This is a genomic window from Fimbriimonadaceae bacterium (genome assembly GCA_019638795.1).
In the GTDB taxonomy this organism is placed as follows: Bacteria; Armatimonadota; Fimbriimonadia; order Fimbriimonadales; family Fimbriimonadaceae; genus JAHBTB01.
The window spans coordinates 113,580-170,943 of the sequence record JAHBTB010000001.1; the positions used below are offsets into that span (position 1 = coordinate 113,580).

Here is a 57,364-nt window from a genome sequence, read left to right on the forward strand (position 1 = left end):
ACTTAGTGGGATTCTCGGGTCGTCGTGGCCCCGTTTTCAGGTCGCTCCGCCACCGGTTTCAGTCCGTCGGCGCGCGGGAGGCCCCCCTGCGGCTTCCTGGCCCGGGGGATCTGCCTTGCCCGACTTCACCTTGCCAGCCATGATGTCGGCCACTTTTTGGCGGTTGTTCTTGGCCTGCGGGTCCTCAGGAGCCAACTTGATGTAGGCGTCCCAAATGCGTAAGGCGTCGGTGTAGAGTCCCAGTCTCGTATAGGCGTGGGCCAAGATCCTGAACGCGTTAGGGTGAGGCGGGGGTACTTGCTTGTCGATGCCTTTCAGCACTTCGACGACGCTCACATAGCTCTTGGCCAGGTAGTAAAAGTTGGCGACGGGATACAGGTGGTCGCGGTCAGAAGGGTTGCGCTTGGCGTACTGGATGTACGTCAAAAGCTCCAGATCGGGACGCTCGATGTTCTTGTACATCCAACCGAGGTCGGTGGCGGTCTCCTCGTCGAGCGGTTGAAGCTCTTGCTTGACCTTCAACATCTGGATGATGACGGGAAACTCGCCGTCCTCAAACCACTTGTCGCTCTGCTGGGTCATGCGGTCGCCAAACGCCTCGTCAATGTCGGACGCTGCCTCGCTCGCCTGGGAGAAGGCCAAGGCCGACAGAAGCAGGGCGAATGCGAAGGCGAGCGGTTTCATGGTTGTCCGAGTGCTTTGATCAAGGCGTCCTGGACCATGGCCGGGTTCGCCCGGCCCTGGGTCTTCTTCATGACCTGTCCGACAAAGAAGCCGAGCAAGCTCTCCTTCCCGGCGCGGTACTGGTCGGCCTGGGCCGCGTTCTCGCGCACTACTTCTTCACAGACGGCGGAAAGCTCCGCCGGGTCACTGATTTGGGTCAAGCCCTTGGCCTTCACCAGTTCCGACGGGGCCTCACCGGTCTTGAACATGTCACTAAAGACATCTTTGGCGATTTTCCCGCTGATCGTCCCGGCGTCGATCATCTTGGTCAGTTCGACGATGTGCCCGGGGCGCACTTTGCTCGTCTGTCCTTCCGCCGCCTCACCGACCGACACCGCGGTCTGTCCCGCTTCGTTCAGGAGCTTGGCAAAGTCGCCGTTCATCCAGTTGCACACCTGCTTGGCGTCGCCCCCTTGGGCGACGGCGGCCTCAAAGAACTCCGCCCATGTCCGGTCGGCGGTCAGGACGCCCGCGTCATAGGCACTGAGCCCAAGGGAGTCTTGGTACCGCCGGGCCTTGGCCAAGGGCAGCTCGGGCAGGGCGGCACGCTCGGCCTCGATCTCGTCTTCGCTGAACTCCAACGGGACCAAATCGGGGTCCGGGAAGTAGCGGTAGTCTTGCTCCGACTCCTTCTTGCGCATCACGAAGCTGGATTCGGTCTGCTCGTTCCATCCTCGCGTCTCTTGGACGACCTGCCCACCGCCTTCCAGAACGTCGATCTGGCGCTTGCGCTCGAACAGGGTGCCCAGTTGCACCGATCGGAAGCTGTTGAGGTTCTTCAGCTCTGTCTTCGTGCCGAACTTCTCTTGCCCTGCGGGTCGGACACTGATGTTGGGCTCGCAGCGGAGCGAACCTTCCTCCATCTTGCCGTCGCACACGCCCAGGTACAGCAAGACCTGGCGGAGTTGGACGAGGTATTCCCGCGCTTCGTCGGGGTCTTCGATGTCGGGCGGGAACGCGGTGACGATCTCCATCAACGGCACTCCGGCCCGGTTATAGTCGACGCCGCTGCCCCCGGTCGGGAGGTGCATCAGTTTCCCGGTGTCCTCTTCAAGGTGGACGCGCTGGACCTTGATCTGCTTGGTCGTGCCGTCAGCCTTGGGAATCTCCAGCCAGCCGTAGTAGCCGATCGGGTTGGTCTCGCCGTACTGGCTGACCTGGTACCCCTTGGGCAGGTCGGGATAGAAGTAGTTCTTGCGGTGGAAGACGCTGTGGGCGGGCACCTGGCAGTTCAGGGCGAGGGCCGTGCGCAGGACCATCCGGATGGCGCTCCGGTTAGGGACGGGCAGCGTGCCGGGCAAGCCCAGGCACACCGGGCACACCCTGGTGTTCGGCATCCCGCCAAAGGCAACCGGACAGCGGCAGAACATCTTGCTCGCTGTCCGCAACTCGGCGTGCACCTCCATGCCGACGCTGAGAACGTAATCCGCCATGTGCCAGCGAGTCTACTCGGGCGAGGCGGCCCGGTCGGCCCGACGGTGGTCCTACGGCGCGGTTGGGCCGATGTGCCCCCGCTACCCTGCGGTACCGGGCTGGCGTCCCTCACACTCGGAGGATGACCGCGCAACACGCGACGCAGAAGTTCCAGACCGGCCCCGTCTCTCAGGCGATGCTGGACGAGCTCGGCCGCTACGTCGTCTGCGAGCCGCAGCCCTTCGTGGTCGACCTTCAAAGGAGCCAAGGCATGTGGCTGGCCACCGTCGACGGCGACCGCCTGTTCGACTGGATGGGCTACTACGGCAGCAAACTGCTCGGTCATAACCATCCCGGACTCTACGAGCCTGAGTACGTCGAGCGGCTCGTGCGCGCCGCCAACAACAAAGTCGCCAACCCGGACTTTCTCACCCCCGAGTGTCTCGCCTTCTACCGGGCCGTCCACGAACTGGCCCCCCGGGCGATGCGCAACCCCAACCTTGAGGTCTACGCGGTGAACAGCGGGGCCGAAGCGGTCGAGAACATGATGAAGTACCTCGTCAGCCGCTTCAACAGCCGTAAGATGTCGGAGGGCAAGTCGCCCACCAACCGTCGGTTCGTCTATTTCGACCGGGCGTTCCATGGCCGGACGGTCTACGCCCTCGGAGTCACCCAGACCGTCGACCCCGTCGCGACCAAGGACTTCCACGGGCTGACCTCGGGCGGGAACATCAAGCTGCCGTTCCCGGAGTACGACAGCGACCGCACCGAGGCGGAGAACCTCAAGACGGCCCAGAACGTGCTGGAGATGGCCGACGTCGTCCTCGGCCAGATGGCCGACGAGTTGGTCGGGCTAATCGTCGAGCCGATCCAGGGTGCGGGGGGCCAGCGGGTGGCCCTGCCCTCGTTCTTCCGTGGCCTTAGCGAGATCTGCCACAAGCACGGGGTCGCCCTCGCCTTCGACGAGGTCCAGACCGGGCTCGGTTGCACCGGTGAGATGTTCGCGATCGACCACTTTGACCTTCCCTACGCCCCCTTGGCGGTGGCGACGGGCAAGAAGTTTGGGGTGGGCCTGGTCTACATGCACGAGCCGCTGGACGAAGTCGGTGTCCTCGACTCGACATGGGGAGGGACGCTGGCCGACATGGTCCGCGTCGTCCGCGAATTGGAGATCGTGCGGCGCGACGGCCTTGTCGCCGAGGCCGCCCGCAAGGGCGAGTATCTGCACAGTGCGCTCCGCGACCTGCAAAAGCGCCATTACGGCGTCATGCTCAACGTCCGCGGCCTCGGCCTGTACCAAGGGTTTTCCCTGGACTCGGCCCAGCGAAAGGCCGCGCTGCTCAGCCACGCCCGGGCCGAGCACGGCACGCTCCTCCTCGGGGCGGGCACCGACGCGGTGCGGTTGCGGCCGAACCTCGACGTCACCGTCGAAGACATCGATCTGTTGGTGGACATCCTCGACCAGAGCCTCCATGCGGTAGCCTGAGCCGGCTTGCCCCAGCCCTTATGAACCTCCTGTCCGACCCACAGACGTACATCAGTTTCCTGACGTTGTCGGTGCTTGAGATCGTCCTCGGCATTGACAACATCATTTTCATCGCGATCCTCACGGGCAAGTTGCCCGAGGCCGACCGCCCGCGGGCCCGCACCATCGGCCTGAGCCTCGCGCTCATCACCCGTATCCTCCTCCTCCTGTCCATCAGTTGGCTGATGAAGCTGACGAAGCCGCTGTTCCATGCGATGGACCACGACTTCACCGGCAAGGACATCGTGCTGATCCTCGGCGGCCTCTTCCTGATCTGGAAGGCGGTCATGGAGATCCATGAGAAGCTCGAAGGCGCCGAGGAGCAGCCCAAGGACGTTAAGGCGAGGGGGTTCACCGCGACCATCGCCCAGATCATCGCGATCGACATCGTGTTCTCGCTTGACTCGGTCATCACCGCCGTCGGCATGTCCAACCAGATCCCCGTCATGGTCGCGGCGGTGGTCGCCGCGGTGGGTGTCATGCTCGTCGCCGCCGGAAAGATCAGCGACTTTGTGGAAAAGCACCCCACGATCAAGATCCTGGCCCTTTCGTTCCTTCTCCTTGTCGGGGTGAATCTTGTCGCGGACGGCTTCGGTAAGCACTTTGACAAGGGCTACACCTACTTCGCGATGGCGTTCGCCGTCGGCGTCGAGATCGTCAACATCCGGGTCCGGAAGAAGACGAACCCGACCCGGCTGCACGACCCATTCCCGGCCGAAGACATCGAGCAAGCCCAACGAGAGTCGTGATCCCATGATCCAGACCGACAAACTGACCAAGGTCTTCCCTAACCCCAAGGGCAAGCCGGTGCGGGCGGTGGACGCGTTCGACTTCACCGCCGTCCCCGGCAAGGTCCATGCCCTGCTCGGCGTCAACGGGGCGGGCAAGACGACCGTCTTGCGGATGCTCAGCACCGTCCTCAAGCCCACGTCGGGCAGCGCCACCGTGAACGGGTTCGACGTGGTCAAGGACCCCGAAAAGGTCCGACAGTCCATCGGCTTCCTCTCCACCTCGACCGCGGTGTACGGCCGGTTGAAGCCTCTGGAAATGCTCGCCTACTTCGGGACGCTCTATGGGCTAGACGACGCGACGATCAAGCGCCGCACCCATGACATTGCCGAGCGGCTCGACATCATGCCGTTTGCCGACCGCTTGTGCGACCAGTTGTCGACCGGCCAAAAGCAACGGGTGAGCATCGCGCGGGCCATCCTCCACGACCCCCCGGTCGTCTTTTTCGACGAGCCGACGGCGGGCCTCGACGTCCTCACCGCGCAGACCGTCCTCCAGTTCATCGAGGGGTGCCGCGACCAAGGCAAGACCGTGGTCTTCAGCACCCACATCATGAGCGAGGTCGAGAGGCTCGCCGACGACGTCTCCGTCATCCACGAAGGCACCCTGAAGGGCGCGGGCACGCCGGCCGAGATCGTCGCGACGACGGGCTCGCCGAGCCTCGAAAAGGCGTTCCTCCGCCTCGTCGGCTACAACGAGCCCGTCACCACCGCTTAGAGTCAGATGCTGGCCGGTTTGTCGGCCAAGACCCGGACGCGGTACCCGAGCGACTGGCTGAGCGAGACCATCTCCTCGAAGATGTCGCCGTATGCCACCGCGACGTGGTTGCTCATGTAGGTCATCATCAGCGACTGCTTGCTGATGCCCAGGTCGGCGGCCATGAACGGCCACTCCCGCGTTGTGCCGTTCCACATCTCGTCGCGCAAGGCCGTGGGCAGTTTGAGCGACTCGCCCCGGCCGACGTCCATACACAGCTCGTCCTGGCTCATCCACGCCCGGGCCCATGTGATCTGGCCGGGGAGGCTCTCGCCGCTGAAGCTGCCGCCGGGAATCGGGAAGTACTGGACCGGCTGCCGGTAGGAGTGGACTCCCTGCAGGGTGTCCGGGTCGTGGTTGAAAGCGTAGGCCCCGCACGACCCAGAGTTGAGGAGGACCCAGAACGTCCGGCCCTCGTAAGTCCCCGCCCAGCGGACGTCGTGGAACATGACCGCCTCGTGGAGCCCCTTGGCCTTCAGAAGACGCTTCATCATCTCCATCGGGAGGAGGTTCCCCTGGTCGGCCTCGGTCGAGCACACAAAGGTCGAGCCGTCGCTCTCGGGCCGGCACTTCGAGTTAAAGAGGCCTTCGGCAAAGTCTGACGGCGGGCGCTGGCGGAACATGCCCAGTTGGTACTGCCAACCCACGCACGACGCGCCGAACTCTTCGCAGATGTCCTTCACCGCGAAGTAGTCCCGCAACTGCTCGCGGGTGGCCTCGGGGCCAAAGTCACCGTGATAGTGGAACGTCACGCCCTTGTCGTTCACAAACTTGACCGCGTCGTCGATACGCTTGTCGTCGATGTTCTTGCCGTAGTCGACGATCCAAGCCTGGTCGACCTTCTGTTCCGTCATGCCGACCCGGGCGACCCGCTGAGGACCGAAGTAACCGTTGATCATGCCCATCGAGGTGTCGCCCAGCATGACGGCCAGTGGTCGGCTCGCCTTCATCTCCGAGTAGACGTTGTTCGCGGCGATGCTGAGGGTCTGCTCAGGGACGTGGATGTGTTCGGTCGAGTACGAGACAAAACCGTCGCGACACCAACCCTCCAGGCCCTCCATGAAGTGCTCGTCCTTCGTCCAATCCTCCGCCTCGGTCCAAAGGCGTGAAGCGTGCCGTCCGTGGGACTCAAGGCATCCCGCCGTGTTGAGAAGGCCGACGAGGCCGGGCCAGCGGCCGCTGAAGTTGCTCGCGAGCAAGAGGGGGTTGTCGTTCACGATCGCGCCGGCGGACGTGTGTTGGCCGTACACCCAGTGGGCAAAGATGCCGACCATCGGGTCGCGGACGGGGCCCAGCTTACGGATGCTCTCGATCGGCTTGGTCAGAAAGCCCTCGATACGGTAAGTCTCTTTGCCGAGGGCCTTGAGGGCGAGCTCCATCTGTCGCGTCGCCTGCTCCACGTTCTCAAGGGCGAGTTCGTTGGCGAGGGGGCGATAGTCTCCGGGCCAAAATATTGCGATCCGATCCACGGCCTCCAGATTATCCGAACCAGGCCTGGCTTGTCAGGGTCAACGACACCGATTCAGTCGAACATTTGCGCCGCGAACGACCGAGGGTCGAAGTCGACGAGGTCCTCTGGCTTCTCGCCCAGGCCGACCAGCTTGATCGGCACCTTGAACCGGTCGTAGATGCCCAGCAAGGCGCCTCCCCGGGCGGTGCCGTCGAGTTTGGTCAGGACGAGGCCGGTCAGCTTGGCTGCCGCGGTGAACTCCTCCGCCTGGCGCAAGGCGTTCTGACCCGTGTTCGCGTCGAGGACCAACAAGGTCTCATCGGCAGGGCGGCCGACCGCCTTCTCCACGGACCGCGCGATCTTGCTTAACTCCGCCATCAGGCTCGCTTTGGTGTGCTGGCGTCCCGCCGTGTCGGCCAAGACATAGTCCATGCCCCGCGACTTGGCTGCGGTGACCGCGTCAAAGACGACCGACGCCGGGTCAGACCCTTGCTGGGCACCGACGAAGTCGGCCCCCGACCGCTTGGCCCAAAGTTCCAGCTGTTCGACCGCCGCGGCGCGGAACGTGTCGCCCGCGGCGAGAAGGACCTTGCGGCCTTGCCCCACGAGCCGGGTGGCGAGTTTGCCGATGGTCGTCGTCTTGCCCACCCCGTTCACGCCGACAAACAGGTAGACCGTCGGAGGAAAATTGCGGAAGAGCATCGTCTCCCCGGGCTGGCTGAACCGACTGGCGATCGCCGCTTGGAGCCTGGCCTTCATCGCCTCCGGCTCGGTGATCTTTTCCTCGCGGACGGCCCGGCGGAGCTCGTCGAGGATCTCGGTGGTCGTCGTGACGCTCGTGTCCGCCTGGAGAAGCGCTTCTTCAAGCTCCTCGTAGAGGTCGTCGTCAATGACACCCCGGCCCATCAGCCGGTCGACCCGCTCCATCAGCCGCTTGAACATGCGGCCCAAAGTATCCCCCGCCGGGTAACTTCACGGCTTCCGGTCCCGTAGTCACGGCGGACAGAAGCGTCATGCGTCAGGCTCTACAGGTTCTCAACAAGGAGTGGATCGAACTCCGGCGCGACCGCCGCGTCATCATGAACGTCTTCGTCCTCCCCGTCTTCATGATGCTGATGTTCGGTTACCTCTTCGGCACCCTCGAAGAGAAGCTGGGCAAGGAGCCGGACCTCACCGTCCACGTCGTGGGCGACATGGCCAACCCGGTGGTCAAGCGCATGATGGAGGGCGAAAAGAAGGCGAAGGTCGTCGCTTCTACCGACCTCGAGGCGTCCATTGAGAAGATCAAGAAGGGTGACGTCCGCATGGTGGTCGAGGTACCGGCGGACTACGCCCAGAGGGTCGCGGTCGGCAAGGGTCTTCTCAAAGCCCACTATGACAAGAACGCCCCCCTTGGCAACATCGCCTTCGGCCTCCTGACCCGGGCGGCCGAAAATGAAAACGCCCACCTCGTCGAGTCGCTGGTCGTCGCCTCCGGCAAAGACAAGTCGCTGGCCAAGCCGGTGAACATCGAGAGCATCGACGCGAACCCCCAGACGGGTCTTGGGGCCTCTCCCTTGGCCAGCTTGCTCCCCTACCTGGTCGTCCTCTTCTGCTTCACCAGCGGGATGGCCGGTGCCGCCGACATGGTCGCCGGCGAAAAGGAGCGCGGCACGTTGGAAACCCTCCTCGTCAGCCCCGTAGACCGTAACCAGGTGGCGGCGGGCAAGTTCCTCGCCCTCTTCCTGACCTGCTTGGCCGGGTCTGTCGTCGCCCTTGTCGCCGTCGTCGCCGTCGGGGCGCTGGGCCTGCCCGCGACAAAGGCCATCTTTCCGACCGGCGTGTCCCTCTCGCCCGTCGCCGTCTTCGTCCTCGTCGCGGTCATTGTGCCGTTGGCGGCCATGTTCGCCGGCCTGATGCTGGCCGTCAGCACCCACGCCAAGACAATGCGCGAGGCGGGGACGCTTCTCGGCCTGATGAACCTCGCCGTCATCGCGCCCGCCGTCCTCAGCCAGGTGGTCGGGATCGCGGGGATGGACAAGGCGGCGTGGGTGCGCTGGACCCCGGTGCTGAACAACGCCATCGCCCTCAAGGGCGGCCTGGCCGGCAACGTCGACTGGGCGATCGTCGGGACGGCGGTCTTGACGAGCGGCGTCCTCGCCGCGCTGGCGATCGCCCTCAGCGTCCGCCTGTTCCAGCGGGAACAAGTCCTCGCCCGGGTCTGACCCTAACTCGACGAACCCAGCATCTGGGCTAACTGTGAGCTCTGGGCCTGCAAGTTGGCCAACGCCGTCTCCATCGCGGTGAACTTGGCGCGGAGGGTGTCCTCCTGCAGGGTCAGGAGGTCGTTCTTCCGGTTGATCGAGTCCGTCATGTCGTCGATCTGGGACTGCAGTGAGTCGTCGATGCTCTTGAAGATGCCGGTCGTGGAGTCGGTGAACGAACTCAAGGACCGGTTCAACTGGCTCGTGAGGCCCTTTGAGAAGACTATCGAACCCACCGACCCCGTCGCCGTGCCCGTGTATTGGATCTGAAGGTTCGACGTGTTCGCGTTGGCGCTGTCGCCGATGAGGAACTGGCCGTTGCCGGTCGCCGTCTCGCCGTTGATCGTCCCCGCCACGTCAAGCCCGTCGACGGTGACACCGTCGCCCGTCCCCACGCCCGAGTTGTCGGCGGCCGCGGCGAGGTTGCTCACCATCGTGAACCGGGCCGTCGAGCCGTAGCGCTTGCTGACCACCTGCAGTTTGCCGTCGCCGTCAAGCGATGCCACAACGTTGTCCTTAAGGCGGGAGTCGCTGTTGATCTTGTTGACGAGGTCCGCGGCCGAGCTCCCCGAGTCGACGTACAGGGTGACGTCACCGGACGAGAACAGCGACCCACTGAAAGTCAGGTGCTCGTTGCCGACATTGGCCAGGGTCTGCGCCGCCGCGCCGGTGAACTGGGTCTTCGTCGCCGCCTGGGTGATGTTGACCGAATATCCAAGACTCGTCGAGGCCAGCGTCTTGTCGGTCGCGCTGACATAGGTGATGTTGGCGTTCGTGCTGGAACCCGAGTTCACCATCAGGCTCTTCACCGAGTTCACGTCCGTCGTCAGCGCGTTGTTGAGCTTGCTCGTGTCCAGGTTGAGCTTGCCCTTGTCGTCGAGGGTGAAGCCGAGTTGGGTCAGCGACTTGTACGTGCCCGTGCCGGACGTCGAGAACAGGATCTGGTTCACCGAGGACTGGATCTGCTGCACGGTGTCGTCGCCGAACAGGGGGCCCGAGTCATACGTCTTCGAGTCGAACTTCGAGTACTGCGCCACAAAGTCAACGAAGTTGTTGTAGGCGTCCTTGAAGCTGGAGAAGGCGTCAGTGATCTTTTGAGTGTCCTGGGAGACTCCGACGGTGACGGTGGCGTCGTCCTTGAGCAGGTTCAGGGTGAGGCCCGGGACGACGTTCGTCACCTGGTTCGAACTGGCGCTCACGGTCAGGCCGTCGACAGTCACGCTGGCGTCCTGGGCGGCGACGAGCTGGTTGCCAAACCCCTGCTGGAGCAACCCGATGTCGGTCAAGAGGCCGCTGCCGTCCGAGATCGAACCGGGCACCGGCGCACCGGCCATCTGAAGTTTGGAGACCGTCTTGCCGTTCTGCGTGACGCTCACGACCGAAGCCGTGACCCCCGCCCCGGCCGCGTTGATCTTGTCCGAGACCGTCTGCAAAGAGTCTGTGCTGAAGTCGACGCCGATGTCGATGCCGTTGATGGTGAAAATGCCCGAGTTCGTCAGACCGGTCAGTGTCCCGATCGTCGAAGTCGAGTCGGAGAAGCCATAACTCAGGCCGGTGCTCGGGGCCGGCGACTCGCGCAAGGTGGCAGCGCCCGAGAGCACACCGATGGAGCCCAGGAACGTCCCTGTCGCGTCGGCGAGTTGGACCCCTCCCTTGGCGCCCGACACCGAAGAACTGAAGGTGATGTAGGCCGCGCCCGACCCACCGTCCAGCACACTGGCGACCACACCGTTGCCCAAGGCGTTCACTTTGGCGGCGACGGAGGTCAGGGAGTCAGAGGTGTTGACCTGGACCGACTTGCCGTTCACGACGAACGTGCCCGACATGTTCAGGGCGTCGGTCGCGCTCGACTGTGCGGCGGATGCGACCTTGTGGTTCTGGGCCAGTTGGTTGATCTTGACGGTGTACTGCCCGGTGGCGGCCGTTCCCGACGGGGTCACGGTCAATGCCGACGTGTCGCTGCTCGTCGCCGCCGAAGGGTTGAAGTTCCCCGCGGTGCTCAATCCGGCCAAGGCCGTCGTGATGGACTGGACTTGGGACTTGAGCTGGGAATAGACCAGTTGCTTGGCCTGAAGCACCTGTTGTTGTTGCTGGATCCGCTGGATCGGCAACTGTTCGATCTGGATGAGCTTCGAAATGATGCTGTCGACGTCGATACCCGACGCCAACCCTGAGAAGTGGATGCCCGAAGTCGACCCTAAGCTCATGTTCCCTCTTGTAGGTGTTCCGCATTTCGCGGAGAAAATCGAGGGGGCCCGCCCGGCATAGGCCGGACAGGCCCCGTAATCTTAGAGGAGACCCACCAGGTCCTTGGCCCGGGCCACCTGTTCGGCGACCTGCTCGCGCAGCGAGTCAAGGTCCCCTTCGGTGTAGTTGAGCACCTTCATGGCGCGCGGGTCGATCTGCCCCTTCACGCCGACAAAGGTCGGGTCGCTGAGTTCGCTGGCCAGGTAGTCCGCGATATGGACACAGGCGGTGGTCGGCGAGACGTTGTTTTCCGGCAGGTGGTCGTGGTCCCGGATGGCGTCGACGAGCACGCTCGGGAAGTTCCACTTCTCCGCCAGGGTCGCCCCCAGTTCAGCGTGGGTGAACCCGAGGATACGGGTCTCCGTCTCCGAGATCGGCTCTTCGTTCTTGAGCGACGCGGTCAGGACTTCCTGGTACGGCAAGGTGAAGAGCGTGAACAGGAACAGCCTGCCGACATCCCGGAGCAGACCAGAGACGAAGACCGTCTCCACGTCCTTCCGCTCCATGTTGCGCTTCCGGGCGAGTGTCTCGGCGGCGGACGCGGCGGCAAAGGAGTTCTGCCAATACGCCTTCTGCGTCTCAATGACCCTCGGGCTGGACGAAGTGAGAATGTTGAGGACGCCGATGGAGAGGACCAGGTTGCGCACCTGATGGAGACCCAAGATCGCGATCGTCTGGTTGACGTTGACGATTTGGCGAGGCAGACCGAAATAGGCCGAGTTGACGACCTTCAGCAACTTCGTCGTGATCGCCGTGTCCAACGAGAGGTGCTTCTCGATCTCTGCCGTCGACACGTTTTCGTTCTCCGTCGCCTGGACGACTTGCAAAACGACCCCGGGAAGGGCGGGCAGGTCGACCATCGCCTTTTCGATGTAGCGTCGTAGTAGGAAGTTTTCTGATCTCAGTGCCATGGTTGTTGTCTGCTTCTCACCTGTCTGACGGGATCACCCCGTTCACGTCCACGATCAGGGCCACGTTGCCGTCGCCCAAGATGGTCGCCCCGCTCACGCCCACGGTCTCGCCGCAGAAGCGGCTGAGGGACTTGATGACGACCTCTTGCTCCCCGATCAACCTGTCGACGACCAAGCCCACCCTCTGTTCGGCCAGACCGACGACGACAACGTAACTATCGGCCTGATCGCCGCCGTTGCACACCTCGAAAACGTTCCGAAGTCGTAAGAGTGGCGTCGTCTGACCCCTGATCACGATCACCTCGCGCCGGTTGATCCTCTGCACCTGCGACGGGTCGAGGAACAAGGTCTCGATCACGCTGCCCAGGGGCAACACAAACACATGGCCGTTCACGTCGACGAGCAGGCCCCGGATGATCGCCAGAGTCAGGGGGAGGCGCAAGCTGAATCGTGAGCCTTCGCCCGGGGTCGAGTCCAAGTCGATGACGCCGCCCAGCTTTTGGATGTTGGAGCGGACGATGTCCATCCCCACCCCGCGGCCGGAGACCTCGCTGACTTCGGCGGCGGTGCTCAACCCGCTGTGGAAGATCAGTTGCAGGGCCTCCTTGTCGGACATCTTCGCGGCCTGGTCGCTCGTGATCAGGCCCTGGTTGACCGCCTTCGTCCTGACCCGCTCCAGGTCGATCCCCTTGCCGTCGTCGATGATCTCGATGACGATGTGGTTCTCCTGGTGCCGGGCGCTGACGATGACCCTGCCCTGGGCCGGCTTGCCGACCTTGCTCCGCTCGGCCGGCGCCTCGACGCCATGGTCGACGCTGTTGCGCAGGATGTGGAGCAGGGGGTCGCCGATGACTTCGATGACACTGCGGTCAAGTTCGGTCTCGCCTCCCACCAGGTCGAGCTTCACGTCCTTGCCAAGCTTCTGGGCCAGGTCGCGGACGACGCGGGGGAACCGGTTGAAGACGGTCTCGATGGGCATCATCCGTGCCTTCATGATCTGGTCTTGAAGGTCTGCGGTGATCCGGGCGATGTGGCCGACGGTCTCCTGGAGCGCGTCGACCTCCCGGTCCTGATACCGTTGGCTGATCTCGATGCCGATCTGCGAGATGCGGGTGCGGTCGATGACCAACTCGCCGACCAAGTTCATCAGGTTGTCGAGCCTGGCCACGTCGACACGGACGGTCTGCCCCGTCTCGCCCTTGCGCGTCGCCCCAGAGCTTGCCGGAGCCTCGCCGGACGGCGGTGCCGCCGCGGTGTTGGCGGTTTGTGCCTGAGGCTCGGCGTCGGGCTCGTCCTCCTCGGTCGGAGGAGCCCAAACATCGACGGTGACACTCTCGACCTCGCCGATTTCCTTGAACTTGGCGAGGATGTCTTCGGCAGAATCCTTGGACTGAATCGCAAACTCGAAGTCGAGTTCGAACCGTTCTTCCTCCAGGGCTTCCAAGTCGGGCGCGGTGACCAAGACTTCACCGTGCTCCTGCGCGACAGACAGGGCCATGAAGGCCCGGACGTACTTCATCACGCAGTCGGGGTGGAGCCGGAACCGAGCGTGGAGGATCGGCCCTTCGGCCAGTGCCTCTTGAAGGACGGGGACCAGGTCGGCCGGAATCATCGACTTCGCCGCCTTGGGCGCGACGATGAGTTTCAACGCCGGGGCGGCCTCACCACCGTTGCCGATGGCATGGAGCTGCTCGACCAGGTTGCCGCACTCGACGGCGTCGCCGTTACCCTCCCTGATCTGCTCCGCCATCTTGCCTAGGGTGTCGATGCACTCCAGGAGCCGGTCGGCGATGTCAGTCCGGATCGTCAACGTGCCGTTCCGCAGCTGGTCCAGGATGTTCTCGGTCTCATGGGTCAACTCGGCAAAGCGTGAGAAGCCCATGGCGCGGCTGCTGCCTTTGAGCGTGTGGGCCGCGCGGAAGATCACCTGGAGCCGCTCGGGAGTCGGCTCACGTTCCAAGATCAAGGTTTCTTGCTCCAGCACCTCGAGTTGCTCCTCCGCCTCCTGGAGGAACAAATCGACGTATTGGGACATGTCAAGTTCGGCGCTCATCGTGTTGTGCTTGCGGCCATGCCGCGTCGGGGTCAGGCTGCCAAGGCCCGGTCGAGGTCAAGAAGGGTGATCAGGTTTTCGTTTCGTCGGGCCACGCCGCGGACAAAGTCGTTGTCCACGTCGCTGACGAGGGCCGGGGTGTCCTCGATCTGATCGGGCTGGAGGGTCATGACCTCCGTCACCGCGTCGACGACAATGCCGACGTTCCCGCCCTCGCTCTCCACGACGATGATGCGGGTGTTCTCCGTCTCGTCGGCCTGGGCTAGGTTGAAGCGGGCGCGCAAATCGAGGACGGGGATCGTCTTGCCCCGCAAGTTGACCAGGCCGCGCACATGGGAGTCGGTCTTGGGGATCGATGTGATCTCTCTCAGCCGGATGATTTCATTGACGCGGAAAATGTCGATCCCATACGCTTCGTCAGCGAGTCGGAAAACGACAGTCTGAAGCTCGTCGGGAGAGTTGGCAGACTCGCCGACCGCCCCGTCTTTTGGTGCCAATTCCATGTGATGGATTGTTGGCTGGCCGGGCCCGCAACTTTACTGTTCCCGACGGAGGGTCGGCCGACCGGGTATCCCATGCGCAATGGCCCGGGTCCGGCTGATCGCCACCGACCTCGACGGGACGCTCCTGACGAGCCGCCGCGAGGTCCACCATGCCTCGGCGTATGCCCTGCGCACCGCCCACGAAGCGGGGATCGTCGTGTGCCTGGCCAGCGGGCGCGCTCTGAACACGATGCTCCCCTACGCCGAGCAGCTGGGCATACCCGGGCCGATCGTCAGTTGCAACGGGGCGTATGTCATCGACCAAGACGGGGGCGTGGTCCGCGACCACACCTTGGACCAAGCGACCCGGGACACCCTGCTTGCCTACGCCGAGGAGCACGGCCTGCACGTCAACGCCTACGTCAAAGGGCGTGTCCTAGCCAGCGAGAGCGGCGCCTGGTTCGAGTTGTACCGGTCACGTGTCCGGTCGGAGCTTGAAGTCGTCGGCATGGCGGGGCTCGCCTCCTATGTGCCGACCAAGTTGCTCTACATCAGCGACCCTGACGACATCCAGGCCCACCGTGCCCGCCTCCTTCCCCTCATGGCCCAGTCGGGGGTGACGGTGGTCGTCAGCGAGCCCGACTACATCGAGTTTCTGCCGGTGGGGGTCACCAAGGGCGGTGGACTCAAATCGGTGGCCGACTCGCTGGGGATCGACCGGAGCGAGGTGGCCGCCGTCGGTGACTGGGACAACGACCTGGAAATGGTCCAGTGGGCCGGGTTCGGCGGGGCCGTCGCCAACGGTAGCGACGCTATGCGGCAGGCCGCCGACGTCGTCGTCGCGACCAACGACATGGGCGGTGTCGCCGAGTTTCTCGAACTGGCCCTCCGACGGAGTGAGGTTGAGGGTGGGTATACTCACCCGGTCGAGGTATGAACATGAGGTTCTGGACAGTTCTCACTGCAATCGCCATGGCTGGCGCGGCATTCGCGGGCACCATCACCGTGACCTCGCCGTCCAACGGTGACTTCCTTGGTCAAAACAACCAAGTCAAGTTCAACATCACCGGCTCTTCGGCGAAGGTGACGGTCAAGGCGACGGCGACTTCGGTCACCGACCCGGCGATCAACATCACCGTCCAGGATGACTTCACCCCTCCGGTCAGCGGTGAGATTTCGGGTTCGCTGACGCTCAACTTCAACCAGAGCGTCCCTCAGGGGCCCTACACGCTGAAGGTGCGGGCGACGGAACCCGGCAACACGTACAACTCGCCGGCGGACCTTACTCTGACCATCGACATCGACAAGCCGAAGTTTCTTGACTTCAACCCCCTCAACAACAGCTTTGTAAAGGGCATTGTCCCAATCACCGCCTCGTTCCGCGAGGAAAACATGAAAGAGTGGCGGGTCCAGGTCGGCGGCAGCGACATCCCGAACAACACCGGCGTCACCAACGACCTGCTGGTGAACTGGGACACCACCGGCTTCACCAAGGACGGCCCCCAGAGCATCTCGATCAAGGCCACCGACAAGGCGAACAACCAGGACTCCAAGTCGATCAACCTGACGATCGACCGCCTGCCTCCGTCCCTCGCCGTCAATTCGCCGCGTGACGGCGACACCTACCGCTCGGGGTCCAACATCCCCGTCGTCCTGACCGCCACCGACCAGTTCAGCGGGTCTCTGGACAAGTACGCCATCACGGTCGAGATCACCACCATGGCCGACGTGGTCATCGGCAGGGTCGCCCGCAGTTCGGTGACCGTCAACGGCAACAGCGTGGTGTGGACAGGACGTCTCCGCGCGACCCGCAACTTGCCTGCCCAATTCAAGCTCCGCTTCACGGCGGTCGACAAGGCTGGAAACGTTGCGACGACGCAAACAGTCCTGGTGAACAGAGGATCGCGGGTTTCCACCCGAACATTTCGATAGCCGCGAATGGGCCAGCATCAACTTGACCTGACCGCACGTCTGGAAACAAATAGGAGAACAACTGAGTGAGCGCAAGGAAGCAACGGCTAGGCTGGACGCTGGTGGCCACTGTCTGTGGGGTCGCCGCACACGCCCAAGTCCCCGATCTCTTGAACGCGTTTGACGCCGGTGGCCGCGCCATGGCCTTGGGCGGCGGTTCTGCTGTCACCGACAGCGACACCCGATCGGCCCTGAACAACCCCGCGACCCTGGCCTATGTCCGGGAGCCCATGTTCCGGTTCGACGTCCGCAATTTGCCGGACAGCACGGTGAACGTCACGGGGAGCTTTGTCAACCGGACCAACACGACCGACCCAGGCCTAGGCAAGAACGCCATCACCCATCTGGGATACGTCACCCCCTACAAGGACGGCACGTTCGGCGTCTCCTTCACGCGGACCGGCTACATCAAGAACCGGACGACCGGCGACAACCTGACCAACGGGTCGCTGACCGTCCGGAACCTGGTCGAGGTGACCGAGGCGACGACGGACATGTTCACGTTCAGCTACGGACGTCCCAGTGGCCGCTACAACATCGGTTACGGCCTCGTCCTCGCCAACCAGTACGTGAACGGGTCGCAGCGCTACAGCTTGTTCGACAGCGGGAACAACAACGTCGGCACCGTGGACAGTTCCGCCAGCGGAAACAGCTACGGCGTCGGCGCGGTCTTTGGCATCCAATCCCGGCCGCAGGCGGACGAGAACTACACGTGGGGCGCCAGCGTCCGCACCCCGATCTCCCTGACCGGCAACTCCGACACCAAGGACTACCTGGGGCGGCTGCCCGGAAAACTGTCCTTTGGCGCGGCGGGCCGCCACGACCTCCCGGGCCGACAAGACTTCTTCGCTTGGGCCTTGGGCACCGACTACTACTTTGGCGGTGACACCAGCGGCATCATCGAGCGGAGGAACAACTGGGGCTTCGGTGGGGGCGTCGAATACAACCTCTTCAAGTTCAACGCCCGCATCCCCTTGCGGATCGGGTACGCCTACATCCCCAACGGTGGCACCGGCTTCTCTGACCGCAACGCTTTCACCCTGGGCATCGGTTACCGGCCAGACAGTTCACCGTTCTCCGTAGACCTCAGCGTGGCCAAGGTGACCGGCACCGGCAGCGGCCCCTACGACCTCGCCCTCGGCGTGACCTACAAGCCGGGCAAATCCAAGTGACGCGCATGAAGACGACCCAAGCGATACTGACCGTGGCGCTGGCCCTTACGGCCGCCTTCGCCCAGGCCCAAGCATGGAGCGACGCCTACGACAAGGCGGTGAAGGCCGCGAACTCGGGCCAATGGGCCGAGGCGCGTGACGCGTTCAAGGAAGCCACGGCAAGCCGGGCTGAGGACTCCAACAAGCCGACCAACCTGGGCGGCTCGCTATTGGAGCGCACGACGTGGCGCGACGGTGCCCTCTACTCACCCAACTTCGGGGCGGCCTATGCCATCTTCCGGCAGGGTATGGCGGCCACGGACGGGGCCGAGGCGACCCGGCTCTTGACCGTCGCCACCCAAGAAGGCGAGGCTCTCGTCGCCAAGGGCCAGGCAAGCCAAGAGATTGTCCACGTTCTCGTGACCGCCTACACCAAACTTGGTGCCATGGGCGTCGAGGGTGCGGCTGACGCCGCGGCAAAGGCTGGGGCCCTGGCCGGCAAGGCGCATTGGCGGGTCGATAACAGCTTCGTCGCCCCCACCGACATGGGCGGCGCCAAGTCCACCGAACCACAGCAGACTTCAAAGCCGACGGCGACCAAGGTCAACAAGCCCGCCGTCTCCGGCATCAAGGGTAATTCGACCTTCTATCGGGTCAAGGCCGGAGATTTCACCTCCGTGGCCGACGTCGTGGCCGACCCCACCGAGAAGATCCCTGCCAAGGCCGACAAGTTCGCCTTGGTCATCGGTAACGGCGAGTCTCGCGTCGACGAACTCAAGATGGACTATGCCCCCGGCGACGCCGAGATGGTCCGCAACGCCCTGGTCGACCACGCCGGCTACATGCCTGGCAACGTGTCCTTGCTGACCAACGCGTCCGCCAGCCAAATCATGACGGCGGCGCAAGAGCTGGCCGCCCGAGTCCCCGAGTACGGCACGGTGACGATCTACTTCACCGGCGTGGCCGCCAATCTCGACGGGAAGGACTACCTTGCCGGTGTCGGGGCCAATTCGGTCACCGACACCTCGCAGATGGTCGCCAAGATGGACCTCTTCCGGACGTTCATGCAACGCGGGGCGAGGATCTTCGCCTTCTTCCAGGTGAACCGGGAGAACCGTGACGGCAACGTCTTTGGCACCGAGATCCCGCGGGTCGGCCAAATCTCGCAGATGCAGGCCACCCTGCCGGGCACGACGGTCACCGCCGTCACCAACGGCAAGGAGACCCACGGTGCCTTCACCAACGCCTTCACCAGCGTCCTGACCCGGTTCCATACGAACACCGTGCCGCTCTTTGAGTTCGCTTGGCAGGTGTTCTACAATATGCGCCGGGGCGGTAACACCGGGGTCGGCGGAGGTAGCGAGCAGACACCGACGTTGCCGGTTCTTTCCAACCTGTCGTCAGACGCACCGTTCTAGATCGTCATAGGTCGGCGCGTGGCGGGCCGCCACCGATGGAGCGCACAACTGTAAGGCCGCAAGTCGAGCCGCTGGATCAAGAAGTCCAGCGGCTCATCGAGCATGTGGCCACGGCGTACGGACTTCGCTACGTCGAGGAGTACCTGGTCCCTCACCTGGCGCGTCCCCTTGGGCTTCAACGGGGAGACAAAGCCGGAGTCGTTGCTGCCCTTCGAGACCCCGTGGGCGCCTTACGGGTCCTCTACGGTCAATACGGCTTTTCCCGCCGGGGCAAGAGCCGCGACGACCTTGCCGAGGCCGCCCTGTCCGCCGTCGACAAGGTCGCCGGTTTGGATGGACCCGGCTCAAACGTGTGGTCGGCATTTGAATCCGCCCTCACCGCCCAAGGGGGCCGCCCGGTCGAGATCCAGGACCGGGGCGTCGTCCAAGGCCTTTACGAACTGGCCCAAGAGGTCGCGGAGGCCCACGACGGAGCGTCCATCGTGGGGTGGATCGACCAATCGGCCCGTGCGACGGGGCGTGTCGAGGAGGTGTTCAACCGGATCGTCGACATCCGGGGCCTTGGGCCGAAGACCACCTCGACGTTTGTCCGCGACATGGTCTACATCCTCGGGCGAGAGGACGACCTGGAGCCGGCCGAAAAGATCCATATCCAGCCCGTCGACCGGTGGCTCCGCCTCATGGCCGTCGAAACCGTCCCCGAACCAGGCGTCCGGGACGCCGCCGACTGGGTGATCGCCGGAAAGGTCACTAAGTATTGCCGGAGGGCCGGGGTGAGCAGCATTCTCTTCAGCATGGGATGCACCTCCTTCGGCCAGCGGACGGTCCGCGAGGTGGAGCGGTTCGGCTACGAGATCGCGAAGCTCAAGCGGTACCTGGACTCATCCGCCGGCCCGCGATCCTGAGCCCTTCCAGCGTCAGTTCGGGCACGTGTTCGTCGATCTCGCCACAGAGGTCCACAAACTTTTCGCCAAGCCCGCCCGTGCTGACGACCTTGCAACCGGGCAGTTCCTTCCGCACGCGGCGGCACAGGCCGTCGACCGCCTCGGCATAGCCGAACATCAGGCCCGACTGGATGCTTTCCACCGTCCGCTTCCCTACCGCACGGGCGGGGGCCTCCAAACTCACCGACGGGAGCTTCGCCGTCCGAGAGGCCAGCGACTCCATCGAGACAGTCAGACCCGGCATGATGACGCCGCCCGCATACGCGCCGGAGGCGTCGACGCAGTCGAACGTGGTCGCGGTGCCAAAATCGACGACGACGACCGGCGGAGGCCATCGGTCGAGGGCCCCCAAGGCGTTGGCGATCCGGTCGGCCCCGACCGCGTGGGGAGGGTCATAGGTGACGGGAAGGCCGACCTGGTCGCCAGTGCGCAAGAACACCGGCTGGATCCCCAAGTACTTCCGTACGAAGTAAGTCCATGCCATGTCGGTCGAGGGGACGACGCTGGCCACGACTGCCTGTGACCCCGCGAACTCCAGGCCGCCAAGACGAGCCAAGGCTTCAAGCTGCACGGCGACCTGGTCTTCCGTCAGGCGGTCGTCGGTGGCGAGCCGCCACGTGGCCCGCCAGGTGGAGCCGTCGTGCAGCCCCACGACCGTCTGCGTGTTGCCGATGTCAATCGCCCAAAGCATGAGTCAAGTCCACCCGGCTGTAGACCTTACCGCCTTGGGCGGTGAGCAGAGCTTGGACGACCAGTTCGGCGGCGCGGTCGCGAAGCGCCTGGTCGTCGGCCTCGACCATCACCCTCAGGATCGGTTGGGTGCCGCTGGCCCGCACGTTGATGCGGCCCCTCCCCGACAAAATCGCCTCGGCCTCCCGGGTCGGCCCCGCCGACGCGTCCTCCCAGCCGTCCTTGCGGTCGACTTGGACGTTGACGAGCACCTGGGGCCAGTTCAGGCAGTCCGTGGCGGCCTCCGCCAGCGTCTTCCCTTCCCGCTTCAAGACCCTTGCCAGTTCTAGGGCGGTCACCAGGCCGTCGCCGGTGGGGCCATGGTCGGGAAAGACGATGTGGCCGCTCTGTTCGCCGCCGATCTTGCCGCCGATCTCGCGGAGTTTGGCGCTGACATACTTGTCGCCCACGTCGACACGCACGAGCTGGACCCCCCGTCCGGCCAACCAGTGCTCAAAGCCACCGTTACTCATCACCGTGCCGACCACTTCGGTCGGGTGCCAGTGGGCGCACCACAAGCCCATCATCCAGTCGCCGTTGACCAGCTTGCCGGTCGAGTCGGCGAAGACAGCCCGGTCTGCGTCACCGTCAAAGGCGACGCCCAGGTCAGCTCCGGCGTTGCGGGTCGCCTCCTGCAAGACATGGGGCCGGGTCGCTCCGCATCCGGTGTTGATGTTGTCGCCGTCGGGGTCGGTGCCGACCGTCTGGACCTTCGCCCCCAGGCGTCGGAACACCTCTGGGCCTGACTCAAAGGCGGCCCCGTTCGAACCGTCCACCACGACAGACATGCCGTCGAGTCGCTCCGGCACCAGGGACACCAGCCAATCCTCGTAATCGGCGACACCGTCGCGAGACTGGACCAACCGTCCGACCCCGTCGCCGGTCGGCCGGTCGCCGAAGGGACTGCCGAGGTTGTCCTCGATCCACCGCTCAAACTCGGCTTCGACCTTGCGGCCGTCGGCCTGGATCAGTTTGATGCCGTTGTCAGGGGCGGGGTTGTGGCTCGCCGACACCACGGCTCCCAGCCCGAACCCCCGCGAACGGACGATCCAGGAGACCCCGCCCGTCGGCACGACACCCATCGGCACGGCCTCGACGCCGGCGCTGCAGAACCCGGCGGCAAGGGCGGCACCGAGCATGGGGCCGCTCCGCCGTGTGTCGCGGCCGATCGCTACCCGCGGGGGCAGGCCCAGTCCGACCATACGGCGACCCGCCGCCTGGCCGATGCCAAAGGCAAGCTCGGGGGTCAGCGTCGCGTTGGCCAAGCCCCGGGCCCCGTCGGTGCCGAAGAGACGGCTCATGACGGCTTTTGGCTGACGCGCACACGGGCCGGCCGCACCACGCGGTCGTGGAGGAGGTAGCCCGACTCAAGCTCGTCGAGGACGGTGCCGTCGGGGTGTTCGTCGGTCTCCGTCACGACCAATGCCTCGTGCACCGACGGGTCGAACGCTTCGCCGGTCGACGGCACGCGCAGGACACCGCCCGACTCAAGGGCCTTCAGCAGTTGCTTGTGCACGGCCCGGACACCGTCCAGGAGGGACTCCGCGCTGGCGCCCTTTTCAAAGGCCGCCAAAGACCGTTCGAAGTTGTCCAAGACGGGCACCAAATCCCGCACCAGGCCCTCCGTGGCGTACTTCTTGTCCTGCTCAAAGTTCTGACGCAGGCGCTTTTGGACGTTTTGGGCCTCCGCCATGGTGTAGACCAATTGCTCGCGCAACTTGTCGCGTTCGGCGGTCAGGGCGGCGACCAACTCGTCACGCGGGTCGGCCTGCTCCTCGACTGGCTCGTCGGTCTCCGGTGCGGGCACCGTCGGCTTCTCGATGTTTTCAACGTCGCTCATGGGCTCTTGGAGACTACGAGGGTACCGCCCGGCATGTGTCCGACCCAGGTCAAGCCAGCGCGGCAAGGATCTCCGCCGTCTCGGCGACCGCCTCGTCGAAAATCTTCACGGCACGGTCGATCTGCTCCACCGACACATTGAGCGGGGGCTCGAACCGAATGACCCGCGGGTTGTTCAGGGTGTAGGCGGCGACGAGTCCACGCTTGGACATCTGGGCGATCGCCAGCTCGCCGACTTCGTCCATCGTGAACTCGACCCCGACCATGAGGCCAAGCCCGCGGACCTCCTTGAGCAGGCTTTGCCGGGCCTGGACTTCCTGCAAGCGGGACTTCAGGTGGCTTCCGTTGGTCCGGCTCTGTTCGACCAGACCTTCTTCGTCGATGACCCGGAGGGCGGCCAAGCCCGCCGAACATGCCAGCGGGTTGCCACCAAACGTGCTCGTGTGGAGGAGCGGGTTCGCCCCGTACACCTTCTCTAGGACGGCCTGGGTGCACATGGTCGCGCCGATGGGCATGACCCCCCCGCCCAGACACTTGGCCAAGGTCATGATGTCGCCTTCGACGCCGTCATGTTCGCTGGCGAAGAGGCGGCCCGTCCGCCCCAGGCCGGTCTGGACCTCGTCGACGATGAGCAGGGCCCCGTGGCGGTCGCAGATTTCCCGGAGGCGGGCGAGGTACCCGGGAGGCGGGACATGGATGCCGCCCTCGCCCTGGACGGGCTCGATGATCATCGCGGCGGTCTCGCCGTCGACCGCCGTCTCGGCGGCGCTGGCGTCGCCGTACGGGACAAACGTGGTGGACGGCACCAGAGGCTCGAACGGCAGCCGGGCCTTGTCACGGCCAGTGACAGCCAGGGCCCCCATCGTCTTGCCATGGTAGGAGCCGACCGTGGAGACGGTCTTGGTCCGTCCTGTCGCCACCCGGGCGAATTTGAGGGCCGCCTCGACCGCCTCGGCCCCGCTGTTGCTGAAAAAGGTGAACGCCAGGCCACCGGGGGCACGTTTGGCCAGTTCCTCGGCCAGCTCCGCCTGGACAGGGTTGAAGAAGACCTTGCTGCTCAGCGGCATCAAGTCAAGTTGCTTCTTAACCGCCTCCACGACCTTGGGGTGACGGTGCCCCAGGGAGAACACGCCGTATCCGCCAAGGAAATCCAGGTACCGCCGCCCTTCGTGGTCGACCAGTTCGCATCCTTCTGCGCTGGATTCGACAGTGAACCCGGCGAAGTTCATCATCCGGGCCAGATAGGGGTTGATATGATCGCTGTACTGGCCCACGACGTGGGCCTGCAAGGCGTCGGCGTCCATGGTTGAGTCTAGCAGGGCCCCCGGGCTTCCCCTTGGGGCCCCACGCCCTCTCAGCCGACGGTCAGCGTCGTCTGGGCGGTCCCCAGCCCCTTGGCCCGCACTTTGACGGTGACCTTGCCTGCCTTGTGACCCGTGCGGACGACACCGGTCACCCGGCCCTGCCAACAAACGTGGGTCTTGGCCTGCATGCTGTGCGCGTCGGTCGGACTTCCGTTGCTCACGCCGGCCAACCAACCCGCCCCCGAGACGTCGAACGTGACCTCGTCATCCGCGAACGGCACCCGCCGGCCTTGGGAGTCCACGACCGAGACGGTCACCCAAGCCGCGTCAAGGCCGTCAGCGGCGAGTTTGTCACGGTCGACCGAGACATCGAGGCGCACCGGCCGCCCGGCTGTCTCCAGGGTCCAACGCTTCGCTTCCTTCCCGTCGGCGTCCAGCCCGACGGCCTCAAGCTTTCCGGGTTGGTACGGCAGTTCGAAGACGGCCATGTACTTCTCTGGGCGGCCCGTCTTGGCCGCGCCGACTTCCACACCGTTCAGGAGCAGTTTCACCGACGGGTAGGACGAGTAGACCCGGACGCGCATGGGCTTGCCCCCTCGGCCGGGCCAAGTCCAGCTCTCGTGGTCGTCATACCAACCCCAGCCGCTGATCTGGTACTTCTCGTCCGCAGGCTCGACGAACGCGGCCAACGTGGACTTGCTGCCGAACAGCACTTGTCGGTAATACGTCTGTGGTTTGCGACGTCCGACCAGGTCGATCTCGCCCGATCCGGTGGCGATGTAGGGGAACTCGCCAAAGAAGCTGTTCGACTCGCCTGGACGGACCACGCGGCCGACGCCGATCTCCCCGAGGTAGTCCCATCCCGTCCAAATGAAGTCGCCGATGACGTAGCTGTGGTCACGGACTTGCATAAGCCCGTCGAACATCTGCATGGACTGCGACTCGGTCGTCATCAAGACCCGGTCGGGATGGGCCGCGTGGATGGCGTCGAACTGGTCGGCCGAATAGTTCAGGCCCTGGACGTCAAGAGTCTTGTAGGTGGCCTCGAGGCTCGGCCATCCCGAGCCCACCGGGAACGCGGCCATTGTGACGGGTCGGTACGGGTCCTCTTGCTTTAGGTGTCCGGCCAGCATGGCGGCGGTCTCCGCCCCGAGAGGCTCCGCCTGCTCGGGGATCTCGTTACCGACGCTCCACATGATCACCGACGGGTGGTTGGCGTCCCGACCCAGCATCGCGTCAAGGTCCCTTTGCCACCATTGCTTGAAATAAAGGTCGTAATTGCTTCCTTTGCTCCGGTTCCAGTTGTCGAACGCCTCTTCCAGCACCAGCATGCCCAACTTGTCGCAGGCGTCGAGCAAGGCCTGGCTCGGTGGGTTGTGGGACGTGCGGACGGCGTTGTATCCACACGCCTTCATGATCTGGATCCGCCGCTCCTCTGCCCGTGGGAGGCTGACCGCCCCCAGGGGGCCGTTGTCGTGGTGCACGCAGCCGCCGTGGAGCTTGACCGGGTTGCCGTTAAGGAGGAGCCCGGTCTTGGCGTTGACGGTGACCGTCCTGACGCCGACCTTGGTCTCGGTGGCGTCGACGACCTTGTCGCCGTACCGGACTTCACTCCTCAGGGTGTAGAGGTTGGGGTTGTCCACCGTCCACAGTTGCGGGGCGCTGATCCGGAACGTCGTTTTTTGGGTGTCGCTCCCCTTGGCGGGGACGACGACGCCGACCTCGTTCGACCAGACGGTCAGGCCGTTGGGGGCGACGAGCTTCTGGGCGAGCTTTGCCTCGGACGGTGTGCCCATGTCGTTGGCGACGGTCGTGACGACCTGGACGGCGGCGTCGTCCGGGCCGATGTCGATCGTGTTGAACCTTGTCCCCCAGGTCTTAAGGTGGAGGAGGGGCGTCACCACCAGCCGGACAGGGCGATAGATCCCTGAGCCGGTGTACCACCGGCTGTTCGGGGCCGTCGTGTCGACCTGGACGACCAGGTTGTTATCGGCGCCGATGTTGAGCCCGTCCAAAACGACGTTGAACGGCGTGTAGCCGTAGGGGTGCTCGGCGACCTGCTTTCCGTTCAGCCAGACCTTGGAACGCATGTAGACGCCGTCAAAGCGGAGCTCCACCCGCTTGCCCTGCCAGTCAGCCGGAGCCTTGAACGACTTCTTGTACCAACCGAACCCCCCGACGGTGAAGCCGGTGGCCTTGCCGTCCGGCGCGTCGGTGTCAAAGGGGCCGACGACGTGGCGTGGTGCGCCGGGGGCATAGAGACCGCCGTCCCCTTGACCGTTGTAGACCCGGACGGCCAGCACGTCGGCGCCACCGCCCTTGATGAGCTTGGCGGGCACGGTGTACCGGCGCGTGACGTCCCACGCGGTGGCGTAGTGGGGCGGCAACTGCCCCATCGAGCCGATCTTGACCCCGTTCAAATATGTTTCGTCACAGTCGTCGATTTTGCCGACGCTGATCACGACGTCTTTGCCTTTGGCCAGGTTGATGTGGCGGCGGTACCAACCGAAAGAGTCCGGGTGGTTGGCACCCAGGGACTTGGACCAATTAGCCGGGCCGTCGACCATCTGCCAAGCGTTGTGGTCGAAGTCGGGATCGGCCCATTTCGGGTCGTCGCCCAAGCTGAACGCCCAGCGCCCCGCCGTCACGTCGACGTCTGGGGTCGTGCGCACGGACGGACGGTCCTCGATCTGGAAGTCGTGAGGAAGGTGGACGGGTCGCCATTCCGCCTTGTCGGGCACCGAAGTCTCGTCGTGCTGGGCCCGGTAGAAGGACCAACCGCCGTTGAAGTCGATGTCCACCCGCGGACTGTCGAGAGCGGCCAACACCAAGGCGCTGAGCATGCCCCTAAGTTACCTGGGCCGGGGCACCGGCCCCCGAACGTTCACTTCTTCTTGAACTCGACCGACTTATGGGTCCGGGCCGCAGACTCTGTACCGGCCTTGAGGTCGGGGTAGCTGACGATCGACACAGAGTAGACCTTCTCCCCGTCTCCGACGAGAGTCAAGCTCACCACGTAGTTCTCGTCCTTCTTTTCGGGATGGACGCTGTAGACCCCACGGACGGCGGGGTGGTCGCCCAGTTCGCTGTCGCTCCGCTCGATCTCCTTGGGCCCGGCCTGGCTACCGTCAAGCTCCTTGAGGACACTCTTCATCACCGTCTTAAGGAAGGTGGCGTCGGCCTTGGTGCCGGGGCGCCCCTCAAAGACGGTCGCCCGGACAAAGTAGTCGTCGTTCTCAAAGTCGAAGTCCTGCGAGGTCTTGACCCAGTCGCCTTGCGCCTCGCTCTTTTCCACCTCGCCAGCCTTGAACTTGTCCCCGGGGATCTCCATCGTGAGAGGGGTGGACCCGACCTGGACACGCTTCCAATCGTCCCGCGAGGGGGCGAAACCGGTCAGTGCGGCAAGGGCTGCGCACAGGACGAAGGCTTGGGTGATGAAGCGGCGCTGGCTCGACATGTCTGCAAGTATAGACGCGGCGACCCCCCCACGGCGTCACGCCATGCCAAGGGGGGCCAGCAACCGGGCCAAGGTGTCGGCGTCGTAGGCGTCCATCTCACCGACCTTGGCCAGTTCGGCGTCGGCCTCTTCGGAGTGCCCTGCGGCACGCAAAAGCCGTTCGAGCACGCCGTGGTAGGCAGGCTTGTCGGGATCGAGGTCACAGGCCAGGCGCACGGCACGCAGGGCCTCCGGCCGCTTGTCGGTCCCCCACAGGGCGAGGCCGGCTAAGACGAGGACGTGGTCGTCGCCCGGGCTGAGTTCGATGGCCGCTTGGGCCGATTTCGCCGCTTGGTCGAACTCCTTGAGCTCGTAGGCCAGGTCGGCCGCCCAGTAGTGATAGAACGCGTCGTCCGGCGCCGCGGCGATCGCACCTTGCACGGCGTCCAGGGCTGCCTTGCGGTAACCGTTGGTGCGCAGGGCGTCGGCCAGCCGGAACTGGACGTACGCGTCTTCGGGATGCTCCCGGGCACTCTCCTCAAGGGTCGCGACCGCGTCGCGTAACCGGCCGTACCTTCGGTACATCGCGCTCAGGGCGACGGTCAGTTCGCCGCTTGACGCCTTGTCCTTGGCCTTGAGATACTGGTAATAGGCTTCCGGGAGCATGTCGGCCGTTTCCATGGCCCCGGCCAGGTCCATGCGGGTGCCTTCGTCGGTCGCCCCCTGGGAGACCGCCCGCTTAAAGTGCTCGACGGCCGCTTGGTATTGCCCGGCGTCCATGCTCTCCCGGCCGAACCGCTTACTCTGCTCGGCGTCGCGCCCGACCCTCTCGGCGACTTCTTCGCCGGGGGTGTCGCTGCCGGGCAGGTCGAACAAGTCCATGATCTGCCGGAACGGCAATTCCATGGCCGAGATTCTACGTCAGGCCAGTGCGGAGGGCTGGGCGGCAAGGTACGCGTTGATCCGGCGGGCGAGGGCCTGCTTTTCTTGGGGCGTCAACCGCGAACCAAACGCGGCGAGCTTGCCATCGACGGTGCGGACGACGACGGACGTCGATTTGGCCTGGCTGTCGCCACGGTTCCGGAACGTCAGGTTGCCCAGCGTCGGGGTCGTGACCTCCGCCTGGGCCCCGTCGGCGAGGACAAAGGACTTCACCTTCTTGCGGCCGAGGGTGGTCGTCGTGACGGTCAAGTCACGCCCGTCCAAGTCGATCTCCTCGTCGCTGAGGGCGGCGACCGTCGCGGCGATCATCGCGAACCCCGCGGCGAAGAAGATCGCGTAAAACAGGAGGAGGGCCAAGGCGGCCGGACCGAACGCCCTCCACATCCCGCCGATCATGATCGTGGCGTGGAACAGGGTGAAGGCGTTCCACCCCAGGGCGAAGACACCGGTCCCCGCCGCAGCGGCCCAACTTCCCGACCCTGTCTTGACGTTGATGTAGGCGGGAACCGACGACACCCCGAGCTCTTGCCTGGCCTCGCGTTCCTGGAGGCGCGACTGCAGGGCGTCGAGGTCGACGCTGCTGCGCGGCGCACCGGGCGCGACGACCCCCAACCGCACCCGCCACTCGTCGAGCAAGGACTCGACCTGGCCTGCCGCGGAAAAGAACGTGGCGGCAAGGCGCCGGTCGATCTTGTCTCCCGCGTCGCGCACCCGGGAGGTCAACCCAGGGAGCTCTTGCTCCAGCCGGCCCAGCGACTCCACCGCGGCCTTCGCCTTCTTGGCCCCCGGGGCGGGGTCGACGTCCATCCACGACGCGAAACGCGCCAGAAAGCGTTCGACGTCTTCGCCGAGCTGCTGGTCAAACGAGTTCTCGTCGGAGAATTGCGTCTGCATCGCCGTGCCCCTATTCTAATCGGTCACTACGACCCATGAAGTGGAGTCCGTGCGGGCCAGACATCCCCAGGGTCGTCACAGTGGCCCCCGGACGGGCGTCGGTAGAATCGGGCATAGCCAACCCCTCATTGGCGAGGACAACCATGAGCAGCGTTTTGATCCATCCCACCGAGACCGGCGTGACCGCCGAGAACTACATCAACGGCGAGTGGCTGGGCAGCGACCAGACGTTCCAGTCGCTGAACCCCGCCAACCGCAAGCACGTCGTCGGCACCGTGCCCGTCGCCAGCCGGAGCCAAGTCCGCGACGCGGTCTTGGCCGCCAAGGCCGCCTTCCCCGCGTGGAAGAACAAGAGCTGGGTGCAACGGGGCGAGATCGTCGACAACCTGGCCCAGCTGATCAAGCGCGACCTGGAGGAGCTGAGCCGCATGGTCACGATCGAGTGCGGCAAACCCATCAACGAAGGCCGCGCCGACGTGGTCGAGGCGCTGCACATGGCCCAATACGTTGCGGGCCTGAGCCGACTCCCCATCGGTCACGCGATCAGCAGCGAGATCCCCGCCAAGGACGCCTACATCCTCCGCAAGCCCAAGGGCGTCGTCGGTGTCATCACCCCGTGGAACTTCCCCTTTGCGATCCCGCTGTGGGGCATCCTTCCCGCCGTCTTGGCCGGGAACACCGTCGTCTTCAAGCCCAGTGAAGAGACTCCCGTCGTCGCCCACAAGCTGGCCAAGCTCTTCGCCGAGGCCGGCTTCCCCAAAGGCGTCATCAACACCGTCCACGGCTTCGGCGAGGACACCGGCGACGCCCTTGTCAAGGACCCTGACGTGAACGTCATGCTTTTCACCGGGTCTCTGGCCGTCGGCAAGATGATCCAGCAATCGGCCTCCGCCGAGGTGCACAAGTTCGTCGTCACCGAGATGGGGGGCAAGAACGCCACGATCGTCTTGGAGGACGCCAACCTCGACATCGCGGTCAACGCGGCGGTGCTCGGCGCCTTCAAAACCACCGGCCAGAGGTGTGTCACCAGCGGCCGCATGATCGTCGACAAGAAGATCGAGGGCCGGTTCACCGAGATGTTCCTGGACAAGGTCAAGCGCATCGTCATCGGCGACGGCCTGCGCGACGACGTCTTCATGGGCCCGTTGATCAGCCCCGAAGGCGTCAAGAAGTGGCAACACCACAACGCCAAAGCCAAGGAGGAGGGCGGCGAGATCCTGCACGACGGGCAGGTCCTCACCGGCGGAGAACACGCCGACGGCAACTTTGTCGAGCCGTTCGTCTATCGCTTCGGCAGCTACAAGCCCGACACCTTCTGCCTGAAGGAAGAAGCCTTCTCCCCCCACGTCGCCATCATCGGCGTGGACGGCATCGAGGAAGCGGTGCGGGTCTATAACGACACGAAGTACGGCCTTGCCATGGCCGTCATCACCGAGGACTACCGCAAGTTCCGCTACGTCCGGGACAACGCCGACTACGGATTGGGTTACGTCAACCTGCCATCGATCGGCGCCGAAGTCCACCTGCCGTTCGGCGGGGTCAAGGGTTCGGGCAACGGCCACCCGGCGGCCGAAGGGGCGATCGACGCGGTCACCCACAAGGTGGCGTTCACCGTCAACCATGCCCACGAAATCGTCATGGCCCAGGGCCTGAGCACGACGCTCTAGACCCGTAAATCGGTCTTGGGTTCGAACCCAGGACGAGTGAAAGCGTGTGGTCGAGCTTCAAGAGCTTGACCACACGTGCTTTCCGCTCGACCGCGCCTGCCCTTGGCCCACCAAGAGGTAGCCTCGTCGCCATGGTCGCCGCCGCCCTGCTCGCCCTCAGTGTCCCGTTCCGCGTCGCCGGATACCTACCCGACTGGCGGGCAGCCTCGTTTCAAGAATCCTGGGCCAAGGGCCTGACCGAGGTCATCGTCTTTTCTGCCTCGCCCAAGTCCGACGGGTCCCTTGACACCAGGCTCTTGGACCAGTTCCCGTGGGACAAGCTCCGCAGCCTACGGGAGAAGCAAGGCCTGCGCGTCACGTTCGCGGTCGGCGGATGGGGGAGGGGCACGGCGAACTTCCCCGTCGTCGCCCACGACCCAAAGCTGCGGCAGGCCTTTGCCGTGTCGGTCAACATGACGTGCGACAAGTACAGGCTCGACGGGGTCGATTTTGACTGGGAGCATCCCAAGAACCCGACCGAAGAAGCGGACTACGGCAAGCTCCTCCAAGCCGTCAAAGAGTCGTTCAAGGGCAAGGACCGAACGACCAGCCTGACCATCGCGGGGTGGCAAAAACTTCCCCGGTCGGCGTTCGCCTACGCCGACTTCGTCCAGGTCATGGCCTATGACCACGAAGGCAAGCATTCGACGATGGAGGACACCGTCAAGGACCTGGACCTCGTCGCCGCCCTCGGGGCCAAGCCGGCCCAAACCGTGCTCGGCCTGCCGTTCTATGGGCGCACCTATCGAAACCAGCGGTCGGAAGCGACATATGCCGACCTCGCCGGCCGGTTCAAGCTCAAGCCCGGTGACGACACCGCCGGCGACTTCTACTTCAACGGCCCCGAGACCGTCGCTGCCAAGGTCGCCCTCGCCCAAAAGCGCAAGCTGGCCGGGGTCATGATCTGGGAGATCGGCCAGGACACCACCGGCAGCCTTTCGCTCCTCGCCGCGATCAACCGGGCCAAGCTCAACCCTAAGCCTGTTGTAGACTAAAGTCACTATGTTGCGGAGAGGACTCTTGGTCGCGGGCTTGGTGGCCGCGACGTCGTTCGCCAGCGCCTTGACCTACACGTTCGACACTGACAACGAAGGGTGGCGGCAAGCGGACTTCAACCCGTCGACCCTGCAATTGACGGTCATCGGACCCTCCACATGGGCCGCACCGGGGCAGATCGAAGAGAACGACTTCACTGGCTGGGCGTTCGACGTCAGCCCGACCCTTGCTGGAGGCTTCCAGGGCTACACCTCCGTGTCCTTCGACTACGCGGCTGACGAGACGGACAACTTTGCTTACCCGCTTCTGGTCCTCGCCAACCCGACGGAGGCGGTCTACGTGGAGGAGATCCCCACCGCAGACGGCGCCTACCACCACTACAGCTACTCTCTGACCGACCCGACGGGGTGGAAGTACGGGAACGCGGGAGGCCTACGGGACGCCACCCAGGCGGACATTGACAACGTCCTCGCCAGCCTGGTCATCATCGGCGTCGACGTGGACACCCACGACGGTGCCGACCACACCAAGCTGGACAACGTCTCTCTGGACGCGGTGCCGGAGCCGGTGACCATGGCCGGCCTCGCCGCCATGGCCCTCTTGGTCCGGGCGCGCAAGCGCCGGGCCTGACCGCCCGGCCGGACGACATGCCCGGCATAATCGGGGCATGTCGTCCGCCACTGTCGCCACGGACTGGGATCTCACCGTTGTCTGGCCGAGCCTGGAAAGCCCGGAGTTCGCCGCCGCCTACCAACAGACGAAGGACAGGGCCGAGGCCCTGACGGCCGAGTTCGACCGCTTGGGAATCCAAGCGGACTCGCCTGCCAAAGCCGACGACACATCCACCTTGGTGTCGGTGATCGACCTGTGGAACGCCTTTGACACCGAGTACCAGACGCTGGAGGCCTACGTCTACGGCCACTATGCGGTGGACACCAAGGACGAGGCGGCCCAGGCGAGCCTCAGCGGCCTCGACGCGGTGAGGGCGGTCCGCGCCAAGCTCTCCAGCAGGCTGGAGGGCTGGGCGGGCACCCGTGCGCCGGGCGACCATCCCACCCTGCAGGCGCACCGGTACTGGATTGAAAAGGCGAAGACGGCGGCCAGACACCAAATGACCGGGGCTGAGGAGTCCCTCGCCGCCGACTTGGCCGCTTCGGCGGTGACGGCGTGGGAGCGCCTCCATGCCGACGCGACCGCCCAACTCAAAGTGGCCTACCGCGGAGGCACCCTCACGATGAACGAGGCGCGCAACCTCGCCTTCGACGACGACCCCGCGGTGCGGAAGGACGCCTACACCGCCGAACTGGCGGCCTGGCCGGGGGCCGAGCTGGCCTCCGCGGCGGCGATGAACGCGATCAAGGGGGCCACGGGGACATTGGAGGCCCGCCGGGGCTGGACACCTTTCGATGTCGCCGTCTTCCGGTCGAACATCGACCACCCCACCCTGGAGGCGATGCTCTCTGCCGCCCGCGACGCGTTCCCCGTCCTCCGGCGGTACATGCGGGCCAAGGCGCGGCTTGTCCGGGGTCAGGAACGGCTGCCCTTCTACGACCTCTTCGCGCAGGTCGGCGAAAGCACGACGACCTGGGATTACGACCGGGCCGTCGATTTTGTCGCCGACCAGTTCCGCACGTTCTCGCCGAGAATGGCGGACATGGCCCTCCGGGCCCGGGCGGAGCGGTGGATCGACGCGACCCCCAAGCCAAACAAGGTCGGCGGCGCGTTCTGCATGCACCTGCGCGGGGGCGAAAGCCGGCTCCTCCAAACCTGGAAGCCGACCTTGGGTTCGGTGGGGACCCTGGCCCACGAGCTGGGCCACGCGTACCACAACTTGTGCCTCGCTGAGCGCACCCCCCTCCAACGTGAGACGCCGATGACCCTGGCCGAGACAGCGAGCATCTTCTGCGAGGTGCTCGTCCACAACGCCTCGATCGCGGAGGCGTCCGGTACCGAACGGTTGGCGATCTTGGAGCGGTCGCTCCAACGGTCGACCCAGGTTGTCGTCGACATTGTCTCCCGCTTCGACTTCGAGACGGCGGTCTACGCCCGGCGGCAAGAGCGGGCGTTGTCGCCGGCCGAGTTGTGCCAGGCCATGCTGGACGCCCAGGAGGGCACCTACGGTGACGGCCTCAGCGACGAACGGCACCCCTACATGTGGGCGGCCAAGCCTCACTACTACAGCGCCGAGGCCTTCTACAACTTCCCGTACATGTTCGGCCACCTCTTCTCGCTTGGCCTCTACGCCGTCTACGAGCAGGACAAGGAGGGCTTCGTCGCCCGGTACGACCAGCTCCTGTCGTCGACCGGACTCGCCTCGGCCGGCGACTTGGCCGCCGGGTTCGGCATTGATATCAAGACGAAAGCATTTTGGGAAGGCTCTCTCGCGATGGTGGCTGCAGAAGTCGCAGAATTCGAACAGCAGGCGCAACCATGACCACCGTCGCCATCGCCCTCTTCGCCCTCGCCCACACGGGCGACATCGGAAGATCCATCCTCGAGTTCGGGGCGCACAGCATCACCGAACCGGGCAAGGAGTCCTTCGACAGCACCGCCGCGATCCAGAAAGCGGTGGACACGTGCACCACCGTGCTCGTCCCCGCCGGCGTCTATCTGGTCGACCCGAGCGTCGGAATACGCCTCAACCGGTCGTATGTGTCGGTGATGGGGGAAGGGTGGGGCCTCTCCGTGCTCCGTTGCAAGCCGACAGGGGGCTCGCTGTTCCGGCGAGACTGGAACCCGTCCGCGAAAAACCCGTACGTCTTCGGCGTGTCTATCCGGCGCATCGGCGTGGAGCTTGAGTCCCCGACCCCGGCCAGCCCGTCCAACCCGGTCAACATCGCCTTTGACCTGCGGAACATCACCCGCAGCCTGGTGGAAGACTGCTACGCCGGAAACTTCCGTACCTCCGAGATCGGCGGCAAGCGCCGGTTCGACAACGCCGACTACATCCAGGGCATCGCGTTCCTCTTTGGCAACGTCCCCGCCTCGTCGCCCGGCTACTGCGGCGGCGAAGGCAACCAGGCGGTCCGGTGCCGGGTCTTTGGCGCCCGCAAGGGGTTCGACATCGACGACGCCGAGCTTTCTCCCCGGTCGGGCGCCCATGCCACTCTGATCACAGACTGCGAGGTGCAGTTCTGCGAATCGGGGATCAGCCAAGAAAGCCGTTACACCGCGGCGACCCACATCCGCAACCCGCTTGTCCAGGCCGTCTTCAACGCCAAGGGCAGCGACAAGGACACCGTGGCGGTCCGCATGGACGGCTACGACGGCATGTTGACCGGCGGGTACCTCGAAGAAAAGGCGAAGCGGTCGGTGTGGCTCGGCCCCCAGTCGCACGGCAACACGGTCACGGGCGTCTACATCGCCAACAAGGGCCGCACCAGCGACGACGGCAAGAACAACAGGCTGGAAGGCGGCTAGTCGTTCGGTTAGAATGCACCTGTGGACAGGCTGAGCGAATCGGGGTGGCCCCGGCACCAGCTGGCGTGGGTGCTCGCGCAGAACAAGTTCGTCGCCGAGGCACGGCGTCTGGACTCCTGCCTTCTGTGCCGGAGCCCCAAGGTCAACGAGGCCGGGCTCTGCGAGGGATGCTATGCCAGCCTTGAGCCCCCGGACATAGACTTGGCGGAGCGTTGGCTTGCCGGGGCGATGCCTCGATGACAGGCTGGGTCGTCGTCACCGTCGTCATTCTTTCGGTCGCCGGGCTCGTCGCTTGGCGGCTCTTGCAAGGCAAACGCCTGCCCAACTACCTGGCGTTGACGGAGTACTGGGTCTACTCCACCGCCGAGCACCTTCCCGACCAGACCGCCCTGATGGACCGGATGATCAGCAGCAACCCTCACAACCGGCGCGGCTACGCCTGCATCGGCGCACGCGAGGGGATGCTCTTCACCGACGTCCGGCTCCACATGGGCCTGGCCAAGCGGGCCAAGAACCCCACGACGTTCCGGCCAGACTTGTTCGACCAAGTCGTCACTCCGACCAAGGAGGTCCTGGAAGGCCTCGCCGAGTGTACGTCGCTGATCCGCCTGCGCTATGTCAGCCGGGCCAAGCTCCCTGACACGCGCCAGCTTCAGTTCATGCCGCACCTGACCGACGCCATGGCGGAGATGACCGGGGCCAAAGTGGTGTTCGACCAGGTCATGGAGCGACTCTGGACGGCGGAAGAGTTCCGCGCCGCCGTGGCGCAGAAGCCGAACTGCGAGCGCCCCGACTTCCACGTGCAGGTCATTTGGCAAGTAGCGCCGGAGGGCTGTGTCACCGAGACGAGGGGCTTGGTCAAGGTCGGATGGCCCGAGCTTGTCGGCGGCCCCTTTGAAAGCGACCAAGAAGTGCTCATGCGCGGCTTGATGAACCGGCTCGCCTTCCAGATCGTCCGGACACCGGGCGCAGAGGGGCCGTTCCAGTTCGAGGAGTTTGACGACAAGTTCGTCGCCGAGATCGGCCCGTGGCAGGACGGAAAGCGCCGGGTGGTCTGGAGCCGCGTGCAGGTGCAAGGATGACGGCGGTCCGCCTCGTCCCTTGTCTGGACGTCGACCGGGGCCGGGTCGTCAAGGGGGTGAACTTTGTCGACGTCCGTGACGCGGGCGACCCCGTCGATCTGGCCCGGTTCTACGACGCCGAGGGCGCGGACGAGTTGGTCTTCTTGGACATCACCGCCAGCCATGAGGGGAGGCCGACCGTGGTCGACCTGGCCGAACGGGTCGCCGAACAAGTGTTCATCCCCTTCACCATCGGGGGAGGGTTACGACGGACCGAGGACATGCGCGACGTCCTGGCCGCCGGGGCCGACAAGGTCAGTCTGAACTCGGCGGCCGTGGCCGACCCCTCCCTGGTCGGTAGGGCCGCCGACATGTTCGGCGACCAGTGCGTCGTCGTCGCGATCGACGCGAGAAGGTCGGGAGACGCCTGGGAGGTCTATACCCACGGCGGTCGGCGGCCGACCGGCCTGGACGTGGTCGAGTGGGCGACGCGGGTCACCAAGCTTGGCGCGGGTGAGATTCTCTTGACCAGCATGGACGGAGACGGCACCCGCCATGGTTATGACAACGCCCTTAACCGGGCGGTGAGCGACGCCGTGGACGTGCCCGTGATCGCCAGTGGAGGGGCCGGGAACGCCGGACACCTGGTCGACGCGGTGCGGTTGGGCGGGGTCGACGCCGTGCTTCTCGCCGGAATCCTCCACGACCGGCAGACGACCGTAGGGGCGCTCAAGCGGGAGATGGCCGCCGCCGGACTGCCGGTCAGGATCTGAGTTCTCTCCCTCGCGGCCAGCAAAGCGTGACGCTTTGGTACAAACTGGTGAGACGGCGATGACGAAGTCGCTTGGGATCTTCCTGCTCCTCATCTGGGCTGCGGCGACGTCGGCCACGACCGTGAGGTTTTGGGCTGTCACCGGCAGTGCCGACGACGCCGCGATGTACCGGCGTCTGGCCGCCGCCTACGAGAAACGGACCGGCGTGCATGTGGAGGTGACTCCCCTGGCATGGGGAAACTTCCAAAGCAAGTACTTCACCGCCATGGCGGCGGGCATGCCACCCGACGTCGGGGCGACCAACCTGGGGGGCCCGTTCGACTACGGCACCGTCGGCGGTCTGGTGGACCTGCGCCAAGAGTTCCCCGCCGAGTGCCGCGACCTGGAGCGACGGTTCAACCCACGGCTGATGCCGCTGTTCTCGGTGGGCGACCACCTCTACGGTGTGCCGGCCGACCTGAGCACCGTCGTCCTCGTATACCGCAAGGACATCTTCGCCCGGCTTGGTCTGGCCGCTCCGCAGACGTGGAGCCAACTTGAGCGGACGATCATGGCCTTGGAAGGGGCCGGCTACCGGACGTACTTCAACTTCACCGCTGGGGCCCAGTGGGCCCTCTACATGTACACGATGCCGTACGGCGTCCAGGGCGTCGAACAACGTCCCGACGGGAGCGGCAAGCTCAACTGGCGCGAACCGGCGTACCAAAAGGGCGTCATGCAGGCCCTGAAGTTCTGGTCGTTGCGCGATTCACCGGGCAAGGATTTGGGGAGCCGGTTCACGGGGTTGTTCCGCAGTGACAAGCCTGGCGAGGCGGTGCCCCTGCTGATCGACCTGCCCCAGGTCAACGGCATGAAGCAACTGGCGCCGGAGGTGGCCGACAAGATCGGGGTCGCCCCGTGGCCGAAGGCCGACGACGGCCAACCCTACTCGGTCGTCGGCGGGATCACCTATGTCGTCTTCCGCAAGGGAAAGGAACACAAGGCCGCCTTTGATTGGCTGAAGTACCTGTGCAGCGACGAAGGCCAGCAGGCCGTCGTCCTGGACCGCATGTCCCGCAAGACCGGAGGCGAGCTGACGATTTCGGCGCTGAAGGACATGTACGGGCCCCAAGCCGAGTCCTTCTGGGCCCAACCCGCCTTCGACCCCGTGAGAGACATGCAGAAGGTCATCGCGGCGGCCTACCCCTCGTTCGGGACGACCGCCTCGGTCCAAGGCAACACCGAGGCCGGCCGCATCGAGCAGAACCTGCTCGACGAGATGCAGTCGTACATCGTCGACCAAGTCAGCAAGGAAGCCGAGAAACTCGGGTTGACCCGGTCGACGCTTCACCGGGCCTGGGGTCAGGGCCGCCACTTGGACGTCCGTGAGGCGATCGTCCAGCGGGCCACCCAGGAACTCAAGCGGAAATATGACGTTGCCGCCCCCAAGGCCGAACAGCAGCTCCAAGAGGCCGCCGCGCGCCAAGCCCGCCGGACGCAGACGGTGCTCCGCGACCTAGACAAGTACGAGAAGGCCCCCAACATCATGGACGGGATCAAGGGCGGCCTCCTCGCGGCGTCCGTCGGCCTGACCGCCCTGGTGCTCCTCCACCCCCGGTTACGCAAGTACCGGCTGAGCTACCTCTACGTCGCCGTACCCTTGGCGTTGGCGGTGGTCTTTGTCTTTGTGCCCGCCCTGACCGCCCTCTACATCTCGTTCACCGAATACCACCCGGTCCTGCCCCTGAGCACAGCCATGCCGGTGGGGCTCCGCAACTACACCGACATCTTCCGGTCGGGGGAGATGCAGGCGGCCTTGTCCCGCACGCTTGTGTACGCCGTGGGCACCGTGCCGCTCGGCCTTGTCCTCTCCTTGGGGTGCGCCCTGTTGCTGAACAGTGTCAAGCGGGGCACGAACTTTTGGCGGTTCATTTACTTCTCGCCAATGGTGACGAGCGGTGTCTCCATCGCCCTCATCTTCGCCCAGCTCTTCATGTTCGGCAAAGAAGGGTGGTTGAACGCCCTGCTCCTTAACCTCCACCTGGTGCGCGAGCCGGTGCAGTTCCTCCAGAGCGAGCACAACTTCCTGAACAGCGTCATGGCCCTGGCGGTGTGGCAAGGGATCGCGTTCTCGACGATCGTCTTCCTGGCCGGTCTCCAGCAGATACCGGACCAACTCTTCGAGGCGGCCGAGATCGACGGTGCGGGGGCGGGGGACAAGCTACGCCACGTCGTTCTGCCCGGGGTGCGGCCCCAGACCGCGTTCCTGTCCATCCTGGGGGTGATCGGCGGGTTCCAGGTCTTCGACACGATTTTTCTCCTCGCCGGCAAGAGCGGTGACGCCGGCGCCCGCTTCGGCCCGAACGACAGCGGCATGACCGTCGTGCCCCTGATCTATCACCTGGGGTTCGAGAACATGCAGATGGGCGTCTCGTCGGCGGCGGCCTACGTCCTGTTCGCCGTCGTCCTGCTCTTGACCTTTGTCCAATGGCGATTCTTCAGCGCCCCGGGGAGGCAATCATGAAGCTGGGCACCCTTGTCCGGTGGGTGTTGCTCGTCTTGGGCGGACTTGTCCTTGCGACGCCCTTCTACTACATGGTCGTCATGTCGCTCCGGCCGGACAAGGAGTTGGCCCAGACCGGCTTGAACTTGGCCGTCAGCCACCCTTCCCTCCAGCCGTACAGCGACCTCTTTGACGCGGGTGTCATTCTGCAGGCGACGTGGAACTCGGTGGTCGTCGGCCTGTCCGTCACGTTGGGGACCATGTTCTTTTGCACCCTCGCCGGCTATGCCTTTGAAAAGCACCGGTTCCCCGGGCGGAACGCCCTCCTGATCGTCCTGCTCTCGACGATGATGGTGCCCGGCGCGGTGTTGATGGTGCCCGGGTTCCTCTTGCTGCGCGACTTCGGCTGGCTCGACACCTTTCTGCCGCTGGTGGTCCCCGGGGTCGCGGGCGCGTTCGGCGTTTTTTTGAGCAAGCAGTTCATGGCCAGTGTCCCGGACAGCCTGCTGGAGAGCGCGCGCCTCGAAGGCGCCCACGACTTCCGCGTCTACTGGTCCATCGTCCTTCCCCTCTCCAAACCCTTGCTCGCCACCCTCGGCATCCTGACCTTCCTTGGGTCGTGGAACAGCTTGGTCGGCCCGTTGATCGTCTTGCTCGACGAAAAGAAGTTCACCCTTCCCCTCGCCGTGGCCATGCTGCAGGGCCGGTTCCCGGGCAAGGAGAACATCCAAATGGCCGGGGCGGTCGTCTCCATCGTGCCAGTCTTGGTCCTGTTCATGCTCTTCCAGCGGCAAATTGTGGCCAGCCTCGCCAGTTCTGGTCTGAAGGAGGGATAGGGCGACGCGCGGCCCGGTCGGGTTCCCGTCCTTCGACCATGCCGGGCGTGCGCTCCGGCATCGGAACTTTCGCCTGTACTTTTTTGGCCAGGGACTGTCGCTCATCGGCAACTGGGTGACCCGGCTGGCCACCGGGTGGCTGGTCTATGAACTGACGGGTTCGCCCCTGATGCTCGGCGTGGTCAGCTTCTCGGGGCAGATCGTCACCTTTGTCCTCGGACCGGTCGCGGCGGCCTGGATGGAGCGGTTTGAGCGGCGGAGGTTCCTGGTCTGGACGCAAGCCGCGTCAATGGTCCAGTCACTGACCCTGGCCTACGTGACTTTGACCCATGTCGTCACCTACCACCAGGTGATCGCCCTCACCGTGTTCCAGGGGGTCGTCAACGCCTTCGACATGCCCGGACGGCAGTCCTTTCTCGTGCAAATGGTGGATGACCGAGAGGACTTGGGCAACGCCATCGCGATCAACTCTTCGATGGTCAACGCCGCGAGGTTGGTCGGGCCCGCGATCGCGGGGCTGACGATCAGCCTGGTCGGCACGGGGATGTGCTTCTTTATCGACGGGGTCAGCTACCTTGCCGTGATCGTCTCGCTCCTGATGATGGACCTGCCCGCCCACCGGCCTCCGGCGGCGGGCGTGCAGTTGATGCACCAGCTCCGCGAAGGATGGCAATACATCAGCACCTTCCGCCCCATGCGCGTGATCTTGCTCAACTTGGCGGCGACGAGCTTTCTCGGGATCAGCTACTCCGTCCTTCTGCCGATCATCGCCGGTGACGTCATGCACGGTGGGGCGTCGACCCTGGCCTGGCTGACAGGGGCGTCGGGCGTCGGCGCCCTGGTCTCGGCCCTTTCCTTGGTCCTCCGCAAGTCAGTCGTGGGGCTGACCCACATCCTGAACGTCGCGGCGGGCCTGCTCGGGGTGGGCATGGTCGTCCTCGGGCTCTCCCACGCCATGTGGCTCTCGATGCTCGCCCTGGTCTTCACCGGGTTCGGGTTCATCCAGGTGGCGTCGGCCACCAACACGATCATCCAGACCCTGGCGCCCGAAGACATGCGCACCCGCGTGATGGGATATTTCACCATGGCGTTTTTTGGCTCGGCTCCGGTCGGCAGCCTGCTGGCCGGGGCGGCCGCCCACCAGTTCGGCACGATGCCGACCTTGGTCGGGGCCGGCCTGGGTTGCCTGGCGACGACGGTCGTCTTCACCCTGGCGTTGCCCAAGGTCAGGGCGGACATGCGGCCCGTGTACCAAGAGTTGGGCCTGATCCCCGCACCAGAGCCCGACGCCACCCAATGACGGGTGTCCGCACTCCCAGGCGAGATACTCGCATAATGGGTGAAGTGAAGTCGAGAACCCCAGTCCGAACCGTCGTCGCCAGTCTGTGCGCGGGCTTGGCCGCGGCGCTTGTCGCCCAGTCCCAACAACAAGCCTCCAGACCTCAAGACACCGAGGTCTGGACTCCGGTCCCTCCCGTCGTGACCCCTGGTGAGGCGGGCGCCCCGCCGTCGGACGCCACAGTCCTGATCGGCCGCGACGGCCTAGGAGCCTGGCACGACTCCAAGGGTGGCGAGGCCAAGTGGGACTTCGCTGACGGGGTCGCCACCGTCAAGCAGGGGGCCGGCGACATCGTGACCAAGGCGTCCTTCGGCAGTTGCCAGGTGCACCTGGAGTGGCGGACGCCCGCGGTGGTCAAGGGCGACGGCCAGGGCCGCGGCAACAGCGGGCTCTTCTTCATGGACCAGTACGAGTTGCAGATCTTGGACAGCTACGAGAACAAGACCTACGTGAACGGCCAGGCCGCCAGTATCTACAAGCAGTACGCCCCGCTGGTCAACGCGAGCAAGAAACCGGGCGAATGGCAGACTTACGACGCGGTCTTCCACGCCCCCGCCTTCGGGGCCGACGGCAAGGTCCAGAAGCCGGCGTCGATCACCGTCCTCCACAACGGGGTCTTGGTGCTCGACAACGTGCAGATCAAGGGCGAGACGGTCTACAGCGGCCGGCCCGAATACCACGCCCACCCGCCCCAGATGCCTTTCCACATCCAGAACCATGGCAATCCGGTCAGCTTCCGCAACATGTGGGTGCGTGAGCTCTGACCTTCACCCGGACACAAAGGCGACGAACCCGCCGTCGGCGGCCATCGTGACAGGGACCGTTCCCCCGGCCGCGACCTTGACCTGCTCGGTCCGAACCCCGTTCGGGCCCGCGCCCGGCGTCAGGTCGTCCAGCCACAAGGTCGCAAAGTGGTCCCGTGGCGGCAGAAAGGTCAACGGCACCTCGACCGTGCGGGACGGCCCCGCCGACATTCCCGCCACCCACCATTCCTTCCCCTTTCGCCTGGCGGTCACGAGAAGCTTGCCTGGCTCGCCCATCAGAACCCGGGTCTCGTCCCAGTAGGTGGGGACGGCCTTCAGGACCTCGAATCCTGGCTGGCCCCGGTAGGCGTCGGGATAGTCCGCGACCATCGGGTTGGGGTTGTCGAAGCACACATAGCTGGCGAGCATGGCCGCCCGTGTCCCCAGGACTTCTGGGGCGACAAACTTGGCCTTGAAATCTTTCGGTGACACCGCACGGAACCCGCCGGAATGGAAGTCCATCGGCCCGGCGACCATGCGCGTGAACACCGTCTTGAGCACATGGGAGGGCGTGACCAGGTCGCTCCACTTCATGTACTCCTGGTTGAGAGCCCCCTCGTGGTTCATGAGGTTCGGGAACGTCCGTTGGAGACCGGTCGGTTTCCAGACGCCGTGGAAATGCACCAGGATATGGTGCTTGGCGGCGGCACGGAGGACATGCTCGGCGAACTCGACCGTTTCTTGGTCGTCATGGTCCAGAAAGTCCACCATCAGTCCTGCCCATCCGAGCCTTTCAAACTCGGCGAAGGCTTGGTCCACATGGCCTCGTAGCGCGCCGCTGTGCACCCAAGTCCAAAGGCGGACACCCTTGGACTCGGCGTACCGCCTGATCTCCTTCAGGTCCAGGTCGTCGCGGACCCGCGTGACGTCGGTGCTCGGGCCGGGCACGACACCCTTGTTGTACTGGTGGTACCAAGGGGTGTCGTCATTGTCGGCGATGGTGCTGTGGTAGCGGACGCCGTTCTCGGCGGCAAAGTCGATGTACTTCTTCTGCGCTTGCAGGCTGAAAATCGGCGGCTCCGGCCTGCCGTCGTCGACGACGTTGCCGTTCCACCACGGCCACGTCATCTTGCCAGGCTTGATCCATCCGGTGCCCCCCGTCTCGTTGGGGTCGGCCAAGCAGTAGATTGTGTTGCTTTCAAGGAGCTTTCCGGCCCGGTCTCCGACAAGGACGACCCGCCATGGCGTCCGGACCGGGCCGTCGACGACGACCTTGGTGCCGTCGGGCCGAGGGGTGAGGTCGCTGACGACCTGGTCCCCGGCCATACGCAGTCCCATCCCGGCATAGCGGCGGAGGTTGGCCTCGGTGACCGCGACGGTCGCCCCGTCAAACTGGAGGGTCAAGGGAGTGTCCAACAGGGCCCCTGCCTTGACTTTGTCGAAAGGCACGGCGTCGACCGTGTGCTCATGGCTCGTCCGGTAGCTCTCAAGGTACTGGACGAAGGCGGTCGGGTTGCCGACGGGCCGGAACGAAGTCCCCTCGTCGATGACCACGGTCCGGGGTGAGTTCCTCAGGCCGCCGACTTCGTACCGAACGGCGACGGCGTCGTCATAGACCCGGAAGACAATCTCGACCTTACGGCGGGACGACGATTCCAGAGTCAACCGCCGTTCGGCGTATGAGTCCATGGCGTGGTCGGCCCGGCCAAACAACACGGCGACCCGCCGGTCCACTCGGCGCACCGACTCCTTGACGACCCTGGCACCGTCGAGGACGTCGCCGTCACCCGCCAAGGTAAGGCTGAGCCGGTTGCCGGTGAAGAGTGGCCGCCCGTCATAGGAGACCGACCAAGTAGGCAAAGACGTCTCAAGCCTCAGACGGCGGTCGGGCGATTCGGTGGCGCTCACCACCCGCCCTGCCAGGACCACACACAAAGCGGCGACGGACACGGGAACAGTATCGCCCGGAACGCCCGGTCCGGTGTCACGGGCCGACGATGACTTTGCCCTTCAGCTCGTCCCAGGTCGCGGTGACCTCGATCGCACCCTCGGCATAGCTCCCCATCTCGTAGGGGTCGAACCGCCAGGTGAGCCCCTCGTCAGTGATGTAGAACTTGTCGGCCTGCTCGCGGGTGAGGTGGGTGACCGCCCCCGACTGGACCTCAGTCGCTCCTTTCTCTTTGAGTTTGGGGATCACGATCCCTGACGCGAAGGCTTCGGGCACCATCCGGACCCGCATGATGTCGGCCAGGTGGATGCGCTTGACCTTGCCGTCGACCCGCTGGTAGTTGAAGGTCTCGGAATCGTGGTTGGGGTGTGCCCCGCCCGTATAGAAGTGGCACTGCACGAGGAACGAGAGGAGGTTCTCCCGTCGAAGCTTGGGCTCCACACTCCAGTCCGCCGTGTACTCGTGCTCGGGCTTGGCGTCCAACTGGTTGAATTCGTGCTTGAAGGCCCCGACACGCTTCTGGGCCGCCGCCTTGAGGCCCGCCGTCGCGACTTTGCCGATCGAACTCGTGTAGACCGGATAGCTTGCGGTGATTTGGTACCACCCTGCCTTGACGGACTGGACCTTGCCTAGGCCGTCGACCACCATGGCGCTGGCCAGGACACAAGAAAAGGCGACACCTACGGTCGTGAGTGCTCTCATGCCCCCATTATGGAGCGCGGAGGGTCCCCGTGAGAATGCCTGGCCCTACCCCACACCGGTGCCGCGGCGGTCGGCAGGCAGTTCGGCGTCGCGGTTCGCGTGGATGAAGAGCGACCCCTCCACGACTGTCCCGTCGAGGGGCTCGGCCCCGGGGAGCAACAGTCCCTTCAGCCAACCGTCGCGCACCAGGGCCTCGACGGTCTCCATCGCCTTGCTCAAGATGTCGCTGTTGAAGTCCATGTTGTCCCGTCGGAACCCGGCGGCGAGGTGGGACAGAGCCTTGAAGGCCGCCTTGTCGGTCTGGAACGCCTCGACGACGCGGCGCACCATGCCCACCATGGGCAACACCTTGTTGTTCCGGCTCCACCCGTCGACGCGCAAGACCCGGCCCTTTTCATACGACGGCATCGCGACCGGCACCGCCCGGCGAAGGTCGAGTTCAAACCCGTTGAACCCGCCGTAAGCCGTCTGGACCTTGTCGTCAAGAAACCAACGGTTGATCTCGTGGATGGCAAAGAAGCTGTAGCTGCCCAGCCCGCCCGCGTACATGTCCTCGTCGACGAAGCCGCCGGTGCCGATCCATTGGAACGCCTTGTCGGCGTCTAGCTCCATGCCTGCCTCGGCGGCGATCCGGCTGGTGAACTCCTTCAGTTCACTGAAGTGGGCGTTGGCACGGTACCAGTAGTCGGCAAACCGGATGTGCTGGCCGACCCGCCGCCGGTTTCGCCCGGTGTACTGCTCGAAGAGCCAGTCGCGGTCACCACCCTTGGCCAGTTCGATCACGGTAAACGCGGCCTCCCTCGCGCTGGCATGGGTCAGGGTGAGGCCGGCAGAGAGGATCGGGTCGGCAAAGCCGGCCGCTTCCCCGACCAGCATCCAGTTCTCCTCGGCCATTGTCTCGCTGATGAAGGACCAGTCCTTGGTCGCGGTGAAGTGCCCCTCGCAGGTGGCGTCCGCCATCAGCTGGCTGATCCGGGGCTCCTCGGCCAGGGCCCGCAAGTACAGTTCTTCGGGTCGCAGCCCGGTCGACTTGTAGTACTCGGCCGGGCAGACAAACCCGATGGAGGTCCGGGTCGGCCCCAACGGGATGAACCAGATCCAGCCGTAACCCAGGGACATGATCTGGATCCGGGTCCCGCCGACGCCGAGCTTAACCGCCCACTCCGCATTTTGCCAATAGTCGTAGAAGGCCACGTTCTTGAGCGCGCTGGGCTCTTCCACCGGGACCCCGAGGGCCCGTCGCAACGCGGCGGCGTTGCCGCTGGCGTCGATGTACATGTCCGCCGTCACCTGCTCGCCGTTGCCCAGCTTCAGATAGGCGATCTCACGTCCCTTTTTCCCGACGGAGGCGACCCCCGTCCCCTCGAACACCTCCGCACCCAGTTCGCGGGCATGGTCGAGAAGAATCTTGTCGTAGACCGCACGGTCGACTTGGAACGCGGTGCGCAACCGTTGCCCGGCGAACTTGGCGGGGCGCTCCTCGTCCTGGAACTCACCGTTCGGGGTGAAGTTGAAGTCCCAGAGGTCGCTTGTCTTGCCCCACCGGTAGGTGGCGCCGATCTTGACGGGAAAGCCGGCCGCCTCCACCTTGTCCCACACCTTCATCTCGTCGAGGATGTAACTGATGTAGGGGAGCTGGCTTTCGCCGACGTGGTCCCGGGGGAACGTCTCGCGTTCAAACACGGCCACGCTGAGTTCGGGGCAGTACTGTTTGAGAAATGTGGCGCAGGTCGAACCCCCCGGCCCCCCACCGACAATCGCGACATCGTAATGCATGATTGATTGGCTCCAAGATCGCCCGCGAATCGTTTCGCAACTCATGTTACACCCACCAGGGCGGCTTGTTGCAACCTGGACCAAGGCGCAGGGCCCCCTCGTCGTGTATAATCCGAATCGTTTCGCAAAGATGGCCCGTGGCACCGTCGCCAGAAGCTGGGCCCCACGCGTTCCCGACCGGTGGCTCCATGAGTGCGACGATCAAAGACATCGCCCAAAAGCTCAACATCTCCACGAGCACGGTCAGCTACGCCCTCAACGGAGGGCCCCGTCCGGTGCCCCCGGCGGTGAAGGAGGAAGTCCTCCGGGTCGCCCGCGAGCTGAAGTACCGCCCGAACCGCCTGGCCAAGTCGCTGGTGACGCGCCGCTCGCACACCGTAGGCATCCTTCCCACATTGGCGGCCCCGAACCTGGCGGTGTCCCCCTACTTCCAGATGGCGTTCAACGGCGTCCTCAACCAAGCCGAGATCCAGGGTTACGACGTGCTCGTCTTTTCCCGGCCGCAATCGACCGCGTCGAAGGCCGACGACATCCTGAGCGTGCTGTGGGACGGCCGCACCGACGGCACCGTCCTGATCGCGCCGTATGTGGACGCCCCGGTCATCCCGGCCCTGCTTCAACTAGGTGTGCCCTTCACGGTCGTCAACTCCCGCGTCGAGGGGGCGGTGTGCGTCACCTGCGACAACCGGCACGGCGTGGAGTCGGCCCTGAACCACTTGGTCGGACTGGGGCACACCAAGATCGGCCACCTCGCCGGGCCCGACGTCCTGGAAGACGCCCGGGTACGTCAAGCGGCGTTTGAAGACTTCATGCGGGACTCGGGCTTGGAGTTGAGGCCCGAGTGGATCGTCAAGACCGAATACACCAGCGAAAGCGCCGAGCAAGAGGCCCATGCCTTGCTTGACACGAAGGACCGGCCGACGGCGGTCTTTTGCGGCAACGACGAGGCCGCCCTTGGGCTTCTGCGGGCCGCCCGGGCCCGCGGCATCCGGATGCCGGACGAACTCAGCGTCGTCGGCTTCGACAACATCTTCAATTGCGAGCACATGCACCCACCCCTCACGACGGTCGAGCAACCGATCGGCGAGATGGGCAAAGCCGCCTTTGAAGCCTTGATCGACCTGATCGAGGGCCGACCGGCCCAAACCGTCGTCATGGAGACGCGGCTCGTCGTCCGCGAGTCCACCGCGCCGCCGGCGCGCCGGGCCTGACCCCGGGTCGACCAATTTTTCAAAATCAGTCCCACATTTTCGGCGACCTGTGTTATCATGCTCCCTGAGAAACGTTTTGCGAAACGATTCGCAAAACCCAACTCGGTGCCGAGAGGCACGTCAAACGATGTCGTGGCCCGCATGCCGGGCCCCCGATCTCGGTGGACGTTCACCGAACCCGAATCAAAGCCGAACGCATATGAGCAACCGCAAAAGGGCCTTCACCCTGATCGAACTCCTTGTCGTCATCGCGATCATCGCGATCCTCGCCGCCATCCTGTTCCCTGTCTTTGCCCAGGCGAAGCTGGCCGCGAAAAAGACTCAGGCGTTGAGCAACGCCAAGCAGTTGGCCATCGCCAACATCATGTACCAGGGCGACTATGACGACATGCTGATCAAGTCGTACTTTGGCTTCCCGCAGGCCCCCGCCTGCGACTGGAACCTGCCCTGGGGCACGCCGGGCCTCTTCTACAACTGGCGCTACGCCCTGCAGCCGTACATGAAGAGTGTGCCGTTGCTCGGCGACACGACCAACCCGTTCAACGCGGACACTTACTGGACCCAGATGTGGGACGGACAGGGTGCCGCCCCCAACAAGTACGCCCCCGCCAACTTCGCGGTCAACACCTCGCTGATCGGATTCGCCAACGGCTCCTGCGCCGGTTTGGGCGACAAGGAGGGCATCAGCTCCCTTGACCAGGTCCCCGAGGTCGCCGGCACGATCATCATGCTGCCGAGCCGCACCCACTGGAACGACGTTCCGTGGAGTTGGGGCACCTACTCTGGATTCCTCGGCGGCCCGACTGCCGGTGACCCCTACAACTCGTGGTGCGCCCAGACCAACCACGGCGAAGGCTCTTGGTCGTACGTCTGCCCGGGGACGGGCAACGGGCCGATCCACGTGGTCGGCAAGCAGGCGAGCTTCGTCTGGGCCGACGGTCACGCCAAGGCCAAGTCCTACCCGGCCACGTTGCGCATGGACGACACCGAGAACGACGACTGGTATTCGAAGGGGTCGATCAACGTGAACACGGGCATGCCGTTCAACTACGCCGACCGCCAAGCGGCCGTGGCGTCCGGGTACTTCCCCGAATATCGCTAAGAAGGGTCAGCGACGCTGGGGCCCCCGCTCGTCCGGGGGCCCCCTTTTCCACTCTCGTCTTCAAAACCAAACCAGCATGCGAGCAAAGATCATCACCGTTTCCATCGTTTTCATCGGGCTCTTCCTCCTGAGCGGGTGCACCGGCGACACGTCGGGCGACACTCAAGCCCCCAAGAAGCCTGAGAACCCCACGACGAGCCAAATGCCGCGGAGCAAAGAAGAGGCCCAAAAGATGTTCGGCGGCGGTGGCGGAAACCCTGTCGCGCCCAAGAGCAACAACTGAGCCATGTTGTGTCCGATGTTGGTGATGATGTCGATCGCCCAGCCGACGGCGCCCAAACTTGTCTTTGAGCAAGACTTCAGCAAGCTCAAGGACATTGACACGGCGGTCTGGACGTTTGACGACGGCCCGGCCTACAACAACGAGAAGCAGCGCTACACCGCCAAGGCGGCCCGTAACGCCTGGATCGAGGACGGCCGGCTGATCATCGAGGCCCGCAAAGGCCCCGACGGGACGATCACCTCGGCGCGCCTGACCAGTAAGGAATGCTGGAAGTACGGCACCTTCGAGGTCGTCTGCAAGGTGCCGCGGGGCCGGGGGACGTGGCCGGCGGCCTGGCTCCTGAACGACCGGCTCCGCTCGACAAAGCACGGTTCACGACTCGGTTGGCCGCTCTGCGGCGAAATCGACCTGATGGAGAACGTCGGGTACGAGCCCCAGGAGTTTGTCTTCTCCCTGCACTCGGAGAAATACAACCACACCAAGGGCAACTCGCGGACGAACCGGGTCAAGATCAACGAGACTGTCCCGACGTTCCATACCTACCGGATGCACTGGGACAGCAATGGGATCACGATCCTCATGGACGGTAAAGAAGTCTTTGCCGCCAAGAAGACGGAGTCCACCCTGGAAGCCTGGCCGTTTGACGACCCGTATTACTGGATCCTCAACCTTGCGATCGGCGGAGACTGGGGCGGGGCCAAGGGGATCGACCCCGGCATCTTTCCCGCCCGCTACGAGATCAAGTCGGTGCGGGTCTGGCAGTGATCGGCGCGGCCTTGGCTGGGACGGTGGTCCCGGCCGGGCCGCGCGCCCTACCCGCGTGCGGTGGCCCCGTCGACCCCCGGACGGAGCTTGTCCGGAGCCTCAAACCGTCCGCCAGGGGCGTCTTACCCAAGACGATGCGGCCGGCAATGGGCAATCTGACACAATAAGTAAGGATTTGCCGCCCCAGGGCGCCCTCCCGGCGCGGCATACTCAAGTCGTCCGACAGCCATGCACGAGTCGCTCCGAACCCGCATCAAAGAGGCAACCCGACCGATCCACGACCTGATCGACAACCACCCGGCCAGCCTGACCGTCCTGTCTCCGTCGGTGACCCTGGCTGACTACGCACGGTTTCTCGGTCTGACCTTTGGGTTTCTCCGGCCCCTGGAAGACTCCCTGGTCGCCTTCGGGCTCGAAGGATTCGTCCCTCGGTCACCGGCGATTCTCGAAGACCTCCGCCGTATCGGCGTGACGGAGGAGTCTCTGGCGTCGATCCCCACCGCCCGGGGCGTCGAGCCCTTGGCCAGCGAGGGTGAGGCGATGGGCCTGGCTTATGTGATCGAAGGCTCCCGCATGGGCGGCATGGTCATCGCCAAGCATGTGGGCCGCCACCTGGACTTGACGGGCGAGAACGGACTTTCCTTCTTCTTGCCTGCCCATCCCCACGAGATCTTGGCGTGGTTCCGCAAGTTTGTCGCCCGGCTGGACAGCTTTGCGAAGTGCTCCTGCGAAGAACGGGAGGCCATGGACGGGGCCTTCGGAGCCTTTCGCCTGGTCAAGTTCTGGCTTGACAACGCTCCCCGCTGGGAACCGGCCTTCGTCGGCTGAGCAGGGACGTGACCGTTCTCCGGACGGACCGCGACGACGACCGGCTCCCTGCCCTTGTCGCTGGACTCGACCGGATGCTCCGGGAACTCGACGGCGAGGAACTCCACGGGACACTGTCGGTTTACAACCGGCTTGAAGAAGGTGCGCAAGTCGTGGTCGTCGAGGTGGACGGTGTGCCGGTCGGGTGCGGGGCCATGCGGGAGCGTGGAGACGCCACGGCGGAGGTGAAGCGGATGTTCGTCATACCTTCGGCCCGGGGCCGGGGGGTCGGCCAAGCGATCTTGACCGAATTGGAGACGTGGGCGACCGAACTTGGTCACCAATACCTCTTGCTCGAAACGTCCGCCGACCTTGCCGACGCAATCCGGCTCTACCTACGGTTTGGATTTGTGCGGGTTCCCAACTATCCGCCTTACGACACGATCGAGCACAGTGTTTGTTTTCGTAAGCGGATTTCTTCCACCGGTTGAAGAGCCAGCTTGGCCGGCTTATGCCGGCCAAGCTCTGCCCCTATCTCATGCCGAAAACTGCATGAACTTGGGTTCTCCTTCCTTTTCGTCGGACTCGTCCTGTTCGTCCCAGTCCGGCACCGAGAAGACCCTGGGGCGTTCGCGCAGAGTCATGGGATGCTCTTCGCGCACGGTCAAGTACTTGGCGGTCGCGCTCAGATAGCCCGCCGCCCGACGGCGGATCTCCGCAAGCCGTCGTCTCTTGGGAGCTGACCCGCTCTGAGCCTCCAGACGCTCGGCCCGGTCGGCCTGCTTTTGGGCCCAGTGACGTAGGACGGCGACCTTGATGGCGACCGGGCCGCTGCTCTGGACAAGCTGCTTGGTTTTCTCGACGATGTTTGAGACGAACGCGCGTTCGACCCGTTGTAACAGACGCATAGACACCTCCTGATGCGTGTGGTCGGTGAGAATGCGGAGCACTCTCTTTCGATGCGTCGACGAGGTTAGCTGCCGGGTTAGAGCCGAAAGGTACTCTTCCTCTTCTGAGGATTCACCCCACTGTCGGTGGGTCCCCCGCTCCGCCCGAAGGGGCGGATTAGACTTGTCCCTATTATACCGCAGTCCGTCGGTGAGACGGGGCCTATGACACCCGGACAGAAAGAGCCGGTGTTTCCACTTGACAATGCTTATAGATTTTATCAACTGTGTGGCGGACGCAAAAAGTCGCCCAGTCTTGCGGTAATCTAGCTTCCGTTTCGTTTGCTTGGAGAGACACAGATGAACAAAATCCTTTTGCTCGCGTCGGCCACCCTTGGCTTTGCCGCCCTGAGTTCGGCCAACCTCGTCGTGAACGGCGACTTTTCCCTGACTGTCCCCAACGTGGGATTTGGCAACGGCTGGACCGGCACCCTCAATGACGGTGCGGGCGGGTGGCGGGCCACGGGTGGCAATCCGGACGGCACCTACATCATCAACTCTAACGGTTCGACGTCCAGTAACCCGAGCTTGGCCCAGGACATCACCGGCCTGGTGGTGGGAGCCACCTACGTCGTGAGCGGCGACTACGCACGGGGGAACATCGGCGGCGGGACCGACAAGGACTTCGGCGTCACCATCGACGGCAACACTTGGGAGTACACCGTGCCGAGTTCCGACACTGACTTCGCCCACTTCAGCGAGCACTTCGTCGCGACTTCGTCGAGCGTGACCCTCCTGCTTGAAGCCGAGCGCCATGGCGACCACGACGCCCGCGTCGACAACATCTCCTTGGAACTCGAATCCGTTCCCGAACCGGCCACCATGGCCGTGCTCGGATTGGGCGCCCTTGCCCTGCGACGGCGCAAGAAGGCCTGACCCGACGTCAGCCTGTGTCCGAAAGCCCGGCCGGAGAGTTGCCCGCCGGGCTTTCGGACACTTGGACACCCGCCTCTGAGGTTGACTAGTCGAGTGAGACGGTGGTTCGCGGCGCTCTTGGTCGGCTTGGCGGGTTGCTCAGCGCCGGTGAAAGACGAGTCGGCCCGGCCCGTGCCGCAAGCACCGCTCACGACTCTGTCGAACGGATCGATCGGGCTCAAGGTCGGCCCTGACGGCTTCCCCTCTCCGACCATGTGGCTGGCCGCCCGGTCCACCGGGACGGGGCCAGACCCGGCGCAGGCCGTCCCCTGCCCTCTCCGCTTCCGCCTTGTCGACACCGAAGACCCAAGCGTCCGATGGACCGCCACCGTCGCGGCCTCGTCGCCAGCGGAGAACCGCGTCACCGTCCGGTGCAAGGGTCGCCGCTCGACCGTCGTCTTGGAGTACTCCCTCCATCCTGACCGGCCCGCCCTGGCCGTCCGCGTCTGGATGGACGGGCCTTACAAACCCACTGTCCTGCACTCTGAGGCCGTCGCGGGTTCGCCCCTGGTCGCCCGGTTTACCGGTGACGCCGCATCCTTGTCGCCTGGAGGCGAGATCGAACTGGGCGGCGCGGCCAAGACGCTGGTCGTCTCCCTGCCAGGGACCGACGCACCGCCTTGGCCGTCAGTACCCGCCCCACCCACCGTCAAGATCATCGGTGACGAGGACGCGGCCCGTGCCCTGGACGGCATGATCGGCCGGCTCGTCTCAGGCTATCGGTCGGGGAATTGCTGGGGCCCGTTCAGCCTCACGGACGGCAAGTTTCAGGGCCGGGTTTTCTGGGACCTGGACGCCTGGGTGCAACCTGCGATGGTCTTCCTGGACCCGGAGACCGCGAAGGACGCCGCGACGTGGCGCCTCTCGACCCTGCCCCAAGCCAAGCGGAACTATGACGCCTGGGTCGCCCAGGGCCGCCCCGTGAGCGACAAGAAGAAGCTCGCCGACGTTGGGCCTGTCGGGACGGCCCCGCCCGGCGGGGCGATGTTCGCGTGGGAGTCGTCCATGTCGGGCGAGGAGCTCAGCACCGCGCCGACCCGGTTCGAGCACCACGTCACCGGATCGGTCTGCCTGGGCCTGCGCTATGCCTGGCTCGCCGGCCTGGTGCCGACGGCAGACCTTCGGGCGGCAGAAAGGGCCGCGTTCCGCTTCTATGAGGCCCGTTCGACTCCACGCGGCCCGGCGCCGGCCGACATCCGTTCCGTGGTGAGCCCCGACGAGTGGCATGTCGTCGACAACGACCTCTACACGAACAGCCTGGCCGACCGCCTCGCCCGGCACGTGCCCAAGGACGACCCGATCCGGTTCGGGCTCCCCCGAGACGAGGTGACCTACATGGCGTACCGAGGCGACGAGATGAAGGGCTACCAGCAGGCGTCGGCCCTCCTGGCCGTATGGCCTCTGGGCTCGGTCAGCGACCGCACCGAGGTCGGAAAGATGTACGATCGGTTCGCGGGCAAGGAAGCCCGCCAGGGCCCCGCGATGACGAAGAGTCTGAACGCCCTGGTCGCGGCACGGATCGGACGGGCGGACGAAGCCTTGCGCCAATGGCGTGACAGTTGGCGGCTCTACACCGACGACCCCGGACTCCGGTTCCGCGAGAAGCAGAAGGACGGCGAAGGCTACTTCTACACCGGTGCGGCCGGATGCGTGAACGCCTTCCTCTACGGCTTCCTCGGGCTCGACCTGACCGAGTCCGAACCCCAGGGTGTGCCCTGGAAGGAGCGCACGACCTCGGGCTGGGTGTCCTTGAACCCCCACCTGCCCGGCGCGTGGAAGCAGGTCGACATGAAGGGACTATGGATCAACGGACGCAGGCGTCACGTCACAGTTACTTCATCAAAACTTGAAGTTACCGATCCAAATTGAACTTTACGCAAGCGATAAATATCCGATCCCACAGACTTGAAGTTTTTTCGGCTCGCCATGCGACGGTTTCCATCCCAGCATGCCGACACTCCCCTTGTGCAGTCCTGGCCCGAGACCGGTGAAACTGATGTGCTCCGCACCAGCTTCGCCAAGCTGGCCCCTCATGCAGACGCCTTCGCCGAGCAGGTCTATGCGAAGATGTTCGATGCTGCGCCGGAACTGAGAAAGTTGTTCCCGAGCGACATGCAGGCCCAACGCGCCTTGCTGATGCAGATGCTCGAGAGCATCGTCGCCAACGTGGACAAGCCCGACGAGGTCCAGGCCCAGCTCCGTTCGCTTGGGGCCCGACATCGTGGCTACGGAGTGCACGGCGTCCACTTTGTCGTGTTTCGCGCCGCCGTCATCGCCACCCTGCGCGAGCTGCCCGAGCTCCATTTTCGAAAGGATGAGGTCGCCGCGTGGGACAAGATGGTGCGCGGCTTGGCGGCGGGCATGGGTTTCAAGATGAACGCCGCCGCCTGAACCCGACTCCCCACCCCCTCGGGGCGATCCGCTACACTGGTCGCCATGAAGACGCTCGTCGTCCCCATTTTCGCCCTCGCCCTCCTCGCCGGTTGCGGGTCGCCCGCCCCGGTCGACACCTCGGCCCAAGACGTCGAGGGAGACAAGCCGGTCGTGAAAAAGGAGGAGCCACCGGTCTCAGCGACCACGAACGAGGCAGGTGTCCAGATGGCGACGGTGTCGGTCGACGGCAAGTTCTCGCCCGCCGAGGTCCACGTGAAGAAGGGACAGCCCGTCGAGCTCGTCTTCGACACCAAGAACCGCAGTTGCGCCGAGACGGTCGTCTTCAAGGTGATCGACCAGACGGTACACCTGAAGGACGGCGAAAAGACCACCGTCAAATTCACCCCGAAAGACGCCGGCACGATCGACTATGCCTGCAGTATGGACATGATCAAAGGCAAGATCGTTGTCGAATAACCTTGATCATTTTCTTCGGCTCGCATTGCTGCTGATGACAGCAGAATTGCGAGACTTATCCTGAATCCTTGACAAGTTGTTCTCAAGACACCCTGGTCGGGGGCTAACTTGCAATACATTGAAGACGATGAAAGTCCGTCTTCTTCTCGTTGCTGCCCTCGGCGCCATTGCGGCGACGGCCCATGCCGACCCCTACTCTTGGATCAAGTGGAACTCGTTCACGAGCAACTCGGCCGACGGCGTGATCACGACCTCGAACGGCGCCACCGCCGTCCACCTGTCCGGGTCGGTCAACAACGTCCTGTCGAGCTATCCCTCGTGGACTCCGGTCACGTCCTATCGTGACGGCGTCGTCATTGACAACGCGCCCTACGAAGGGCAAGCCGGTTCCGACCACCAGATCGTCCAGATCCTCACCACCGGGGCCTATTCACTGACTTTTGACAAGCCAGTGGACCACCTCGCGTTTGCCGTGTGGAGCCTAGGCCAACCGGGGCAGGCCGTCCGGTACACCTTTGACCAAGACCTGAACTTTATCGCCGGTGGGCCGGGCACCGAGTACGGTGGGCAGTCGATCACCACCGGTTCCAACTGGCTCGAAGGACGGGAAGGCAACGGTACCGTCGTTTTCGACGGGCCGTTCAGCACCCTCAACTGGGACATTGACAACCCCGAGTCTTGGCACGGCTTTACGGTCGGCCTCAAAACCGCCCAATCGGTCCCCGAGCCGGCAACCATGGCCGTCATCGGTCTGGGCAGCCTGGCCCTGGCCCGGCGTCGGAAGCGCTGAAGGCGGCATTCAACAGTTCGACGGCCCGTCTTGCTTGATCAAGACGGGCCGTCGATTGTCACCGGTCACCGGCGACGACGCCGAGAAAGCGCCAGTGCTCCGGCACTGAGCACCGCCAAGGAGAACGGCTCCGGAACGGAAGCGACGCTGAACCGCTCGATGTTCAGAACGTCCCCCGAAGTCAGCCCTAAATCGACTCCCGTGATCGGGCCGTCGCTGATGAATCCGACAAAGTTCTCGGTACCAATGCCACCACCGGCCACCGAAGTGCTCGACCCGTCACTCAATGACACGGGGACGTCGGCGGCACTCCAATTGTCGTAGACGAGCCCCATCGCCATCACGCCGCCTCCGAGGTCGATGTGGACGTTGGTCGCCGTGATCTGCGCAGAGAGACAGGACGCAAGGCTGTTAAAGTAGCCAGATCCACCATATGTCTTGTCAACCACGAACATTCCGTCGACGTCGCTGGTGAATGTGGCCGGGCCGTTACCCATAGGCCCTGTCCCGAAGTAGACGAAGGAGCCTGCGTCAGCAATTCCCTCAAAATCGTAGTTGGACACGTTGGTGACAGCCCCTAGCCAAGTGACCTCAGACGTGTAGAACGTCGTGGTGGCCGAGCCCAGGGCGGAAATGACAAGCACAGGTACAAGCAGATATCTCCTCATTCCTCAGTTCTACTTCAGGTACCT

Annotated in this window: 53 protein-coding genes; 32 read left to right on the forward strand and 21 right to left on the reverse strand. The window is 64.7% G+C overall.

Annotation, left to right across the window (positions count from 1 at the left end; genetic code table 11):
- Window positions 1–36: 36 nt before the first annotated feature.
- Window positions 37–684 carry a hypothetical protein gene (locus tag KF857_00550; protein MBX3110470.1) on the reverse strand — a complete coding sequence of 216 codons (648 nt, stop codon included), beginning with the start codon at window positions 682–684 and terminating at the stop codon, window positions 37–39.
- A complete protein-coding gene (gene gatB / locus KF857_00555) occupies window positions 681–2,156 on the reverse strand; it encodes an Asp-tRNA(Asn)/Glu-tRNA(Gln) amidotransferase subunit GatB (GenBank protein ID MBX3110471.1) in 1,476 nt (491 codons plus the stop codon). The genes KF857_00550 and gatB overlap by 4 nt, the downstream gene beginning before the upstream one ends.
- 122 nt (window positions 2,157–2,278) lie before the next feature.
- On the opposite strand from gatB, the gene KF857_00560 reads away from it, so the two are divergent.
- Genes KF857_00560 through KF857_00570 form a run of 3 tightly spaced genes read left to right on the forward strand, consistent with a single transcriptional unit; the run spans window position 2,279 to window position 5,167 of the window.
- Window positions 2,279–3,622, forward strand: a complete 1,344-nt coding sequence (locus KF857_00560; protein MBX3110472.1) for an aminotransferase class III-fold pyridoxal phosphate-dependent enzyme — start codon at window positions 2,279–2,281, stop codon at window positions 3,620–3,622.
- Between the two features lie 20 nt (window positions 3,623–3,642).
- Window positions 3,643–4,410, forward strand: a complete 768-nt coding sequence (locus KF857_00565; protein ID MBX3110473.1) for a TerC family protein — start codon at window positions 3,643–3,645, stop codon at window positions 4,408–4,410.
- Window positions 4,411–4,414: 4 nt separating this feature from the next.
- Window positions 4,415–5,167, forward strand: coding sequence for an ATP-binding cassette domain-containing protein (locus KF857_00570; protein MBX3110474.1), 753 nt, complete (start codon window positions 4,415–4,417; stop codon window positions 5,165–5,167).
- Between the two features lie 2 nt (window positions 5,168–5,169).
- Here the strand turns inward: KF857_00570 and KF857_00575 are convergent, their stop codons facing one another.
- Together KF857_00575 and ftsY are read right to left on the reverse strand one after the other, a co-directional pair.
- A complete protein-coding gene (locus KF857_00575; GenBank protein MBX3110475.1) occupies window positions 5,170–6,675 on the reverse strand; it encodes a hypothetical protein in 1,506 nt (501 codons plus the stop codon).
- 53 nt (window positions 6,676–6,728) lie between these two features.
- Window positions 6,729–7,598, reverse strand: coding sequence for a signal recognition particle-docking protein FtsY (ftsY, locus tag KF857_00580; protein MBX3110476.1), 870 nt, complete (start codon window positions 7,596–7,598; stop codon window positions 6,729–6,731).
- 71 nt (window positions 7,599–7,669) lie between these two features.
- Here ftsY and KF857_00585 point away from each other — a divergent pair, with 71 nt between their 5' ends.
- Window positions 7,670–8,860 carry an ABC transporter permease gene (locus KF857_00585; GenBank protein MBX3110477.1) on the forward strand — a complete coding sequence of 397 codons (1,191 nt, stop codon included), beginning with the start codon at window positions 7,670–7,672 and terminating at the stop codon, window positions 8,858–8,860.
- 2 nt (window positions 8,861–8,862) lie between these two features.
- On the opposite strand, the gene fliD is transcribed toward KF857_00585, so the two are convergent.
- The 4 genes from fliD to KF857_00605 form a co-directional block, all read right to left on the reverse strand.
- Window positions 8,863–11,106, reverse strand: coding sequence for a flagellar filament capping protein FliD (gene fliD / locus KF857_00590; GenBank protein MBX3110478.1), 2,244 nt, complete (start codon window positions 11,104–11,106; stop codon window positions 8,863–8,865).
- A gap of 81 nt (window positions 11,107–11,187) precedes the next feature.
- Window positions 11,188–12,057, reverse strand: coding sequence for an HDOD domain-containing protein (locus tag KF857_00595; protein ID MBX3110479.1), 870 nt, complete (start codon window positions 12,055–12,057; stop codon window positions 11,188–11,190).
- A gap of 16 nt (window positions 12,058–12,073) precedes the next feature.
- Window positions 12,074–14,110: a chemotaxis protein CheA gene (locus KF857_00600; protein ID MBX3110480.1), complete on the reverse strand. Its 2,037-nt coding sequence runs from the start codon at window positions 14,108–14,110 to the stop codon at window positions 12,074–12,076.
- 32 nt (window positions 14,111–14,142) lie between these two features.
- Window positions 14,143–14,613 carry a purine-binding chemotaxis protein CheW gene (locus tag KF857_00605; protein ID MBX3110481.1) on the reverse strand — a complete coding sequence of 157 codons (471 nt, stop codon included), beginning with the start codon at window positions 14,611–14,613 and terminating at the stop codon, window positions 14,143–14,145.
- Window positions 14,614–14,692: 79 nt separating this feature from the next.
- Between KF857_00605 and KF857_00610 the strand changes: the two genes are divergently transcribed.
- From KF857_00610 to KF857_00630, 5 genes are all read left to right on the forward strand, one after another.
- Window positions 14,693–15,529, forward strand: coding sequence for an HAD family phosphatase (locus KF857_00610; protein ID MBX3110482.1), 837 nt, complete (start codon window positions 14,693–14,695; stop codon window positions 15,527–15,529).
- Between the two features lie 2 nt (window positions 15,530–15,531).
- Entirely contained in the window at window positions 15,532–16,524 is a 993-nt protein-coding gene (locus KF857_00615) for a hypothetical protein (protein MBX3110483.1), read from the forward strand.
- A gap of 65 nt (window positions 16,525–16,589) precedes the next feature.
- Window positions 16,590–17,735 (forward strand): hypothetical protein, encoded by a 1,146-nt coding sequence (locus KF857_00620; GenBank protein ID MBX3110484.1) that lies wholly within the window; start codon window positions 16,590–16,592, stop codon window positions 17,733–17,735.
- A 5-nt stretch (window positions 17,736–17,740) separates the two neighbouring features.
- Window positions 17,741–19,132 carry a hypothetical protein gene (locus KF857_00625; protein ID MBX3110485.1) on the forward strand — a complete coding sequence of 464 codons (1,392 nt, stop codon included), beginning with the start codon at window positions 17,741–17,743 and terminating at the stop codon, window positions 19,130–19,132.
- Window positions 19,133–19,167: 35 nt separating this feature from the next.
- Complete coding sequence (locus tag KF857_00630; protein MBX3110486.1) at window positions 19,168–20,037, forward strand: hypothetical protein; 870 nt, start codon at window positions 19,168–19,170, stop codon at window positions 20,035–20,037.
- Here KF857_00630 and KF857_00635 read toward each other — a convergent pair.
- The 8 genes from KF857_00635 to KF857_00670 are packed head-to-tail and all read right to left on the reverse strand — an operon-like array spanning window position 19,997 to window position 29,220.
- Entirely contained in the window at window positions 19,997–20,767 is a 771-nt protein-coding gene (locus tag KF857_00635; protein MBX3110487.1) for a type III pantothenate kinase, read from the reverse strand. The two genes, KF857_00630 and KF857_00635, sit on opposite strands and share 41 nt — an antisense overlap.
- Window positions 20,751–22,106 carry a phosphoglucosamine mutase gene (glmM, locus tag KF857_00640; GenBank protein ID MBX3110488.1) on the reverse strand — a complete coding sequence of 452 codons (1,356 nt, stop codon included), beginning with the start codon at window positions 22,104–22,106 and terminating at the stop codon, window positions 20,751–20,753. Before glmM ends, KF857_00635 begins: the two co-directional genes overlap by 17 nt.
- Complete coding sequence (grpE, locus tag KF857_00645; GenBank protein ID MBX3110489.1) at window positions 22,103–22,645, reverse strand: nucleotide exchange factor GrpE; 543 nt, start codon at window positions 22,643–22,645, stop codon at window positions 22,103–22,105. The genes glmM and grpE overlap by 4 nt, the downstream gene beginning before the upstream one ends.
- Before the next feature lie 49 nt (window positions 22,646–22,694).
- Window positions 22,695–23,948: an aspartate aminotransferase family protein gene (locus KF857_00650; protein ID MBX3110490.1), complete on the reverse strand. Its 1,254-nt coding sequence runs from the start codon at window positions 23,946–23,948 to the stop codon at window positions 22,695–22,697.
- Window positions 23,949–23,998: 50 nt separating this feature from the next.
- A complete protein-coding gene (locus tag KF857_00655; GenBank protein MBX3110491.1) occupies window positions 23,999–26,791 on the reverse strand; it encodes a DUF4982 domain-containing protein in 2,793 nt (930 codons plus the stop codon).
- A gap of 41 nt (window positions 26,792–26,832) precedes the next feature.
- Window positions 26,833–27,405 carry a hypothetical protein gene (locus KF857_00660; protein MBX3110492.1) on the reverse strand — a complete coding sequence of 191 codons (573 nt, stop codon included), beginning with the start codon at window positions 27,403–27,405 and terminating at the stop codon, window positions 26,833–26,835.
- A 36-nt stretch (window positions 27,406–27,441) separates the two neighbouring features.
- A complete protein-coding gene (locus KF857_00665; GenBank protein MBX3110493.1) occupies window positions 27,442–28,290 on the reverse strand; it encodes a tetratricopeptide repeat protein in 849 nt (282 codons plus the stop codon).
- Between the two features lie 15 nt (window positions 28,291–28,305).
- A complete protein-coding gene (locus KF857_00670; GenBank protein MBX3110494.1) occupies window positions 28,306–29,220 on the reverse strand; it encodes a hypothetical protein in 915 nt (304 codons plus the stop codon).
- Between the two features lie 143 nt (window positions 29,221–29,363).
- Between KF857_00670 and KF857_00675 the strand changes: the two genes are divergently transcribed.
- The 12 genes from KF857_00675 to KF857_00730 all read left to right on the forward strand — a co-directional run bounded on the left by KF857_00675 (window position 29,364) and on the right by KF857_00730 (window position 42,597).
- Entirely contained in the window at window positions 29,364–30,887 is a 1,524-nt protein-coding gene (locus KF857_00675) for an aldehyde dehydrogenase family protein (protein MBX3110495.1), read from the forward strand.
- A 131-nt stretch (window positions 30,888–31,018) separates the two neighbouring features.
- Entirely contained in the window at window positions 31,019–31,921 is a 903-nt protein-coding gene (locus KF857_00680; GenBank protein ID MBX3110496.1) for a glycoside hydrolase family 18 protein, read from the forward strand.
- Window positions 31,922–31,928: 7 nt separating this feature from the next.
- Window positions 31,929–32,552, forward strand: a complete 624-nt coding sequence (locus tag KF857_00685) for a PEP-CTERM sorting domain-containing protein (protein ID MBX3110497.1) — start codon at window positions 31,929–31,931, stop codon at window positions 32,550–32,552.
- 37 nt (window positions 32,553–32,589) lie between these two features.
- A complete protein-coding gene (locus tag KF857_00690; GenBank protein ID MBX3110498.1) occupies window positions 32,590–34,356 on the forward strand; it encodes a M3 family oligoendopeptidase in 1,767 nt (588 codons plus the stop codon).
- Window positions 34,353–35,342, forward strand: coding sequence for a hypothetical protein (locus KF857_00695; protein ID MBX3110499.1), 990 nt, complete (start codon window positions 34,353–34,355; stop codon window positions 35,340–35,342). The genes KF857_00690 and KF857_00695 overlap by 4 nt, the downstream gene beginning before the upstream one ends.
- A gap of 21 nt (window positions 35,343–35,363) precedes the next feature.
- Complete coding sequence (locus KF857_00700; protein MBX3110500.1) at window positions 35,364–35,582, forward strand: hypothetical protein; 219 nt, start codon at window positions 35,364–35,366, stop codon at window positions 35,580–35,582.
- Window positions 35,579–36,424 carry a hypothetical protein gene (locus KF857_00705; GenBank protein MBX3110501.1) on the forward strand — a complete coding sequence of 282 codons (846 nt, stop codon included), beginning with the start codon at window positions 35,579–35,581 and terminating at the stop codon, window positions 36,422–36,424. The genes KF857_00700 and KF857_00705 overlap by 4 nt, the downstream gene beginning before the upstream one ends.
- Complete coding sequence (gene hisF, locus KF857_00710) at window positions 36,421–37,176, forward strand: imidazole glycerol phosphate synthase subunit HisF (GenBank protein ID MBX3110502.1); 756 nt, start codon at window positions 36,421–36,423, stop codon at window positions 37,174–37,176. Before KF857_00705 ends, hisF begins: the two co-directional genes overlap by 4 nt.
- Window positions 37,177–37,234: 58 nt before the next feature.
- A complete protein-coding gene (locus KF857_00715) occupies window positions 37,235–39,679 on the forward strand; it encodes an extracellular solute-binding protein (GenBank protein ID MBX3110503.1) in 2,445 nt (814 codons plus the stop codon).
- Window positions 39,676–40,494: a carbohydrate ABC transporter permease gene (locus KF857_00720; GenBank protein ID MBX3110504.1), complete on the forward strand. Its 819-nt coding sequence runs from the start codon at window positions 39,676–39,678 to the stop codon at window positions 40,492–40,494. The genes KF857_00715 and KF857_00720 overlap by 4 nt, the downstream gene beginning before the upstream one ends.
- Window positions 40,495–40,567: 73 nt before the next feature.
- Window positions 40,568–41,794 (forward strand): MFS transporter, encoded by a 1,227-nt coding sequence (locus tag KF857_00725; protein ID MBX3110505.1) that lies wholly within the window; start codon window positions 40,568–40,570, stop codon window positions 41,792–41,794.
- Between the two features lie 44 nt (window positions 41,795–41,838).
- Window positions 41,839–42,597, forward strand: a complete 759-nt coding sequence (locus KF857_00730) for a DUF1080 domain-containing protein (protein MBX3110506.1) — start codon at window positions 41,839–41,841, stop codon at window positions 42,595–42,597.
- A 3-nt stretch (window positions 42,598–42,600) separates the two neighbouring features.
- On the opposite strand, the gene KF857_00735 is transcribed toward KF857_00730, so the two are convergent.
- From KF857_00735 to KF857_00745, 3 genes are read right to left on the reverse strand one after another with little or no spacing between them, the layout of a single operon-like run.
- Window positions 42,601–44,526 carry a glycoside hydrolase family 97 protein gene (locus KF857_00735; GenBank protein MBX3110507.1) on the reverse strand — a complete coding sequence of 642 codons (1,926 nt, stop codon included), beginning with the start codon at window positions 44,524–44,526 and terminating at the stop codon, window positions 42,601–42,603.
- Window positions 44,527–44,560: 34 nt separating this feature from the next.
- A complete protein-coding gene (locus KF857_00740) occupies window positions 44,561–45,226 on the reverse strand; it encodes a DUF3298 domain-containing protein (protein MBX3110508.1) in 666 nt (221 codons plus the stop codon).
- Between the two features lie 45 nt (window positions 45,227–45,271).
- Complete coding sequence (locus tag KF857_00745; GenBank protein MBX3110509.1) at window positions 45,272–47,002, reverse strand: tryptophan 7-halogenase; 1,731 nt, start codon at window positions 47,000–47,002, stop codon at window positions 45,272–45,274.
- Between the two features lie 188 nt (window positions 47,003–47,190).
- On the opposite strand from KF857_00745, the gene KF857_00750 reads away from it, so the two are divergent.
- From KF857_00750 to KF857_00775, 6 genes are all read left to right on the forward strand, one after another.
- Complete coding sequence (locus tag KF857_00750) at window positions 47,191–48,213, forward strand: LacI family DNA-binding transcriptional regulator (GenBank protein ID MBX3110510.1); 1,023 nt, start codon at window positions 47,191–47,193, stop codon at window positions 48,211–48,213.
- Window positions 48,214–48,412: 199 nt separating this feature from the next.
- Complete coding sequence (locus KF857_00755; GenBank protein ID MBX3110511.1) at window positions 48,413–49,315, forward strand: prepilin-type N-terminal cleavage/methylation domain-containing protein; 903 nt, start codon at window positions 48,413–48,415, stop codon at window positions 49,313–49,315.
- A gap of 76 nt (window positions 49,316–49,391) precedes the next feature.
- On the forward strand, window positions 49,392–49,598 hold the full coding sequence (locus KF857_00760; GenBank protein MBX3110512.1) for a hypothetical protein: 207 nt from the start codon (window positions 49,392–49,394) through the stop codon (window positions 49,596–49,598).
- A gap of 15 nt (window positions 49,599–49,613) precedes the next feature.
- The gene (locus KF857_00765; protein MBX3110513.1) at window positions 49,614–50,363 is read left to right on the forward strand and encodes a glycoside hydrolase family 16 protein; all 750 of its coding nucleotides are present in this window, start codon (window positions 49,614–49,616) and stop codon (window positions 50,361–50,363) included.
- A gap of 228 nt (window positions 50,364–50,591) precedes the next feature.
- Entirely contained in the window at window positions 50,592–51,191 is a 600-nt protein-coding gene (locus KF857_00770; GenBank protein MBX3110514.1) for a biliverdin-producing heme oxygenase, read from the forward strand.
- A gap of 8 nt (window positions 51,192–51,199) precedes the next feature.
- Window positions 51,200–51,661 (forward strand): GNAT family N-acetyltransferase, encoded by a 462-nt coding sequence (locus tag KF857_00775; GenBank protein MBX3110515.1) that lies wholly within the window; start codon window positions 51,200–51,202, stop codon window positions 51,659–51,661.
- 45 nt (window positions 51,662–51,706) lie between these two features.
- Here the strand turns inward: KF857_00775 and KF857_00780 are convergent, their stop codons facing one another.
- The gene (locus KF857_00780; GenBank protein MBX3110516.1) at window positions 51,707–52,078 is read right to left on the reverse strand and encodes a hypothetical protein; all 372 of its coding nucleotides are present in this window, start codon (window positions 52,076–52,078) and stop codon (window positions 51,707–51,709) included.
- A gap of 339 nt (window positions 52,079–52,417) precedes the next feature.
- On the opposite strand from KF857_00780, the gene KF857_00785 reads away from it, so the two are divergent.
- The 5 genes from KF857_00785 (at window position 52,418) to KF857_00805 (ending at window position 56,672) form a co-directional block, all read left to right on the forward strand.
- A complete protein-coding gene (locus tag KF857_00785; GenBank protein MBX3110517.1) occupies window positions 52,418–52,993 on the forward strand; it encodes a PEP-CTERM sorting domain-containing protein in 576 nt (191 codons plus the stop codon).
- A gap of 93 nt (window positions 52,994–53,086) precedes the next feature.
- On the forward strand, window positions 53,087–54,901 hold the full coding sequence (locus KF857_00790; protein ID MBX3110518.1) for a hypothetical protein: 1,815 nt from the start codon (window positions 53,087–53,089) through the stop codon (window positions 54,899–54,901).
- A 96-nt stretch (window positions 54,902–54,997) separates the two neighbouring features.
- Window positions 54,998–55,423, forward strand: a complete 426-nt coding sequence (locus KF857_00795; GenBank protein MBX3110519.1) for a globin — start codon at window positions 54,998–55,000, stop codon at window positions 55,421–55,423.
- Window positions 55,424–55,468: 45 nt separating this feature from the next.
- Window positions 55,469–55,882: a cupredoxin domain-containing protein gene (locus KF857_00800; protein MBX3110520.1), complete on the forward strand. Its 414-nt coding sequence runs from the start codon at window positions 55,469–55,471 to the stop codon at window positions 55,880–55,882.
- Between the two features lie 127 nt (window positions 55,883–56,009).
- Complete coding sequence (locus tag KF857_00805) at window positions 56,010–56,672, forward strand: PEP-CTERM sorting domain-containing protein (GenBank protein ID MBX3110521.1); 663 nt, start codon at window positions 56,010–56,012, stop codon at window positions 56,670–56,672.
- Between the two features lie 65 nt (window positions 56,673–56,737).
- Here the strand turns inward: KF857_00805 and KF857_00810 are convergent, their stop codons facing one another.
- Complete coding sequence (locus tag KF857_00810) at window positions 56,738–57,340, reverse strand: PEP-CTERM sorting domain-containing protein (GenBank protein ID MBX3110522.1); 603 nt, start codon at window positions 57,338–57,340, stop codon at window positions 56,738–56,740.
- Window positions 57,341–57,364: the final 24 nt, after the last annotated feature.

Coding starts and splice junctions, on each gene's coding strand:
- KF857_00715 (MBX3110503.1), top strand. CDS start 37,235: ATGACGAAGTCGCTTGGGATCTTCCTGCTCCTCATCTGGGCTGCGGCG.
- KF857_00740 (MBX3110508.1), bottom strand. CDS start 45,226: ATGAGAGCACTCACGACCGTAGGTGTCGCCTTTTCTTGTGTCCTGGCC.
- KF857_00680 (MBX3110496.1), top strand. CDS start 31,019: ATGGTCGCCGCCGCCCTGCTCGCCCTCAGTGTCCCGTTCCGCGTCGCC.
- grpE (MBX3110489.1), bottom strand. CDS start 22,645: ATGAGCGACGTTGAAAACATCGAGAAGCCGACGGTGCCCGCACCGGAG.
- KF857_00800 (MBX3110520.1), top strand. CDS start 55,469: ATGAAGACGCTCGTCGTCCCCATTTTCGCCCTCGCCCTCCTCGCCGGT.
- KF857_00605 (MBX3110481.1), bottom strand. CDS start 14,613: ATGGAATTGGCACCAAAAGACGGGGCGGTCGGCGAGTCTGCCAACTCT.
- KF857_00550 (MBX3110470.1), bottom strand. CDS start 684: ATGAAACCGCTCGCCTTCGCATTCGCCCTGCTTCTGTCGGCCTTGGCC.
- KF857_00690 (MBX3110498.1), top strand. CDS start 32,590: ATGTCGTCCGCCACTGTCGCCACGGACTGGGATCTCACCGTTGTCTGG.
- KF857_00565 (MBX3110473.1), top strand. CDS start 3,643: ATGAACCTCCTGTCCGACCCACAGACGTACATCAGTTTCCTGACGTTG.
- KF857_00780 (MBX3110516.1), bottom strand. CDS start 52,078: ATGCGTCTGTTACAACGGGTCGAACGCGCGTTCGTCTCAAACATCGTC.
- KF857_00615 (MBX3110483.1), top strand. CDS start 15,532: ATGAGGTTCTGGACAGTTCTCACTGCAATCGCCATGGCTGGCGCGGCA.
- KF857_00750 (MBX3110510.1), top strand. CDS start 47,191: ATGAGTGCGACGATCAAAGACATCGCCCAAAAGCTCAACATCTCCACG.
- KF857_00585 (MBX3110477.1), top strand. CDS start 7,670: ATGCGTCAGGCTCTACAGGTTCTCAACAAGGAGTGGATCGAACTCCGG.
- KF857_00810 (MBX3110522.1), bottom strand. CDS start 57,340: ATGAGGAGATATCTGCTTGTACCTGTGCTTGTCATTTCCGCCCTGGGC.
- KF857_00665 (MBX3110493.1), bottom strand. CDS start 28,290: ATGGAATTGCCGTTCCGGCAGATCATGGACTTGTTCGACCTGCCCGGC.
- KF857_00695 (MBX3110499.1), top strand. CDS start 34,353: ATGACCACCGTCGCCATCGCCCTCTTCGCCCTCGCCCACACGGGCGAC.
- KF857_00755 (MBX3110511.1), top strand. CDS start 48,413: ATGAGCAACCGCAAAAGGGCCTTCACCCTGATCGAACTCCTTGTCGTC.
- hisF (MBX3110502.1), top strand. CDS start 36,421: ATGACGGCGGTCCGCCTCGTCCCTTGTCTGGACGTCGACCGGGGCCGG.
- KF857_00600 (MBX3110480.1), bottom strand. CDS start 14,110: ATGAGCGCCGAACTTGACATGTCCCAATACGTCGATTTGTTCCTCCAG.
- KF857_00635 (MBX3110487.1), bottom strand. CDS start 20,767: ATGCTTTGGGCGATTGACATCGGCAACACGCAGACGGTCGTGGGGCTG.
- KF857_00630 (MBX3110486.1), top strand. CDS start 19,168: ATGGAGCGCACAACTGTAAGGCCGCAAGTCGAGCCGCTGGATCAAGAA.
- gatB (MBX3110471.1), bottom strand. CDS start 2,156: ATGGCGGATTACGTTCTCAGCGTCGGCATGGAGGTGCACGCCGAGTTG.
- KF857_00675 (MBX3110495.1), top strand. CDS start 29,364: ATGAGCAGCGTTTTGATCCATCCCACCGAGACCGGCGTGACCGCCGAG.
- glmM (MBX3110488.1), bottom strand. CDS start 22,106: ATGAGCCGTCTCTTCGGCACCGACGGGGCCCGGGGCTTGGCCAACGCG.
- KF857_00560 (MBX3110472.1), top strand. CDS start 2,279: ATGACCGCGCAACACGCGACGCAGAAGTTCCAGACCGGCCCCGTCTCT.
- KF857_00805 (MBX3110521.1), top strand. CDS start 56,010: ATGAAAGTCCGTCTTCTTCTCGTTGCTGCCCTCGGCGCCATTGCGGCG.
- fliD (MBX3110478.1), bottom strand. CDS start 11,106: ATGAGCTTAGGGTCGACTTCGGGCATCCACTTCTCAGGGTTGGCGTCG.
- KF857_00705 (MBX3110501.1), top strand. CDS start 35,579: ATGACAGGCTGGGTCGTCGTCACCGTCGTCATTCTTTCGGTCGCCGGG.
- ftsY (MBX3110476.1), bottom strand. CDS start 7,598: ATGTTCAAGCGGCTGATGGAGCGGGTCGACCGGCTGATGGGCCGGGGT.
- KF857_00660 (MBX3110492.1), bottom strand. CDS start 27,405: ATGTCGAGCCAGCGCCGCTTCATCACCCAAGCCTTCGTCCTGTGCGCA.
- KF857_00610 (MBX3110482.1), top strand. CDS start 14,693: ATGGCCCGGGTCCGGCTGATCGCCACCGACCTCGACGGGACGCTCCTG.
- KF857_00650 (MBX3110490.1), bottom strand. CDS start 23,948: ATGGACGCCGACGCCTTGCAGGCCCACGTCGTGGGCCAGTACAGCGAT.
- KF857_00685 (MBX3110497.1), top strand. CDS start 31,929: ATGTTGCGGAGAGGACTCTTGGTCGCGGGCTTGGTGGCCGCGACGTCG.
- KF857_00670 (MBX3110494.1), bottom strand. CDS start 29,220: ATGCAGACGCAATTCTCCGACGAGAACTCGTTTGACCAGCAGCTCGGC.
- KF857_00595 (MBX3110479.1), bottom strand. CDS start 12,057: ATGGCACTGAGATCAGAAAACTTCCTACTACGACGCTACATCGAAAAG.
- KF857_00760 (MBX3110512.1), top strand. CDS start 49,392: ATGCGAGCAAAGATCATCACCGTTTCCATCGTTTTCATCGGGCTCTTC.
- KF857_00785 (MBX3110517.1), top strand. CDS start 52,418: ATGAACAAAATCCTTTTGCTCGCGTCGGCCACCCTTGGCTTTGCCGCC.
- KF857_00625 (MBX3110485.1), top strand. CDS start 17,741: ATGAAGACGACCCAAGCGATACTGACCGTGGCGCTGGCCCTTACGGCC.
- KF857_00745 (MBX3110509.1), bottom strand. CDS start 47,002: ATGCATTACGATGTCGCGATTGTCGGTGGGGGGCCGGGGGGTTCGACC.
- KF857_00765 (MBX3110513.1), top strand. CDS start 49,614: ATGTTGGTGATGATGTCGATCGCCCAGCCGACGGCGCCCAAACTTGTC.
- KF857_00770 (MBX3110514.1), top strand. CDS start 50,592: ATGCACGAGTCGCTCCGAACCCGCATCAAAGAGGCAACCCGACCGATC.
- KF857_00570 (MBX3110474.1), top strand. CDS start 4,415: ATGATCCAGACCGACAAACTGACCAAGGTCTTCCCTAACCCCAAGGGC.
- KF857_00720 (MBX3110504.1), top strand. CDS start 39,676: ATGAAGCTGGGCACCCTTGTCCGGTGGGTGTTGCTCGTCTTGGGCGGA.
- KF857_00655 (MBX3110491.1), bottom strand. CDS start 26,791: ATGCTCAGCGCCTTGGTGTTGGCCGCTCTCGACAGTCCGCGGGTGGAC.